Below are 57,671 nucleotides of genomic sequence, written 5' to 3' on the forward strand. Positions count from 1 at the left end.
AATTTTTGGCAAAAAAAATCTAATAATTATTAATTTAATCAATGATGACCTGATGTTTGATGTTATGGTTAATTGTTTGAATTAAACTTATTTTCTATAAAAGAAAAAGGCTAGCCCAAGGGAGATTGAGCTAGCCAAGGAGGTGGTTCCTAGTCTTACAGTGAAACTTTTTTAGTTCTTCATTTTTCAGAGCTGATAATACGAGAAATAAAATAGTATTGATGTGATCTGTTTCTAAAAAAATAGAACTATTTCTTTAAAATCCATGCCAGATTATTTTAAAGGATCCGTTTTCACATGCGGTGCTCTGGTATTACCTCCTTTTAGATTGCGGATCAACAGAGCATAATTTAGTTCAATTTCTACAGGAACAGGCAGATAAACGATGTGACCATCCCCCGGCGCGACTTCAACGGACTGGCCTTTTTTGTTTGTCATTGATGTCAGCATAAAGTTGATATTGCCCGCTGGGGTCATAACCTCAAGGTTGTCACCAACGATGAATTTGTTTTTTACTACCACCTCTGCCAGGTCATTGACCCGGTTGCCAGTGAATTCTCCGACAAATTGTTGTGTGTCTGATACTGAATAACCATATTCATAAGTCTGGTAAGTATCATGAGTATGACGGCGCAAAAAGCCTTCCGTATAACCTCGATGTGCCAAACCTTCCAGTGTGCTCATCAATGTAGGATCGAAAGGTTTGCCAGCCACTGCATCATCAATGGCACGGCGATATACCTGAGCAGTACGGGCACAATAGTAGAAAGATTTTGTGCGGCCTTCTATTTTTAATGAATGAACGCCCATTTTGGTCAGTCGTTCTACATGCGCAATTGCGCGTAAATCCTTAGAGTTCATAATATAGGTGCCATGTTCATCTTCAAATGCACTCATATACTCACCGGGACGCTTGGCTTCTTCGATCATAAATACTTTGTCTGTCGGGGCACCTTCCCCCAGAGTTGGCTCAACATTTTTAACCGGAATATTTTTGACCGGAATAGGGTCATGGGTATGGACGATATTTCCGACTTCATCTTCTTTTCCTTCCTGCACATGATATTCCCAGCGGCAGGCATTGGTGCAGGTGCCCTGATTGGGGTCACGTTTGTTGATATAGCCTGATAACAGGCAACGTCCAGAGTAGGCCATACAGAGCGCACCATGAACGAAAACTTCAAGCTCCATTTCAGGAACCTGTTGACGGATTTCGGCAATTTCTTCCAGTGAAAGCTCACGGGAGAGAATGACTCGTGTTAATCCCATTTGTTTCCAGAATTTAACCGTCGCCCAGTTAACGGCATTTGCTTGTACGGAAAGGTGAATATCTATCTCAGGAAAGGCTTCACGTACCATCATAATTAAGCCGGGATCGGACATAATTAGTGCATCAGGCTCCATTGCAATGACAGGTTTTAAATCGCGAATAAAGGTTTTTAGTTTTGCATTATGCGGTGCGATATTAACTACGACATAAAAACGCTTGCCTAATGTATGTGCCTCTTTAATTCCTTGAGCCAGTGTTTCATGATTAAATTCGTTGTTTCGAACACGAAGGCTGTAACGGGGCTGACCAGCATAAATGGCATCCGCACCATAGGCAAAGGCATAGCGCATGTTTTTCAAGGAGCCGGCAGGAGAAAGTAATTCTGGAGTAAACATATTATTAACGTTCTCAGTCTGAGTTCAAATCAGACCTTACCCTATCTGTTTATCATTACTAAGGGTAAGGTTAAAGAAGAAGAATTTTAGCGCTTATTCTGCTGATAACACAAATTTATTGTGGAGAAGGAGAACAGAAATAGGAAAAGAAGCAGAAACGCGCCGCTAATGCGGCGCAGTTAATTAATTACGTTTGGTCAAATCCCGCACTTTATCTGTTACCCCGATCTTTATGACAGACTGTATGCCTTTCTTCATCGCGGTTTCATTACCATAAGATTCACTGATACCAATAATCTGATGATTTCTTGCCTTTAAGACAAAATAGCTTTTGCCAGACTTATTCTTTCTTACTTCATGACGAGTTTTGTCCAGAGAGTTGACCTGTACCGAATGGATACCTTTATTAGCAGCCGCTTTGGTGGTGTACATTTCACTGCTGAGAATGATGTCACCGTTGGCCGCGACCAGATTGAAATAAAATTGCCCGTTCTTTGCTTTCTTAAGATCAAAATGCCCAGTAGCCATAAGAAATTCTCCTGATTGGGTAATTATCAGCTTAAGTTTAGCTTGAAATTTACTCAGGTGAATTTTTTAACAAAAATTAGGCAGTCATATCAGACGGCAAATTTCGGCTTCCCAGCGGTATCCCAAGCCATAAATCGAGCGAATAAAAGATTTATCTTCGTCTAATTGTTCTAATTTCCTGCGTAAATTTTTGATATGGCTATCGATAGTGCGATCATTAACAATACGATGATCGTTATAGAGATTATTTAGTAGCTGATCACGGGAAAAAACCCGCCCGGGCTGGCTGGAAATTATCTTAAGTAACCGGAATTCAACTGGTGTCAGATCCAGAACCCGTTCAAGATAGCGAGCTTGAAAATGATTTTCATCAATTGTCAGTGCCCCTTGTTCGCTAACGATATCTTGTGGGCGATAACAGCGACGTAAAATCGTTTTCACTCTGGCAACTATTTCTCGTGGGCTATAAGGCTTACAAACATAATCATCCGCACCGATTTCCAGCCCTAACAGGCGGTCAATCTCCTCTGTTTTGGCTGTCATTATGATAATGGGAATATTAGAAAATTTGCGGATTTCCCTACAAACTGACAAACCATCAAGCCCGGGCAGCATAAGATCGAGCAGGATAATATCGGGTTGCTGTTGCTGGACATGAGCAATCACTTCATCACCACGTACCAACCATTGTGTTTGATAATTTGCAGTTTGTAGATAATCAACAAGTAACTGTCCCAGTTTGGGTTCATCTTCCACGATCAGAACGGTATATTGTGCACTCATTATTCTTATATTCAGTGTGTTATATTCAGCGTTTTATGTTCGGAAAATTTGGTCAGAGGTAATTCTACGTGAATTTTAAGACCACCTAAAGGTGATATTTCTGCTTGAATAAGACCATTGTGTGCTTCAATGATGTTATAACAGATCGCCAAACCTAAACCCGAACCACCGCTGGCACGGTTGCGGGAAGATTCGCAGCGATAGAACCGTTCAAAAATACGTTGGCATTGCTCAGTAGTTAAGCCGGGAGCACTATCTTGCCAGCTAAGTACCCATTTCTGCTGATCTATATGTCCGCAAATAACTACTTTTCCGTAATCAGCGGTATAACGTAAGTTATTTTCCAGTAAATTCTGAAATAACTGTGTTAATCGCTTGGGATCGGCAAATAACATGGTGTTTTTTGGTAAATGTAGTTCCAGAGTAATCTGTTTATCAGCAAAGCGTCCCTGATAAGCAGCCACAGCTATTTTCAGTAGCTCATCGACGTTCATTAGCTCTTTCCGGTAAGCCAGAGAGCCCCGATCTGATAGGGACAACAGATGCAAATCATCCACCAGTTTTGTCAGGATAGTAACTTCGGTCAGTAAGGAATGAATAGTTGCTTGTGTCGGTTGCCGAACACCATCTTGCAGAGCTTCCAGTTCACCACGCAGAATAGAGAGTGGAGTGCGTAATTCGTGGGAGATATCTGCCATGTGATCCTGACGCATCTGTTCATTTTTTTCTAATGTACAAGCGAGAAGATTAAAATCCGATGCCAGTTGACCAATCTCATCCTTGCTGGACACTGCTACACGAATACTAAAATCACCGGAAGCCAGTTTATGTGTTCCTTCTACCAGTCGTTTAATCGGTTTCAGAAATCCGCGGGATAAGAAGAAAGTTGCTATCAAGGCCAACATAGTGGAAAAGCCGGCGATAATCCAACTGGTCAATTGTTGTTGGCTGGCGAAACTGATATCGGCCTGACGGGTAATTTTGTCAGAGGCACTGACAATGACCCAACCAACAACTTCATTTTGATAAATCACAGGCTTGCGATAGGTTTCTTCAGACATATTATCCGCATGGCCTACCAAACGATTCATATGGCGATCAACAACCCAAAACTGAGTACGCCAGCCGTGGGAGGATGGCCCCTGACGGTTGTTACTGCTCTGCTCAATGTTACGGATAATCTGAAAGATGACGCGATCATTTTTGGTCAGGAAATCCCAATTACCGTATTGCTGGTACTGCTCTGTCAATGCTTCTGCCAGCATGTTGGCACGTATTTGGCTATTTTGTTTGATATAACCAATGAATTCATGTTGGAAACTGAGGCGAGCCCCCCAGTGCATTGTTACTAGTACCAGCATACAGGTGGCAAAAATTGCCAGAAATAATTTTCCGCTGATCCCGGTTTTCATCCTGAATTTCACGATGGCTTGATTCTCTGAAATTTTGCTACTCTGCGTTGATGCCATTTTTCACGTAGTCGGTCAAAAAACAGATAGACCACAGGTGTAGTATATAACGTGAGAAGTTGGCTCATTACCAGACCACCAACAATGGTAATTCCCAGAGGATGACGTAATTCAGCACCATCACCGTTATTCAGTACCAAAGGCAGGGCCCCGAACAAGGCTGAAAGCGTGGTCATCATGATCGGCCGGAATCTTAACAAACTGGCCTGAAATATTGCTTCTTGGGCACTTAACCGACCATTTCGCTGAGCTTCAAGAGCAAAGTCCACCATAATAATGGCATTTTTCTTCACAATCCCAATCAGCAGCATAATCCCAATCATGGCGATCAGACTAAACGGAGTATTGAAGATCTCCAATGCCAGCAAGGCTCCAACTCCCGCAGAAGGCAGCGTGGAAAGAATTGTCAGAGGATGAATATAGCTTTCATAAAGTACGCCCAGCACCAGATAAACAGTAATAATCGCCGCAAGGATCACCAGTAACTGAGAACGCTGACTTTCTTCAAAATTTTGCACTGCACCAGTAAAAGAAAGACGTACTGTTGATGGAACACCGAGTTCTGTCATCGTGCGTTCTATTGCTCTGGTTGCATCAGACATCGTATAACCTGCTGCGATATCGAAAGAGATCATAGAAGCGGCTGAAAGCCCTTGGTGATAGACATCTAATGGGGCATTGGTTGGTCGCCAGCTTGCAAAATAAGAGAGTGGGATACGCTTTCCCTCTTTATTGATAACAAAAATTTTCTCTAATGAGCTGGCATCCTGATTATATTCAGGCGCGACTTCCATCACTACTTTGTATTGGTTCAGTGGTTGATAAATGGTTGAAATCGATTGTTGACCGAAAGCGTTGCCGAGCAAACTATTGGCTTGGGCGACACTAATGCCGAGGCGAGCCATCAGATCACGATCATAGGTGATTGTGAGTTCAGAACCTTTACTGTCATCGTCCGAATTTATTCCTGTCAGTTGCGGTACTTTCTTCAAGGCTTTTTCGATAATAGGTGTCCATTTGCGAAGTTCAGAAAAATCATCTGACAGCAAAGTAAATTGATAAATGGATTTGGCGTTACCTCCGCCTCCACCAGAGCTGAGGTCCTGAACAGGTATCAAATAGAGTTCCGCACCCGGCTCGTGGGATAATTTTTTCCTTAAACGGGTCATGACTTGTTCGATATTTTCTGTTCGTTCACTCAATGGTTTTAAACCCATAAAAATAAAACCGACATTGATGCTGTTCCCACCTGTAAATCCTGTAATATTTTCAACAGTTGGGTCTGCATTGATAACCCCCATGAAATATTCCATTTTTTTACGCATGGCCTGAAATGAAATGCTTTGATCAGCAACAACGAAGCCTATTAATTGGCCTGTATCCTGTCTGGGGAAAAAAGTTTTCGGAATACTGATATAAAGCCAGACATTCAGCGCAATAACCCCAACCAGTGTCAATAAAACCCAACGAGTATGGTTGAGTATCCATTTTAATGAGCGCCCATAGTATTGCTGGAGTCTCAGTAAAACTTTGCCGAAACCGCGGGTTTTCTTCAGTGGTTTTTCTGGTGAAGACTTCAATAAATGAGCGCACATCATCGGCGTTAAAGTTAGGGAAACCAGCAGTGAAATACCTATCGCGGTTGCGAGCGTAACGGCAAAATCAAGGAATAGTCTGCCAAGTAACTCATCTATCAGTATAAGGGGTATAAAGACAGCAACGAGTGAAAGGCTCATAGCAAGAACAGTAAAACCAACTTCTCTCACTCCCTTAAGAGCGGCTTGTGCTGGTTTCAACCCGGCTTCCAGATGGCGGGAAATATTTTCCAGTACCACAATGGCATCATCAACAACGAAACCCGTAGCAATGGTCAGTGCCATCAATGAGAGGTTATTCAGACTGAAACCACATAAGTACATAGCCGTAAACGTACCAATTAATGATACTGGAACTGTAATTGCCGGGATAAGGGTGGCACGTCCTGAACGCAGGAATAGAAAAACAACCAGGATCACCAGAGCAACGGCAACGGCAAGTGCTTGTTCCACTTCATACAGGGACGCTCGAATAGGGGGAGAGCGATCCTGTACAACATTCAGCTGAATATTAGCGGGTATTGATGCTCGCAGAGCCGGGAGTTCAGCACGAATTTTCTTGATGGTTTCAATGATATTTGCACTTGATTCCCGCCGGATAATCAGCGCAATAGCGGGGCCATTGCCGGACATTCCCGCTGCCCGGGTATCTTCGACGGAATCTTTGACAGTTGCGACATCTTTTAAACGAACAGGTGAGCCATTACGATAGTGCACAATAATGGAGGCATAATTGTCCGCTTGCTTGATTTCATCGTTAGTTTGTATTTGCCAGCTTTGTTTATCTGTATCAACGTGTCCTGTTGGGCGTCTGACATTAGCCTTGTTGATAGCTTCGCGAACATCATCAAGAGATACTCCCTGATTGAATAGGGCATTAGGATTCAGTTCGACCCGTATTGCGGGTAGTGAACTACCTGCAACGTTAACTTGGCTGACACCTTCTATTTGTGAAATTTTTTGGGCAAGGTGTGTTGAGGCGATATCATACAATTGCCCTTCGTCATAGCTATCTGATGTCAAAGTCAGAATCATGATTGGGGCAGAAGAAAGATTTGCCTTATGGTAGGTTGGGCGGCTTGGCATCCCCGAAGGTAACAGGCTTTCTGCTGCATTTATAGCTGCCTGTACATCCCGTGCTGCTCCATTAATATCCCGGTTCAGCTCAAATTCCAGAAAAATTTCACTGAAACCTAATGAACTACTGGAACTCATCTCTTTAATACCAGCAATTCTACCGAGTGAACGTTCTAATGGGGTAGTGACGGAAGAAGCCATGGTTTCCGGTGATGCTCCGGGCATTGAAGCAGAAACTGTAATCACCGGAAAATCAACCTGCGGTAATGGTGATACTGGCAACAGGGTAAAGCTAACAGCCCCAAATAGCGTAATGGCTACGCTTAATAGTGTAGTTGCGACAGGCCGCTGGATAAATAAGGCGAAAAATTTCACAGCGGCTCCTGATGGTCAGTAGAAGAATGAGCTAATTTTGTTTGAGTGTCGTTCTGTTGTTCATGATTACTCTTATACTTGTATTTGTATTTGCTCTTGTAATAGTGCCCCAGCCGATCAAATAGCAGGTAAATAACAGGTGTTGTAAACAAGGTCAGGATCTGGCTCATAATCAACCCGCCTACCATACTAACCCCCAGTGGACGGCGTAGTTCAGCTCCAATTCCGTTGCTGAGCATTAATGGTAATGCCCCCAATAGTGCAGCCATTGTTGTCATTAATATTGGCCTGAAACGCAAGAGGCAGGCTTGAAAAATGGCATCATAGGGTGACATTCCGTTTTCCCGTTCTGCTACCAAGGCAAAATCGATCATCATGATGGCGTTCTTTTTCACAATACCAATCAGCAAAATAATCCCAATGATGGCAATAACATCCAGTTCATAGCCACCCAGCATTAAAGCCAATAATGCTCCGACGCCAGCAGTGGGGAGTGTTGACAGGATAGTTACCGGATGAATAAAGCTTTCATACAGTATGCCAAGCACAATGTACATCGCAACGACAGCAGCCAGTATCAGCAATAAGGTATTATTCAGTGAATTCTGGAATGCCAGCGTCGCTCCTTGAAATTGTGTGTTGATATCTTTTGGTATATTAATTGCGCGTTCTGTTTCTTTTACTGCATCAACTGCTGCTTCTAGAGAAGTATTTGGTGCAACATTGAATGAAAAAGTGGTAGCAGGAAACTGTTGTAGGTGATTGATGGATAAATAACCTAATTGTTGTTTCACTGTAGCGATAGTGGTTAGGGGCACTATCTTGCCGTCAGTGCTAATAAGACGGATATCATTGAGCGCATCAAGACCGGGTGAATTAGTTGTATCCTGTTCCAGCACGACGCGGTATTGATTCGCTTGTGTGTAAATGGTCGAAATCAACCTTTGGCCGAAAGCGCTATACAGTGTGTTATCAATATCAGCCATGGAAATACCCAACCGACTGGCCATATCGCGATTCACATCAATATAAGAGACTAATCCCCTGTTTTGCCAATCATTACTGATATCAACCAATTCAGGACGTTTTTTTAGTGCTTCCTGTAATTTTGGAACCCAGACATTAAGTTCATCAAGAGAAGCAGCCTGTAAAGTAAATTGATATTGGGTACGGGAAACCTGAGTATCAATTGTCAGATCTTGAATTGGTTGTAGATACAAGGTTACATCGGGTACTTTGGCTAATCGAGCTTGCAGACGAGGAATAATTTCTTCAATTTTATCGTCACGCTGATCAAAAGGTTTAAGCGTAATTTGCAGACGCCCATTATTCAATGTTGGGTTACTACCATCAACGCCAATAAACGTAGTGACATTCTTCACAGCCGGATCTTCTAGTAACAATGAAGTTACCTGACGCTGCTTGTCTGCCATAGCGCTGAAAGAGATGGATTGTGGTGCTTCCAGTGTTCCCTGAATTAATCCATTATCCTGCAATGGGAAAAATCCTTTTGGGATCATGATGTAGAGCAGGGTAGTTAAAGCCAGAGTGCTGAGTGTAACACCGAGTGTTATCCAGGGATGGTTCAGAACGCGTTTCAGCCATGTGCCATATATCGCAATCATCCACTCAAAGAAACGTTCACAGGCTTGCTCAAAGCGGTTGTATTTAATATCCGTTTCTGCTTTCAGCATTCTTGCGCACATCATTGGTGTCAATGTCAGTGAAACTACGGCTGAAATTAAAATCGCCACCGCCAGCGTAATTGCAAACTCCCGGAATAAACGACCGACAATATCTCCCATAAACAGCAGAGGGATCAGAACGGCAATCAAAGAAAAAGTCAGTGAAATAATGGTAAAACCGATTTCACCAGCGCCCTTCAAGGCGGCAGCCAGCGGTTTTTCTCCTCGCTCAATATGGCGGGAAATATTTTCGATAACCACAATGGCATCATCGACTACAAAGCCTGTTGCGATGGTTAATGCCATCAAAGTGAGGTTATTGACGGAAAAACCACAAAAGTACATCACCGCAAATGTGCCGATCAGGGAAAGTGGCACTGAAATGCTTGGGATCAGGGTGGCAATTGTATTGCGTAAAAACAGGTAAATCACCATCACAACCAATGCAATTGCCAGCAACAACTCAAATTGCACATCCTTGACTGAAGAGCGGATCGTAACAGTTCGGTCAGTCAGAACATCTACATTAACTGATTTGGGCAGGTTGTTGATCAACTCTGGTAGCATGGAACGAATATTATCAGTAGTTTCAATAACATTAGCACCCGGCTGACGTTGGACATTGATGACAATAGCGGGTTTTTCATTTGCCCATGCGCCCAGTTTGGTGTTCTCCGCACTTCGTTCAATTGTTGCAACATCCCGCAGGCGAATCGGAGCTCCATTTTTATAGGCCACAATTAAATTGCGGTATTCGTCAATGGACGTCATTTGATCGTTGGCAGACAAAGTGACCGAACGGGTCGGGCCATCAAAACTGCCTTTTGGTGAATTTACATTCGCACTTACAATTGCATTGCTAATGGTACGACTGTCTAACCCTTGTGCAGCGGTAGCCTGCGCATTTAACTTCACACGCACAGCAGGGCGCTGTCCTCCAGCCAGAGTGACCAAACCTACACCACCGATTTGAGAAATGCGTTGAGCAACGCGAGTTTCCACCATATCCTGAACCTCTGTCATCGGCAGGGAATCAGAGGTTACGGCCAGTGTTAAGATAGGCGGATCAGCCGGATTGACTTTACTGTAAATTGGCGGATAGGGCAGGTCATCGGGTAATAAATTAATGATTGAATTAATAGCGGCCTGTACATCCTGTTCTGCTACATCCAATGGCAAGGAGAGCTGGAATACCAGTGTAATAACAGAAGCGCCCCCGGAACTTTGTGATGTCATCTGCTTCAAACCGGATATTTGCCCGAATTTGCGTTCTAATGGTGCAGTTATAGCAGAAGTCATTACGTCAGGGTTGGCACCGGGGTAGAGCGTAACAACCTGAATAGTAGGATAATCTACTTGAGGCAATGCAGAAACTGGTAACATTCGGTAGCCGATGATGCCAGAAAGCAATATTGCAATCATAAACAGTGTAGTAGCTACCGGACGCAAGATAAATAAGCGGGACGGGCCGCCCCCTGTTATTGGAGAATCAGAAAGCATTAAGTATTCTCCACTTTACTGTTTGACTGGTCAGACTTATCGCTATTGCTGTTATTTGACTCTGGTTTCAGGGGTTTAACAACCTCGACAGTAGCACCTTCTGTCAATTGATCAGTACCATCTGTAACAACCCGGTCACCGACGGACAAACTGTTGTTAATGACAACTAGTTCGGTGTTTTGCAACCCGATAGTCACCTTACGTTTGCTGACTTTATTATCTTTATCCACCATCCAGACAAAATAACCTTCACTACTCATCTGTAATGCGGCGCTTGGGATCACAATGGCATTGTTGAGCGTATTCACTTTGATCTGAATATTGACAAATTGATTGGGAAATAGCGCGTTATCTTGATTATTGAATTGTGCTTTCATTTTGATGGTGCCAGTAGCAACATCAATCTGGTTGTCAATACTGAATAGTTTGCCTTGTGCCAATTGTAGCTGGTTATTGCGATCCCAAGCGATAACAGCAAGCTCTTTATTGCTCTTTTGTGCCTTCAGTATAGTGCTGAGATCGTTTTCAGGCAGGGAAAACACCACATCAATAGGGTCAACACGTGTAATGACCACAATCGGATTTTCTCCTCCAGAAGAGACATAATTACCGACATCTATCCGTTTCAGACCGACACGACCTGAAATAGGAGCAGTAATGCGACTATAGGTTAATTGCAGTTTCTGTTCATCAATATCTGCCTGATCAGTTTTTAGGGCAGCTTGATACTGGCGCACTAAGGAAAACTGCTTATCCAAATCTTGTTGAGTAATTAATTTGTTTTTCGCCAATTGCTGATAGCGAGCCAAATTCTGTTTAGCATCAACCAGTATCGTTTGATCTTTGACATATTGCCCTTGTGCTTTTGCCAGCCTGACCTGAAAAGGACGGGGATCAATTTCTGCCAGTAAATCGCCTTTTTTGACATGTTGGCCTTCATTAAAATGCAGGGCAATTAATTGCCCATTCACAAGGCTGGTAATATTTACGGTATCAGCAGCCTGAACTGTTCCCAACCCTCCCAGATAATGGGGGACAGATTCTGTTTTAACGGTAGCTACCTGAACGGGTTGAGGGGGAATAAGGTGCAAATTTTTTTGCGATTCTGATACTTGAGCTGATTTTTCTCCCGATGTGGCTGATTTTTTAAAATAGCTCCATGTAAAAAAAACAGCCGCGATGAAAACGGCTAACACAGCAAACCCGAAAAAGTAGGTACGACGTTTATTGCTCATATATTCGATATTCTCTTCATATTGTGCCGATAATCAGTCACGCGCATCTTATGCTAAATCAGTGTAAATATATATTTAATTAGTGTACTCGGAGAGAAATAGCCAATCATGGAGAAAATGTGGAAATTATGTCAATGAAATAAATACGATTGTTAGCTGAATGTAAAAGTTGAATTTTAAAGTTTCCATGAGAAGCGCTAAAGGGGTTAACGTAACCTGTTTTCATAAGGGAGTCTTGTCAGCATTTAGCTGGTGAATGGCACAGTCATTAACCCGACGATCGAAAAAAGAAAATAGAGGATGGTATTGAAAAATATCGTATAAAAGCAAAAACGTCACAGAAAAAACTAAAAGATAAATACAAATATGACATTCAGAAAACAAAAATAATCGATGAATACGATATTTTATCAGAGGTGATAGAGGTGGATAATGGAAACAAAAACTGAACGAAATGTATTTAAAATGTTGGTCAATGAAATAGTACTACAAATTATGGATGTTAACGAAATCCTTAGTAAATTATTAAGTAAAGTGCGTATCTTGTCTTGTTTTTCGTTGATATAATATTCCATAATCGCTGATAAAATGAATGGTTAAAGTTAACAGCAATAAATATGGTTTGGTGGTAAACGTTATTGTTTAGTGACTTTAATCACATTTTTTCTTGGAAAACAATAGTTTTTAAAAATATGCTAGACGCGATTAATAGTACTTTCAAACTTAACCAAAACAGGAAGTTATTATGGCGAATATGATCTATTTAACCTTGCAGGGAAACAAACAAGGGTTGATTTCACAAGGTTGTTCTTCGATTGAGTCCATCGGCAATAAATATCAGGCTGGTCATGAAGATGAAATCTTTGTATTGAATCTGCATCATTCTATTCATAGAGAACAAAATGTTAACCATAGTCCAATTGTATTTGTAAAGCCACAAGATAAATCATCGCCGTTATTAATGATGGCAATTTCAAATAATGAAAGTTTGAATCTGAAATTTGATTTTTATCGCACTTCACAATTAGGATCTCAGGAACTCTATTATTCAATTGAATGCCGTGATGCAACAATCATTGAATTGTCACCAAACTATCCGCACAGTATTAACCATTCGGAATCACAACCAGAAGAAATTGTTTCTATTAAATATAAAGATATTATCTGCCGTCATCATATGGCAGGAACATCTGGATATAGTGTCTGGGAAGAAAGAGTGTATTGATAATTTGCAAAAACGCCGATTATTTAATCGGCGTTTCCTGAATACAGAGCTGCTTAAATATCGGTGAACTCATTAAACCAAAAATAGCGTTGCCAATCCCAAAAAGATAAAGAAACCGCCAGTATCAGTAATTGCAGTAATCATAACACTGGAACCAATCGCAGGATCTCTGCCTAACTTCATCATAATAAAAGGTATCAATACCCCCATTAATGCAGCCATCAGCAGGTTTAGTATCATTGCCATTGTCATTACGCCCCCCATTGCAAGGTCATCATAGAGCACATAAGTGACAATACCCATAATACCTCCCCAAATAACACCATTTATCAGAGCAACACCAAGCTCCCTCAATAAAAGATAAGAGAAACTCCCTGTTTGGATCTGGTGTAGAGCCAGTGCTCGTACGATCATGGTAATAGTCTGGTTACCGGTATTGCCCCCGATGCCCGCCACAATAGGCATTAAAGTGGCAAGAGCGACGAGTTGGGAAATAGTATGTTCAAACAGGCCGATAACACGTGAAGCGACAAACGCTGTGCACAGATTAATAGCGAGCCAAGTCCAGCGGGTTTTTACTGCCTGTCCAACTGGCGCGAAGACATCTTCTTCACGGCTCAAGCCGCCCATACGTCGGATATTGGTATCCGTCTCTTCGCTTAAAGTATCAACGATATCTTCGACAGTCAGGCGCCCCATCAAACGCCCGTTACTGTCCACTACCGCAGCAGAAATCAAGTCATAACGTTCGAACGCACTGGCAGCATCTTCGCCTTTTTGCTCAGGCAGAAAAGTGACGGTATCTATGTTCATCACCTCAGCTACAAGTTTATCCGGTGCATTGGTTAGCAAAGTCGTAAGTAGAAGTTCTCCCTGAAGGCGATTTTTGCGATCAATGACAAAGATTTTATCCGTTGTTTCCGGAATAGAGCCGCGGGAACGTAGGAAACGCTGAACAGTACCGAGTGTGACATTGCCTCGTACTGTCACAAATTCGAAATCCATCATCTGGCCGATACTGTCCTTATGGTACTGCAATACTTCCCGGATGCGGTTACGCTGGCTGGGTTCCAGATAGGTCAGTAAACGGCGTGTTGTATCCCGGGGAAGGTGTTCAGCAATATAAGCCTGTTCATCTACGTGCAGTGTTCCGATTGCTCTGAGCAGTTCCAGATCAGACATGTCTTTGATTAAGTTATCCCAGACTGGAATCGAGGTTTCCACCAGCACTTCACCACGCTGGTTATTATCAATGAGCCGCCATAAAGCAAGACGTTCATCATAAGGTAATGCTTCCAGAATATCGGCAATATCTGCTGCATGCAGATTGGTCAGAAGGGATTTGACTTTTTCAATCTTCCCTAATAATTGGTCATCGCTAATTTTTGCATGTGCATCAGCTTGTCCCAATAACGAATCAACGAATAACTTATCGTCAATGAGCAGCGAAAACAGGTTCTGGCGAATTAGAACCAGCTTTTGGGAATGTTGACTGGTGACATTCCCATTATCAGGTTTAAAGGCTGGTTGTAACATAGTCTACCTTGAATTTGTGCAAATAGTTTTGCAAAAATCTGTACAAAGCTACTCGGTTTGGGGGGATATAGTGCTATTTTGTCTTAGAATTGCCATTTTGTTCCATCATATTTTGCTGTTTTTGCTGATGATGTTTCAACGCCGCAATAGATGATTCCTCTTGGATATGTAAGTGCCAACCCGTCACATCACCCCAGTAAACCTGTTCTTTCTCTAAGTCTAACTGAATCAGTACATTCTGAACTAGATAGTTTTTGGGAAGGTAAAGTGTCCAGTGACCATGATCTGTTTCCAGCTTTAAAGATTCAGGTGTCGTCGTGGATTGGCGTTGATTATTCAGCAAGGTTGCTAATCTCAATATCTGGAGCATCGGAAGATATTGCTTTTTCTTGAACAGATAGAAACGGGGATGTTCATGAACTTTAACTGCTTTGCGGTGATAGCGAACCAATGTTGCCAACAATAATTGCTGTTCTTGATTAAAGCCGGGTAAGTCAGTGTGTTGCAGGATATAGGCAGAATGCCGCTGTAAACCATTCAGGTTGATGCTTAAGCCAACTTCATGAAGCATCGCTGCCCAGAGCAGAATGGCTTCCAATTGTGGTTGTACTCGTTTCGGATTTTGTGCCGCCCATTGGTCATAAAGTGTTTTGGCTGTGTCCCAGACGCGACTGGCTTGTTCCCTGTCAATGTTGTAGTGTTCAGCGAGGCTTTTGGCTGTTCTTTGACGAATATCCTGATGGCGGAAGCGATCTTCCATTTCGTAAAGAACACCTTCACGTAATGCTCCGTCAGACAAACGTAATTCCTGAATATGCAGGGCATCAAATATGCCGCACAGAATAGCCAGACCCGGAACAAAAGTTTGTTTGCGATCTTCGGATAAACCGGGTAAATCCAGAGAGTTGAAGTTTTTGTATTTTAATACCTGTTTCACCAGCATATGGAGGCGCTCTGGTGTAATCAGGCCATCTTTTTCACCAAATTCGATCAGTGATTCATGAACTGCTTTGATAGTCCCCGATGCTCCCAAAGCAAAATCCCAACCTTTTGTGCGGAATTGCCAGATGAGATTTTCTAGTTTTTGTTCTGCCTGAAGTCTTGCTCTATGGAAATTATGCTCATTTACTACGCCACTAGGAAAAAACTGACGGGAAAAACTTACACATCCCATACGGCGGCTTTCAATTAATAGAGGTTCGAAGTCCTCACCAATGACCAACTCGGTGGAACCACCACCAATATCAATCACCAGCTTACGCCCTTTTTCAGGTTGAGTATGTTCTACCCCCATGAAGATCAAACGGGCTTCTTCATGACCGGAAATAATTTCAATTGGATAAGGAATAACTTCTTTGGCTCGTTTCAGAAACTCTTCCGCATTAGTTGCTTCCCGTAGACTATGAGTACCTACAAGGCAGACATTTTCCGCAGAGAAACCCTGCAACCGCTTAGCAAATAATGACAGGCAGTCAAGACCGCGACTGATAGCTTCTTCACTTAACTCATTTTTATCATTCAGTCCATCAGCAAGGTAAACCCGTTTTTTTAGACGCCCTATAACTTGTAATGCGCCATTTACAATACGGGCGATAACCATATGAAAACTGTTAGAGCCAAGGTCAATGGTTGCAATTTCCAGCGGCTTAGGCGTTGGTTTATCGTGTTTCAACGGCATAAATTAGGCTCTTGGTTCCGGTTGTTCCAGGTTTTTCAGATAATCATAAATGGCAGTTTGTGCGCGGATTTTACGCTTATTTCCCCGTGGCACATAGCGGTTGCTCAGTTCTTTATCAATATAGCGTGCCTTAACCGTATCGTTAAACTGGAGTTCTAAGATATCCAACACTCGTTGTTTTAACAGGGGATCTAACAAACAAACCGCGACTTCAATACGATAATCAATATTCCGGGTCATCCAGTCTGCGGAAGAGAGGAAAACTTTTTCATCCCCTTTATTGGTGAAAACATAAACCCGATCATGCTCTAGGAAACGATCTACAATACTGGTGACTTGAATATTCTCACTAAAACTGGGTTGATTGGGAACCAGAGAACACATGCCGCGGATCAGAAGACGCACTTTGACGCCCGCTTCGGAGGCATCATACAGGCGATCCACCAATTCTCTATCTACCAGGTTGTTTATTTTTAAGGTAATGCCTGCAATTTCTCCCTCTTTGGCATTTTCGATTTCTTGAGTAATTAACTTATTGAGCATTGCACGTGAATTTTGGGGCGATACCATTAAATTCTCAAATGTTACAGGGCGATAAGGGTTTTCAATAAAGTTAAATACACGACGTACTTCATTGGTGACTTCTGGCTTGGCTGTTAGCAGGGAATAGTCGGTATATAAGCGAGCCGTTTTTTCATTGAAATTTCCTGTACCGATATGGGCATAGCGGATAATTTCATCGCCTTCAAGGCGTGAAATGATAAACAGCTTAGCGTGAATTTTCAGACCCGGAGCAGAGAAAATCACATGCACGCCTGCTTCAGTCAAGCGTTTTGCCCAGTGGATGTTGGCCTCTTCATCAAATCGTGCCTGTAACTCGACTACTACCGTCACTTTTTTACCGTTGTGAGCAGCATGGATCATAGAATCAATAATGCGTGAGTCTTTAGCTACACGATAGATATTGATTTTTATCGATAATACACTTGGATCGAATGATGCCTGCCGCAGTAATTCCAGTACATGCTCGAAAGTGTGATAAGGGTAATAGAGCAAAACATCTTGTTCACGGATAGCATCAAAACCGTTGCGGAAATGATCGAACCAGGTATGGCGTAAGCGTGGCATGGGTTTATTCAGAAGGGTTCGGTTTCCTTCATTGGGAAATTTGATGAAATCTTTGAAGTTGTGATAACGGCCACCAGCAATGACAGAGTCATCATTAGACAACCCTAACTTACTGCGTAATAGTTCTACCATTTCATCCGGCATATCTCGCTGATAAACAAAGCGGACAGGCTCGGCTGTTAACCGTTGCTTCAGGGTTGAAGACATCAATTCCAACAAACTGGACTCCATTTCCGTTGCCAAATCGTATTCAGAATCACGGGTCATTTTCATGGAGTAAACGTTCAGTGTGTCGTAATCAAAAAAACCTTTGAAAATTTCATCCAGTGTGTAACGTAAAATGTTATCAAGTAAAATCATTGATTTGCGTTTTTTTGGCATTTCTGGTGGCAGATTAACAAAACGGGGAACTTTGTCTGCTGGAATTTCCAACAGGGCATATTTTGTTTCTTGTCCCCGAATAATTTCCACGGCCAAATAGGTGTAATCATCTTTCAAAAATTCAACCAGATTCGTCTCTGGATTGATAACGATAGGTGTAATATGCGGACGCAAATGTTGCCGGAAATATTGCCGCAACCAGATTTGTTGATTGGGAGATATCTGCCGTTCATTGATCAAGAAAATCTGGTTGCGTGCCATTTCCAATAGTAAATCGTTATAGAGTTCATCAAACTCCTGATCGATTTTGGCTACTTTAGACTGGATCTTTTTGAATAATTGCCGGGCGCTGGTTGCAGAACCCCGTTCTTCGCTAATAAGAATACGACGTTTTACATCAGCGAAACGAACTTTATAAAACTCATCCAGATTATTGGAGTAGATCCCTAGAAACCTCATTCTTTCAATAAGTGGATTGCTTTTGTCAGCCGCTTCCTGAAGTACACGTTCATTGAAAGAGAGCCAACTGAGTTCTTTTTCTGTATAGAGGCGGTCGTGGGACATTACTACTCCATTTGGTCCATTTATTGGGTTAACAATCTTGCTTTTTACTCTGAGAATGACGAATTTTGTTAGCAAAATAGTGATGTTGGAAAGTGCACATCCGAATAGCAGTATGATAAGAGCCGTTTACGAAAAATTCATCGATTAATTCACCTTCTGTATAAAACCCTAACTTATTGTATATATGAATTGCTTTTTCGTTCTCTTTATCAACGATTAAATAGAGTTTGTAGAGATTGAGTACAGAAAATGCGTACTCCATCGCAAGTTTAACTGTCTCAGTTGCATAGCCTTGCCCTTGATAAGCCGGTGCAATAATAATCTGAAATTCGGCACGGCGATGGATATAATCAATTTCCACCAACTCAACCAAGCCGACTTTAGCGTTCATGCTTTCTATAATAAAACGGCGTTCACTTTGGTCATGAATATGTTTGTCATAGAGATCGCATAATTCAACAAAAGCCTCATAAGGCTCTTCAAACCAATAGCGCATGACACTGGCATTGTTATCAAGCTGGTGGACGAAAGGGAGATCTTCCCGTTCGAGGGGGCGTAAGTTTACGGGTGGATTTTCAGAACCACTGGACATTGGATACCTCAGTGTTTTTACGATAAGGGCCGATTTTGTTTTGGTCTATACGAAATGATATACGGATAGTTAATTAATACTAGATATCCGCGTCGCCTTTTTAAGTTGCAGCTTGTAGGTTAGCACTATAAATATAGAAAAGAACGAAATATAGAAAAAGAACTTTCCGAAATAATAATTTACAGCAAAGTGTCTGGTTAATTTTCATTATTTTAACATGATTAACTTTAATACATTAGCCTTAAAACGTATTAATCTTAATGCATTGACTTTACATGCTAACCTGAACACATTAATTCTGAACACAATGCTGTAATCGTTCCAATAATATTGGTTATTCTGAAGCATAACCTTGTGGCGGCAATATCTTGCCATCCATAATGGCGATATTGTCATCCATTCTCAGACGCTCATTCAGGAACCAGCCGATGACCAGCGGATAGATATTATGCTCCTGAGTTTGAACACGTCTGATAACATCTTCTTCCTGATCACCTGCAAAAATTGGTACTTTAGCCTGCAAGACAATGGGACCACCATCAAGTTCTTCAGTCACAAAGTGGACAGAAGTACCGTGCTCCTGATCCCCATTTTCTATTGCTTTACGATGGGTATGCAAACCGGGATATTTCGGTAGCAGGGAAGGGTGAATATTAATCAGGCGTCCGCGATAATGCTGTACAAAACCAGGTGATAATATTCTCATATAACCCGCTAAAACGACCAAATCGGGCTGGTATCGATCAAGAGCTGTGAGCAGGGCTAAATCATAATCCGCACGATTTGAATACTCTTTCGGATTGAGAAAATGCGTGGGAATACCCGCGTATTCTGCCCGTTGCAGGCCATAAGCATTGGCATTATTGCTGAATACTGCACAGACTTGCCCATTAATCCGGTTTTGTTGGCAGGCATCAATAATAGATTGTAGGTTACTGCCATTACCAGAAATTAATACCACAATTTTTTTCATAGGATGACTTTCTATTGACTGGCTTTCTGTTAACTAATAACGACTTGCTGTTCGCTGTGACCAAGTTCAGCAATGCTGCCGATTTGCCACGCATTTTCACCCGCTGCGTTTAGCCACTCAATTGCCTGTTTTGCCTGAGATTGTGGTAAAGCAATTATCATACCGACTCCACAGTTGAATGTACGGTACATTTCGTGATCGCTGACATTACCTGCCTGTTGCAACCATTTGAAAATCGCAGGCCACTGCCAGCTAGTACCCTCGATTCTTGCTTGCATATTTTCTGGCAGAACACGGGGAATATTTTCCCAGAAGCCGCCACCTGTCAGATGAGAAATCGCGTGGATCTCAACATTCTCAATTAATTCAAGTAATGGTTTGACATAAATACGGGTCGGGGCAAGTAAATGATCAGCTAATGGCTTATCATCCAGTTTGGTTGTCTCAGGATTGGTCTGACTGACTTCAAGGATTTTGCGAATTAATGAATAGCCATTAGAATGTGGCCCGCTGGATGCTAATGCAATTAGTGCATCGCCGACCTGAACTTGACTACCATCAATGATTTCTGATTTTTCAACTACGCCGACACAAAAACCAGCAACGTCGTAATCTTCTCCATGATACATGCCGGGCATTTCGGCTGTTTCTCCACCGACCAGTGCACAACCAGCTTGTTTACAGCCTTCTGCAATGCCGGTGATGACACTGGATGCTGTGTCAACATCCAATTTACCTGTCGCATAATAATCAAGGAAGAACAGAGGTTCAGCACCTTGAACAACCAGATCATTAACACACATGGCGACCAAATCAATTCCGATAGTATCGTGACGTTTCAGATCCATTGCCAGACGCAGTTTAGTACCAACGCCATCTGTACCGGAAACTAAAATAGGTTCACGATATTTTTGTGGCAGGGCACATAATGCGCCGAATCCTCCCAATCCCCCCATCACTTCAGGGCGTCGAGTCTGTTTCACAACCCCTTTGATACGATTGACTAAGGCATTACCAGCATCAATGTCGACACCAGCATCTTTATAGCTAAGAGAGGTTTTATTGGTCACTGCGTAGCTCCCAGGCGATTGCATTTGAATGAATAAAACAGAACGGCGATAATTCTAACAGTCTAGGCAAACGTTTGCGATAGTTTTCTGTAGGTTATTACGGATAAAAAAGATAGAAGAAAAATACTTGTGGTTGCTAAAAATCAATAGATGGATAGTGGCACGATATCAAAAAGGAGGTATAATCCCGCGATTTTTTTATCTGCCAGCTATATACAGTAGGAGAAACCCATGAAGATCGTTGAGGTTAAACACCCACTCGTTAAACATAAACTGGGCCTGATGCGCGACCATGATATAAGCACTAAGCGTTTTCGTGAACTGGCCTCAGAAGTGGGAAACCTTCTGACATATGAAGCAACTGCTGATTTAGAAACTGAGAAAGTGACCATTGATGGATGGTGTGGTCCGGTAGAAATAGATCAGATCAAAGGAAAAAAAATCACAGTAGTGCCTATCTTGCGTGCAGGTTTGGGAATGATGGATGGCGTTTTGGAAAATATTCCAAGTGCCCGTATCAGTGTTGTCGGTGTTTATCGTGATGAGAAAACATTTGAGCCTGTGCCTTATTTCCAAAAACTGGTTTCTGACATTAATGAGCGTATGGCGCTGGTTGTTGATCCGATGTTGGCAACAGGCGGTTCTATGATTGCTACGATTGATCTGCTGAAAAAAGCAGGTTGCCCTGTTATTAAGGTATTGGTTTTGGTTGCTGCACCAGAAGGCGTTGCAGCGCTGGAGAAGGCTCATCCTGATGTTGAGTTATATACCGCGTCTATTGATGAACGTCTTAATGAACATGGGTATATTGTTCCTGGCCTGGGGGATGCAGGCGATAAGATATTTGGTACAAAATAATATTTATAGAATAATAAAATTATAAGCTAATTTATATCTGCTTCTCATATTTTAAGTTTTGTGTCATAAAAACTGACTATACTAAAGATATCAGATGTTTTTTCTATATGATTCAATTTCACTTATTTATTTAGTATCAATAAAGATAAAGTAGAGAATAAAATGAAAAATACCAATATTATTACTTTATATATAGATGAACCTTTGATTACAGCGTTTTATACTGAACTTGCTAAATTTCATATAGAAGTTGATCCAGTAACATCTCATTCAGAGACATTCAACATTATTAAACCTACTCTCACTTTTCTTAAAGATAATTTAAGCTACCTTGATAGTATAAGAAGAGCACTCATTGCACTTTTGGGTGGTCGTAACCTAAAAATATCTATAGTTAAAAGTGATGGCAGCTCTATATTTATTGAGGGTGATTTAGATAAAAATGAAGTCACTGAACTTTTGAAAGAAACTAATGCTTTGATAATTTCTACATCCAATAAAGAAAAGTAAATCATTAGAGAAAACAGTTCAGTGAAACTCATATTCATTAGGGAAAGAGCTATTTTTGCTATCATCCAAATGTCAATAAAGATCCTAACTAAAAAATAAAACATTACCAGCGTATGTTGTCAACCGGGTTTTACCCGGAAAAGTCAAGATTAACAATAATTCTCATTCTAAGAAGAGTATTCATTTCATTTGCTATCGTTTTTTGTGATAGACTTGGTTTTTATGGTAGGCTTAGTGCTGTTCGTTATCCATTCCGTTTGAGGTGCTTCTGAATACATCGGCGCAGCTTTCATTGCCCTTATATTTGCCTGATGATGAAACATTTGCCAGTTTTTTTGCAGGTGAGAATACGTCTTTATTAGCAGCCATAAAATTGGCTATTAGTCAGTCACATGGCAGTTATATCTATTTTTGGTCCCGCGATGGTGGGGGCAAGAGTCATTTACTCCATGCAGCTTGTGCCGAATTATCCCAACAAGGAGAGGCTGTAGGGTATGTACCATTAGATAAACGTGCTTATTTTGTTCCGGAAGTTCTTGATGGAATGGAGCATTTATCATTGGTGTGTATTGACAATGTGGAATTTATCGCAGGTGATCAGGTATGGGAAATGGCTATTTTTAATCTCTATAACCGCATTGTAGAGATTGGCCGAACCTGTCTTTTGATCACCGGAGATCGTCCTCCCCGGCAAATTAACTTAACGTTACCAGATTTGGCATCTCGTTTGGATTGGGGGCAGATCTACAAATTGCAGCCGTTGTCTGATGATGAAAAAATTCAGGCATTGCAATTGCGGGCGAAGCTACGGGGATTTGAATTACCTGAAGATGTGGGCCGTTTTGTGTTAAAACGACTTGATAGGGAAATGCAAACACTATTTAGGACGTTAGATGAGCTTGACCGTGCTTCTATTGTGGCTCAACGTAAACTCACGATCCCGTTTGTAAAAGATATTCTTGACCTTTAACAAGTCGGGTCAGGAAGTAAAGAATGAAAAAGTGATAGAGGTATTTCCCTATCACTTTTTTGTATATGCCAAAATAATTAATTGCCTAAAATTTCTTTAACTTGTTCTGGCGGGCGTCCTAAGCGTGCCTTATTTCCTACCACAACAATTGGTCGCTCTATGAGTTTAGGGTTCTCGGACATTGCCTGAAGTAAGGCTTCCTGTGATAGTTCACTATTATCAAGCCTCAGTTCTTTATAGAGTGCTTCTTTAGTTCGCATTAACTGACGGGCATCGTTGAAACCCAGCTTTTTTAATAAAATAGCAAGTTGTTCTGCTGTTGGAGGTGTATCGAGATAATGAATGATTTCTGGTGTATTCCCGAGGTCTTCAATTAACTTAAGCGTTTCCCTACTTTTTGAACAGCGGGGATTATGGTAAAAAATAATATCTTGCATGTAAAAAACCTCATTTCTCATATTGGCTATAACGTTGTTGCAGTTGGCGTAACTGATCAATGCGGGCATCGTAGCGGGCTTGATCATAACTATTTAATTTTACCAATGCACTGGCCTGGCTGAGATAATTTATAGCCATATCAAACTGTCCTTTTAATGCCATGGTTTCTGCATAAGCTGCCAGTTCAATACTGCGTTTTCCTTGTTTACCTGCCGCTTCTGCCATTAATGACCAACCTGTTAAATCATCAGGATGATTGAAGGTATATTGGAATAGCTGCTGTGAAGCCTTTGGATATTGTTTAGCTTGAATATAGACATTAGCGAGCTTGATTTGTAGTACCGGATCATTTTTATGTTTTTGAAGAGCTTGTTGTAAGCGGGTAATAGCTTGCGCATACTGTGATTGTTCAATATCAATATTTGTCATGGCGCCGATAAACCATATATTATCTGGTTGCTCATTCAGTAATGGAGTCAGTATTGTTCTGGCTTCAGTATACTTTTTATTTTGGATTAGTAAGAGAACTCGTCCGTAAGAAGCGGCAATTTTTTCTTTTGGTGTTCCTTGGCTATATTTGTTCAGAAACTCTTCTGTATAGGGATATTGTGCAGAAGATAGTGTTGTAGACTTTATTGTCAGAATACGCACGCGAGCAAGCAGATAATCCTGTGATTCTGGGATAGATTTTTTGGGGTATTGATTGGCTCTATTGCGGGCATCAGCTAAGCGGTTGTCAGGCAGTGGATGGGTATATAACATTTCTGGTAGCTTAGAGCTGTACCGGGATTGATCTCCTAGAGTTTGCATGAAATTGGGCATTCCATAAGGATCAAATCCGGCTTGGCTTAATATTCGCATACCTATACGGTCTGCTTCCTGTTCGTTTTCACGAGTAAAGCTGATTATGCCTTGTGTAAAACCAGCCAGAGTACCACTTAATGCCGCCATTCCTGCTTGTGGATTAGCCATTAGCAGTAAGATAGAACCTAATGTTCCAGCCCATGCCAGCGGTGATTTTCGTTGGATATCTTCCATCCGGCGGGCTAAATGACGCTGAGTGATATGGGCGATTTCATGAGCCATGACAGACGCTAATTCGCTTTCATTTCGGCTATAACGGAACAGGGCTGAGTGTAGTACAACATTGCCACCGAAAATAGCATACGCATTAATGTTAGGGTTATTGACGATATAAAAATGAAAAGGCGTTTTGACCGCATCTGCGTGATTTACTAACCGCTGGCCTAGCTTATTGATGTATTTTGTTAATAGTGGATCATAAATCAGCGGGGTTTCAGCACGTATTTGACGGATATAGAAATCCCCTAGTTCTATTTCTTGATTGATACTGAGTGTAGATCCTGCTGTTGTACCAATATCTGGTAATGAATCTGCAACAGGTGCGGAAAGGGCCGGAGTATTACCAAATAGTGTCAGACTAACCAATATCGCTATCAGAGATCTTTTAGTAGACGTTTTTTTCATAAAGCGATTCTCATAAAAGCACTTCTAATAAAAACACTATGTCCAGTTAGCTATCATTTTCGGGATACGTGTATGATAGGAAAGGGTAACTTAAAATCGGTCAGTTGTAAGCAATTTCGGTAAAATAATTGTTAAGTATTGTTATCAGGGAGTTTTGTTTATGTTGGATATGATCATGCAATGGTATCGTCGCCGTTTTGCTGATCCACAAATTGCTGCATTATCATTCATTTTGTTAGCAGGGTTTGGCATCATTTATTTTTTTAATGGTATTTTGGCACCAGTTCTTGCCGCAATTGTACTGGCGTATTTACTGGAATGGCCAACGGTAAAACTGGAAAAATTAGGGTGTAGCCGTTCACTTTCTGTGACTATTGTATTAACCATTTTTATGGGGATTAGCGCCCTGATTATCCTAATTGTTGCCCCAACAGTTTGGCAACAGGGTGTGAATCTGTTTTCTGATTTGCCAAATATGATTAACCATTTTAATGAGTATGCCCATACTTTGCCCTCCCGTTATCCCGCTCTGGTTGATGCTGGTATCATTGAAATGTTTGCAGAAAATCTGCGTGGCAAGCTTTCCTTAGCGGGAGAATCTGTGGTTAAGTTTTCCGTGGCATCCTTGATTGGGCTGTTAACTCTTTCTATTTACCTGATTATTGTTCCTTTTATGGTGTTTTTCCTGTTGAAAGATAAAAATAAGATGGTTGCAGCACTACAAAGTATATTGCCGCGTAATCACGGTTTAGCCGGGAAGGTATGGCGTGAAATGAATCAACAGATTACGAATTATATCCGTGGAAAAGTGATGGAAATGGTTATCCTGACCATTTGTACTTACGCGGTATTTGCTTTCTTTAAATTGCATTATTCGATGCTACTTGCTGTACTTGTTGGTTTGTCCGTGTTAATTCCCTATGTAGGTACAGTGATCGTCACTATTCCTGTCATTATAGTTGCGTTATTCCAATGGGGTTTCGGAACAGATTTTTGGACACTATTTATCGCTTACTTGGTTGTACAAGGGTTAGACGGAAACCTGCTTGTACCTATTCTGTTTTCGGAAGCAGTAAACCTCCATCCACTGGTTATTATCCTTTCTGTCATTATTTTTGGTGGGTTATGGGGATTCTGGGGCGTTTTTTTTGCTATCCCATTGGCGACTCTGATCAAAGCGGTCATTAATGTTTGGCCAGAAGAAAAAGCAGAAGAATAGCCATAGCGAACCGCGATAGTGCTGAAAAAAATCCCCCATCTGTCTGATGGGGGATTGTGTTATTAGCTCGTAAGTTTATCAAGATGAATGCTGCTTTAGATAATCCAGAACAATTTGGTGGTGGTCACTGGTTTTGAATCTATCAAAAACGTGTTCAATATTACCTTTTGAATCAATTAAAAAACTGATGCGATGAATACCATCATAGGTTTTTCCCATAAACTGCTTTTTACCCCAAACACCAAATTGCCCGGCAACCTGATGATCAACATCAGAAAGCAGGGTGAAATTCAGCATCTCTTTCTCGGCAAAGCGGGATAATTTTTCGGGAGTATCTGTACTGATGCCTAATACTGTGACATTAATTTTTTCCAGTGCGTCCATCGTGTCGCGTAAACCACACGCCTGAACGGTACAGCCCGGGGTCATTGCTTTGGGATAGAAATAAACTAAAACACGCTGACCTTTGAAGTCAGATAAGTTAATGTTTTCGCCATCTTGGTCAGGAAGGCTGAATTGTGGGGCCTTGTCTCCGGCTTTCAATGGACTCATCACGCATTCTCCCTTTAATCGTTTTTATTCAAATGGATTTTATACACTAATACTACTATATGTTCATTCATTAATACGTATCCTGCCTTCTTTCAAGTTGCGATGTTAGTAGTTGTGTGACTTAAGCAGTGTGGGATTCTAATTATTTGTATGAATAGTAAGTTATTTCTTCTTGTTTAATGGTATTCAACATTATTCGTCTATACTCATCTTGTTAATTTATAGAACGTATGAGTGGCTGCTTAGGCCAGATTTAAAGCTGTATCTTATTTTTTTTCATCTGGTCAACAAGCCTTACCATCCAACGTTTCCTGCACACTAATACTGCCTTGCGCATTCAATTCAGTGCACAGGCGATAAAAGGTTTCTTTAAATACAATTCCATTATCATCCAGTGGATTATGGCCTGTGATTTGGATCTGCAAACGAGCGGGCATATTTTCATCAGTTGGATGGGTTTTTGATACCAGTTCAGCAATATTGAAATTCTGGGTTGTGAACAGGTTAGTGAAACGTTCAACAATACCGGGAGAATCATCTACATCTACCCGGACTGAAACCGTTGAAGGAAATTTTGTTTGAGCGCCGCTGCGAGTCCGTTTCATCACAACGAGTAATTCAAGTTCAGCCGCCCTTTGGGGCAGAGTGGATTCAATCAAGGTAATCGAATTCCAGCTACCAGATAGCAGCATGATAAAGGTAAATTCTTCGCCAAACATTGCCAAACGGCTGTCTTCAATATTACAGCCGCATGTATTAACAAGGCGGGTGATGGTATTGACGATACCGGGGCGATCTGCACCGAGAGCAGTGATCACTAAAAAATGTTGTTTTGATTTTGGCAAAGCGATTTCCCTTATCTATGATAGATGTCTGCTATATATATCGTTATTAAACATAAAAAATGATCAGCAGAAGGTCAATGGCATTTATGGCAGAAAGGGCACGATTATAATCTCTGTTTAATCGTCTACACTTGATATTAACAAAATTCATTGAAATCGTAAGGTTAAAGAGTTTCCTTCCTTATAACAAGAAAGTACCATGATTTTCTTGTTTGCAGTGTAAGATTTAGTTGAGGGGAAATGGTAATGGAGAGTGGTCACTTCGATTTTACGGGTAGTATGGTTGCAATAATCACACCAATGGATCTAACTGGTCAGGTTGACAAGGCCAGTTTGAAAAAATTGATTGATTATCATGTCGCCAGTGGTACATCATCAATTGTTTCTGTTGGGACAACCGGGGAGTGTGCCACACTTACTCATGATGAGCATGTAGATGTTGTACTGACAACCCTTGAATTAGCTGATGGTCGTATTCCGATTATTGCCGGAACAGGCGCAAATGCCACTGCGGAAGCGATTTCGTTGACCCGATGCTTTGAAAATACGGGAGTTGTTGGTTGCCTGTCTGTGACACCTTATTATAATAAGCCATCGCAGGAAGGTTTATACCAGCACTATAAAGCGATAGCTGAGAATACCGACTTACCACAAATTCTGTATAATGTACCATCTCGTACTGGATGTGATTTGCTGCCATCGACTGTTGCACGCTTGGCGAAATTGAAAAATATTGTCGCAATTAAGGAAGCAACAGGGAACTTAAGTCGTGTCAGTCAGATCCGAGAATTAGTTAATGATGAGAATTTCATTCTGTTGAGTGGTGATGATGCAAGTTTTCTTGATTTCATGCATCTTGGTGGAAAAGGAGTTATTTCTGTAACAACGAATGTGGCAGCAGCAGAAATGGCACAAATTTGTGAGTTGGCTCGTCGTGGTGAATTTGCGAAAGCGCGTAGCCTGAACAGCCGACTGATGGAATTGCATCATAAATTATTTATTGAACCTAGCCCGGCGCCAGCTAAATGGGCTTGTCATAAACTGGGATTAATTGCCGATGACACATTGCGTCTGCCAATAATTGCATTGACGCAAGAAGGGCAAATTTCAGTTGAGAATGCCTTGAAAGTGGCTGCATTACTGTAAAATTTAGGGAATTTTAATGGCAACATTATTGCAAAAATCGAAGGTCATGAAGGTTGCTGGCCTGTCATTGGTCGTTTTGCTGGCAGCCTGCTCCAGCGATCAGAGCTATAAACGTCAGGTAAGTGGGGATGAGTCTTATCTTGAAACTCCTCCTCTGAAAATATTGAATATTCCCGCTGGGATGAACTTACCACTACAAAATGGTGAATATGATATTCCGCCAGTGGCTTTACAAGGGGCAACTGGAAAGGCTGTTGATATACGTCCACCACTGCAGGCATTGGCGTTATTGACAGGGTCTCGTGTTGAAAATAGCGCACAAAGCAGTAAGCTGTTGCTTGAAAATACTCCTGAATACAGCAAATTGTGGTCACAAGTGAATAGTTTCTTGGCTAAGAAAGGTTATCAGGTCAGTCAACGAAATGATGCTACCAAAACGTTGACAACTGACTGGATTTTGTGGCCACGGTCAGATGAAAATGTTCCTTATAAGGGACGTTACCACATTTCGGTTGCTCAGCAGGGTTATCAAATAGTTTTGACTGTTTCAAATGCAGGTTTGGAACATAGCGGTAAGGTTGTCAACAATCCACTGGAAATCCAGCATTACAACGCATTAATGCTTAACGAACTGGTCAGGGGTTTGAGTGAACAACAAGAATTGTTGGCTCAGAACGGAACCCCAGATACTGGTGCTTTGGTGGTACAGAGCGGTAGTGATAACACAGGGCTGCCACAAATTATTGTCCGTGCACCATACAATACAGTCTGGAACAGGCTGCCATATGCATTGGAAAGCATCGGCATGCAAGTTACCGATCGCACCCGTTCGACTGGCGCTATAGCGCTAACGTATAAGGAACTATCTTCTTCAGGTTGGGAAGCATTAAGTGTTGAGGCACCGACTATCAGTGCAGGAAACTACAAGTTACAGGTAGGTGATCTGGATAACCGAAGCAGTTTGCAATTTATTAGCGAAAAAGGTAAGCCGCTGACTCAATCCGAAAATGATCAAATGGTCGCGGTGCTGCAAGCAGCATTTAGCAAGACCACAAACAAATAACATATAAAGGGGCTTAAGCCCCTTTATATATTTGAGTGAAATGTTTTAGGTTAGATGTTTTGTTTAATTTTCCGTTTAAAGATGTCGCATCTCTGGAGTGTAATATGCAGAAAAAAGCTGAGTTGTATCGTGGAAAGGCAAAAACAGTGTACGCTACTGATAATCCTGATCTGCTTGTGCTGGAATTCCGTAATGATACATCAGCATTGGATGGTGAGCGCATTGAACAGTTTGATCGTAAAGGAATGGTGAATAATAAATTCAACTATTTCATTATGCGTAAATTGGAAGAAGCAGGTATTCCGACCCAGATGGAGCAGTTGTTATCAGAGAATGAATCTCTGGTCAAAAAACTGAATATGGTGCCTGTTGAATGTGTTATTCGTAACCGTGCGGCAGGTTCACTTGTGAAACGCCTCGGTGTGGAAGAGGGGATGGTTCTGAATCCACCTTTGTTTGACTTGTTCCTGAAAGATGATGCCAGACATGACCCGATGGTTAATGAATCGTATTGCGAAACATTCGGCTGGGTCAGCAAGGAACACTTAGCTGAGATGAAGTGTCTGAGTTACAAAGCCAATGAAGTTTTAAGTCAGGTATTTGATGATGCGGGCTTAATTTTGGTGGACTTTAAACTGGAATTTGGTCTGTTCAAAGGGAAAATCGTATTGGGTGATGAGTTTTCACCAGATGGTAGTCGTTTATGGGATAAACAAACGATGGATAAAATGGATAAAGATCGTTTTCGCCAAAGTCTTGGTGGCTTAGTTGAAGCGTATGAAGAGGTAGCTCACCGTATTGGCGTTATTTTAGATTGATGACGCAAACGATTACTTAAATGGATGTAGCTAATTGGCAATATCTATATCCAATAAATTTCAAGTTGCAGCTTTGTTAGCTGCAACTTGAAAAATGAAATGCATGAAATCAATTATGTATTAGTTTCCATGGGTTACAGCAGGTATTTTGTTTGTTGCTGCCAGCCTTTTTGCTGCATACAAAAGCGATAAACCTGATTTCTGGAACGTTCATTGGCGTCAATGATGTAACTCTCGGTTATCGGTACTCTTTGTTCATAAGAACAATCTTTACCACAGTAATTTTTGACTGTTTGGAGGCGAGACGTTTGAGCCACTTCGTTTTTCACTGGAAATTGTTGCATAGCGCTTATATTACACTCTGCATTTGCTTCGTGAAAAGGTGTGGGATTACTCCTTGCGGGTACCCATTGAGTGGTACAACCGGTTAATAGCATACTTATAGTGATTAAAAGCGCTGATTTTTTCATATTTCCTGTACGAACGCATCCTGTTTGCGAGGTATTCCCCACAACCTTTCCGCATTCACCTTAATAAAAGAATTAATATCTATCATAGAGATAACTTGAAAGATTAAGAATATCTTAGCAACTATTTTATTATGAAAATATAGTTATTCGTTGGTATATTTTTACCGAACATCAATAGGTTTGCTTACATGTCGGACAATTAAGTTATTATTCTGCTCTGCGTCAGATAATACATTGGTTACTGTCAGAAGCATTTTCTTCTATTTTTGTAGAAAACAGGAAATTTATGAGTCAGATTGATCCCACTTTACTTATCTTATTAGTACTGGCTGGGCTTGGTATTATTAGCCATAACATGACGGTAACATTGGCCATGTTGTTTTTGCTGGTCGTCCGCATTACCCCATTGAATCAATTTTTCCCTTGGGTCGAAAAATATGGTTTAACACTGGGTATTTTGATTCTCACAGTAGGAGTCATGGCTCCTATCGCCAGTGGGAAAATTTCTGCACAAGAAATTTTCAGTTCATTCCTGAATTGGAAATCGTTGCTCGCTATTGTCGTCGGTGTTCTTGTGTCGTGGCTAGGTAGTCGGGGTGTATCCCTGATGTCAAATCAACCCTCTACAGTCGCGGGGTTATTGGTCGGTACGGTGTTAGGTGTAGCATTGTTTAAAGGGGTTCCGGTCGGTCCATTGATTGCGGCAGGCATATTGTCCATTGTAATTGGCAAATCATGACAGAATTGGATTTGAAATGGAGAGCGTTGCAGGAACAAATGCAACGACAAGGACAGCGCCGTTTGCTGGTATTAAGCGGTGAGAGTCAGTGGAGTGAACAGATCGTCACTTATTTGAAAGGGGTGTTTCAGGGAGATTGGATCACGATTACTTCCAACGCTCATGATGTTATCAACACTTCCTATACGATTAAAACTCATGGTGTTGTTGAACCTACAAGTGCTATTGAGCCCACAAAATCGGTTGGTTTACTGGGAAGAGAATTTTTACATGGGGTTTTTGATGCAACCTGTGGCTTTAATGCTGAAGCGTTAGCGATACTGGCGGGGACGCTGAAAGCAGGAAGCTGGCTGGTGATGCGTGTCCCTGTCTGGAAACAATGGGCTAATTTGCCAGATGAAGATAGCTCTCGCTGGAATGAGTCTGTTGGTGTAATCCCCACGCCGCGCTTTATTCAGCATATTCAATGGCAGCTCCTTACTTCTCCGAATTGTTTATTATGGCGGCAAGAAACGTCTTTTTATCCGGAGTTATTGCCTCAAACTCAGCCGTGGAACATGCCGGATGGTAATCCGACAATCAGTCAGCAGTTGATACTTGAACAGTTGTTACAAGTTTCACAAGGTGTTTGGGTGATTACTGCACCACGTGGGCGAGGAAAGTCTGCGCTTGCCGGGATGTTAGTGCGTCAGTGGCAAGGAAAATGTTGGTTATGTGCACCAGCAAAAGTAACGACAGAAGTTATTCGTTGTTATTCCGGGGGTTTTGATCATTCGGATACTGGTTCTAGTGAACAGGGGCCGCAATTCTGGTCGGTCGATAACTTACTGAAATTTCTTCGACTGAAAGAATATCAGAGCACAGACAACAAGAGTGCAGAACGGAAGATAGCGGCAGACTGGCTTTTAATTGATGAGGCGGCTGCAATTCCAATTCCACAGTTAGCGGAACTTATTCGGCATTTTCCACGTGTGCTATTAACCACGACTGTACAGGGTTATGAAGGAACCGGACGAGGATTTTTATTGAAATTCTGTTCTGCTTTACCCGATTGTCATATCAGAGAGCTGAAAACACCAATGCGTTGGGCCGAAAATGATCCATTAGAAACATGGCTGGATAGCGCATTGTTATTTGATAACGGTATTGATGATAGTCGATTATTTTCTCAACAAGCGCCTCATTTTGATATTGAAAAAAACTTATCCTTCAATTTCATTGAACAAGCAACGTGGTTACAACAACCTTGGTTATTGCGCCAGTTCTATGGGTTATTAACAAGTGCCCATTATCGAACTTCTCCTCTTGATTTGCGCCGTTTGCTGGATGGCAATGGAATGACATTTCTGGCTGCTATGTCTTCTTGTGTTGTGCATGATAACCCACAGCTGATTGGTGCACTATGGATGGTGAATGAAGGAGGGTTGTCACCGGCACTGGCGCATGAAATATGGGCTGGCCGCCGTCGCCCAAGGGGAAATCTGGTGGCTCAATCGCTGGCAGCGCACAGTGGTTTTCCTCAGGCTGCTACAATGCGATCACAAAGAGTCAGCCGCATTGCGGTACAAGCACAATATCGTCGTCTTGGTATCGCGCAGTGTTTGATTGCCCGACAATGTCAGGCAGCACACGAGCAAAATCTGGACTTCTTGTCGGTCAGCTTTGGTTACACTGCTGAACTTTGGGCACTTTGGCAAAAATGCGGTTTTCGGTTGGTACGGATGGGAACACATCTTGAAGCGAGCAGTGGTTGCTATACCGCGATGGCTATTTTGCCGTTGAGTGAACAAGGGATATGGCTTGCTCAGTCTGCACAGCAACAATTATCCCGTGATGCGAATGGGTTGGAGTCATTGATTGGGTTTGTTTTACCTATTGCTCATCAAGATGATGAGCAACTTAATGAGAATGACTGGCAAGAGCTGGCTGGTTTTGCATTTGCGCATCGTCCCTTATCCGCTTCTTATTTTGCATTGCAACGCTTATTGTTAGCGAATGATCTGGCTCTGCCTGCATTGAGAAAACACCTCCAACAGAAGATGGAGCTTGAGCAATGTGTGCGTGATTTGTCTCTGAATGGACGTAAAGCGTTGTTAAAACGCTGGCGAGAAGAGGCAGTAAGTGCATTGGCAAGTATTGATAAAATACTTGCCAGGCAATGGAAAGATCGAGTTATTTCTTGTGATCTACCTTCTTACCACTTGCCTGAGGCCAATCGTCCTCATCATCCCATGCAGCGTTAAGATCCCGGTGAGGAGGGAGTTCAGGCTTGTTATCCAAAAAACGCTTTGTGTTGATGCGGCTCAGTTCTTTTATCGCATTGATAATAATGCCTGCGAGTAACAACAGAACTACCCACCAATAATCCATTAGCCAGTGCATAACAGGCTCCTCTAATATTGTGATTGACCTTAAACCTCTTCTGTTATTTTGATATATTTTTCAAAAATATAGGAGAGGTTTGCAGTCAACCAATGAATGCCGGCAATGTCACGATCCTGCCAGACGTCTAATAAGACTGGTTCATTGAATAAACATTCTGCTTCATGAGATAGCGGCCAGTAACTGATATGCCAGGGTTCATAAGCTACACCTCGCACCGTGGCGCGGGTAAATGGCCGATAGAAATCATAACAGGACATATTTTCTGTTAACCAATCTGATAGTGGTTCAAAGTAACCACCATCTTCATATTCCCACGGTTCCAATAATAACTGTTTGCCTTGTGGCAACAGAAAAGGATCATAAATATCCAGCTCAGTTCCCCAATGATGTCGGCTGGCTCCCGGTAAGGCAGACCAACGGAGAATGGCTTCGCAAATTTCTCCTTCAGTCATTTGAATAATATCAAGAAGCTGGTTGTTGATATCTAAGACTGGTCGTTGTCCCCGAAATTTTTCATTCCAGATAGTTTGTTGGCGTGTGAAATCACGAAAAGAGCTGGCAGGCTGTAACTTAAAGCCTGCTTTGGCAGCGTCTCGTTGCATGGCAAGGAATGCTTTGGTGGCGTCAAATTGTAAACGGTGATTACCAGAAAGTGTCACCAAATGATCTGTTGATACACCAGTCAGCATTTCAGGCGTCATCATTTAATTAATTGCTCCATGATGCGTTGATAGATCAGACTCAACTCCTGTAAATCAGACACGCTGACACATTCATTTGTTTTGTGAATAGTTGCATTAATAGGCCCTAATTCCACGACCTGCCCGCCCATTTTGGCAATAAAGCGCCCATCAGATGTGCCGCCGCTTGTCGATAATTCTGATTGATATCCACAATAATGTTTGATGGCTTCAACCGTCGCATCAACAAGTTCCCCTTTACAGGTCAGGAAAGGCTGACCGGATAACCACCATTCGATTTCATGCTTTATTTCATGTTTTTTCAGCATATCTTCGACTCGCTGGCAGATCTCAGTGTCTGTCAGTTCGGTACTGAAACGGAAATTAAACTGAACCTGCAATTTACCCGGTATGATATTATTGCTTCCCGTACCTGCCAGAATATTGACGATTTGCATACTGGTGGCAGGGAAGAATTCATTACCGTCGTCCCATTTAGTATTAACTAACTCCTGTAGGAAGGGGAGTGAGTGGTGAATAGGATTATCAGCGAATTGAGGATATGCAACATGCCCTTGAATACCGTGAATGGTTACATTGGCGGTCAGGGAGCCCCGGCGTCCATTTTTGATCGTATCACCGAGACGCTTCTGGCTGGAAGGTTCGCCCACCAGGCAATAATCCAATTGTTCATGGCGTGACATTAATGTTTCAACAACTTTGACAGTGCCATTTACTGCATTAGCTTCTTCATCTGAAGTAATCAAAAAAGCAAGGCGGCCCCGATGATTAGGGTTATCAGCAACAAAGCGTTCTGCTGCAACTATCATTGCAGCCAGGGAACCTTTCATATCTGCTGCACCACGACCATACAACATACCGTCACGGATAATTGGCTCGAATGGTGGGCTTTGCCATTCTGAGGTATCACCAGCAGGGACAACGTCAGTATGCCCAGCGAGAGCAAAGGTTACCCCTGTTCCACGATAGGCCCAGAAATTCAGAGTATCACCGAAAGGCATCCTTTCTATTGTAAAACCCGTATTTTGCAGACGTTGGATCAGAATTTCCTGACAGCCCTGATCATCGGGGCTGACTGAAGGCCGCTTAATTAATTCCTGAGTCAGTTCAGTTACTGGACAAGTCATCATGTAAACCCTTATTTAGCCGTAAGAGAACAGTCATGAGAAAAAAACTGTTGGTATTGTTCAGCCTTGAAGCCCAGTAAGTAGCTTTCTGCTGCTGATGCTATTGTTTCCGATGTTGATGGTTTTGAGATTACTGGTTTTGAAACTAACAGTGGGCGTTTAATGATAGCGGGTTGTTCCAGCATCAGTGCTTTAGCGGCTTCGGCGTTGTTGATAGTAGCTCTTTGCTCATCAGGCAATTTGCGCCAGGTTGTGCCACGGGTATTCAGTAAAGTTTCCCAACCTACTTGTTCAATGAATATTTGCAGTAGTTCAGGGGATAAGCCATCAACACGGTAGTCATGAAATTGATATGGGATCTCTTGATCTTCTAACCAACGACGTGCTTTTTTCACAGTATCGCAATTTTTGATACCGTACAGAGTGAATGTTTTTTGAGGAGTGGTATCTGACATTATGAGAGCCTTAGTCTTGTTTACACATCCGGCATATACCTGCCATCTTCCAGGTTGCCGCTTTGTTGGTCGCATCTTGACGTCTATTGGGTATAATGCGGGAAATTTGTCATTTTATCCAGATAACACGAACCTTTCATATTCCCTGGCAGAACCGAACTGTGTATTTTACCTATGTTGCCTGTCAATAGTGTTCGCTGCTTATATTCATTCAACAACATATAGTAATTACGGTAAATTTGAGATCCATTAGGTATAATTTTCATATATACCCGTTGTCTTTCAAGTTGCATCTTTGTTGGCTTCACTTGCTCACCCCAGTCACACAGTTATCTATATTCTTGAGATTAGTGAGAAGCTTCTGCCTCTCACCGGAGGCCAGCCTTTGGCTGGGCAAATTCGTTTCCGAAGAATTTGTCACTCTTTTGCCGTCGCGATACATCTTGAAATCCATAGGGTATATATTTCATGAATAAATTAATTCTTAAACATTAGTTTCAAATAAATACAATAATTACATTTATTATAATGAAATTAACTATGAATTAAATTGAATTAATTATAATTAACTTTTATCTGATTTAATTCACAATTTCCCTGTTGATCAAAATCAGGGAAATTGTGTCTCTCTTTATAGAGATTGCATGTCAAGTGTTATATTAAATCTGCTCTTCTATGTTTCAGATAGATGATGGTAGCTTCGAGACGGGAGCGGGATTTAAGTTTTTTCAATAAGTTACGTGTATGGACTTTCACGGTTTCTTCTGAGATAAAAAGAAAATCAGCAATTTCTTTATTCGTCATTCCTTCTGAGATTTCTTTTAAAACGTCTAATTCACGTTTAGTTAATTTTGATAAAGGATCAACATAAAGATGACGAGTAGATAAATATTGGTAAACTTTTTCACTGTATACAGCTTGCCCATTTACAGCTTTTTTTATGTTAATCAGCAGAGGGGTTAGTTCAATATCTTTTAATAAATAACCATTCGCACCCGCATCAACAGCATCATAAACGTCGCTTCGGTTAGCTGAATCAGAAAGTACCAGAACATAGGAATCAAGCCCTTTACGGCGGAGCGACTTAATCGTATCAATTCCTGAAAGGCCGTTGGTTTTCAAACCCATTAGAATAATATCTGGTTTTATTTGGCAAGCGATATTAATGGCATCTTCGCCGTTATCTGTCTCAGCAGTCACAATGAGTTCGCGCTCTGATTCAATCAACCCTTTTAAACCATGACGAATGATAGGATGATCATCGACTATCATGACTGTATGATTATGCATGTTCCTTCTCCCATAATAGAAATGCAGATCTTATGTTTTGATAAAACATAAAAAAACAGAATTCTGCTTTATGTTAAATAGCTGTGTGATTTTTATGGAGTATATTGAATCATCTATAATAGAGATTCTGAAAATATATCCTGATATAAAAAAAGAAATATCGCAAACAGGTTTATCCATTTAGGTGAAATAAAATTCACAAGCGTGAGAAAATGAGTTTCCCTAATTGCTAATAATTTTCTAAATCAAATTTCTACGATTATTTTATAGATTAAGTTTTGTTTTTGTAAACTCATTTTAAAGTTGTTTCTTAGATAGATACCTCTCTTAATTAATGTAGTGAGTGATTAGTGAATAGAAAATATAAATACCTCTCTATGAGTATAATTGAGGTATTTATATATGGAGTTGTTTAAAATGAAATCATTAATAGATCATTTTGCGAACGATTATTTCAGTGGCTATTAATAAAAATATTGCTAGTATCATGATTTAACCTTCCTTGACTATTATACTGAACAGATTTTTACTTAGACATGACTCACAAAGGATCAGACGATGGACGAAAAATTAAAACAAAGTGCCCTTGATTTTCATGAATTCCCGCAACCGGGGAAAATCACTGTTACTCCGACTAAGCCGTTGACTACACAGCGTGACTTAGCCTTAGCATATTCGCCAGGTGTCGCAGCTCCTTGTCTTGAAATAGCAGAAAATCCATTGGCAGCTTATAAATATACTGCACGTGGTAATTTGGTGGCTGTTATCTCCAATGGTAGTGCTGTATTGGGACTGGGCAATATCGGAGCATTGGCGGGTAAACCCGTCATGGAAGGGAAGGGAGTACTATTCAAAAAATTTTCTGGTATTGATGTTTTTGACATTGAAATTGATGAGTCCAATCCTGATAAATTAATCGATATCATTGCGGCATTGGAGCCGACTTTTGGTGGTATCAACCTTGAAGACATCAAAGCGCCAGAATGTTTCTACATTGAACAGAAACTTCGTGAGCGGATGAAAATTCCTGTGTTCCATGATGACCAGCATGGTACGGCAATCATTTGTACTGCGGCAGTGCTTAATGGATTGCGCGTTGTTAATAAAGACATCGGTAAAGTACGTATGGTGGTGTCTGGTGCGGGTGCGGCCTCCATTGCCTGTATGAACCTGCTGGTGGCTTTGGGCTTAAAGAGTGAAAATATTGTCGTTTGTGACTCGAAAGGTGTTATCTATCGTGGTCGCGAAGAAAACATGGAAAAAACCAAAGCTAATTATGCTATTGAAGATAACGGTAGCCGCACACTCACTGACGTAATTCCTGATACTGATATTTTCCTCGGATGTTCCGGGCCAGGTGTCCTGACGCCAGAGATGGTCAAAACCATGGCGAAAGATCCACTCATTATGGCTTTGGCAAATCCGGAACCTGAGATCTTGCCACCACTAGCAAAAGCGGTACGTCCCGACGCAATTCTCTGTACTGGCCGTTCTGATTATCCTAATCAGGTTAACAATGTGCTCTGCTTCCCATTCATCTTCCGTGGCGCACTGGATGTTGGTGCAACAACCATTAATGAAGAGATGAAACTGGCTTGTGTGCATGCAATTGCAGATCTGGCATTGGCTGAACAGAGTCAGGAAGTTGCTTCTGCATATGGCGATCAGGATCTGTTCTTTGGCCCTGAATACATCATACCAAAGCCGTTTGATCCACGGTTGATTGTAAAAATTGCGCCTGCTGTAGCGAAAGCGGCGATGGACTCCGGTGTTGCAACACGTCCTATTACTGATTTTGGCGCTTATATTGAAAAACTGAATGAGTTTGTCTACAAAACCAACTTATTTATGAAGCCGATTTTCGCTCAGGCGAAAAAAGAGAAAAAACGCATTGTATTGGCGGAAGGGGAAGATATTCGGGTGCTGCATGCAACTCAGGAACTCGTGTCTCTCGGATTGGCATTCCCTATTCTGATTGGTCGCCCAAGTGTCATTGAGATGCGTATCAAAAAGCAAGGGCTTCATATTGAAGCCGGTAAAGATTTTGAAGTGGTCAACAACGAAAATGATCCACGCTTCAAAGAATACTGGCAAGAATATTACCAACTGATGAAACGCCGTGGTGTTTCTCAGGAACAGGCTCGCCGCGCTGTTATTGGTAATCCGACATTGATCGGAGCCATCATGGTACATCGTGGTGAAGCGGATGGTCTGATTTGTGGTACGGTTGGCAGTTATGGTGAACACTATCAAGTTATAAAAGATGTCTTTGGCTTCCGTCAGGGGGCGTGCACAGCCGGTGCAATGAATGCTTTATTGTTGCCAATGGGGAATACTTTTATTGCTGACACTTATGTCAATGAAGATCCGACTCCAGAGGAACTGGCTGAAATCACGTTGATGGCGGCTGAAACTGTACGTCGCTTCGGTATTGAACCAAAGGTTGCTTTATTATCGCGTTCGAGTTTTGGTTCTTTTGATTGTGCTTCTGCACAAAAAATGCGTAAGACGCTGGAACTGGTACAGCAAATGGCTCCGTCACTGGAAATTGACGGTGAAATGCATGGTGATGCAGCCTTAGTAGAAAGTATTCGCCGTGACATCATGCCGGACAGTCCATTAAAAGGTTCTGCTAACCTGTTGATTATGCCAAATATGGAAGCTGCACGTATCAGTTATAACCTATTACGTGTTACCGGTTCGGATGGCGTAACTGTTGGCCCGGTACTGATGGGAGTCTCAAAGCCAGTACATGTACTGACCCCAATCGCTTCTGTTCGTCGCATTGTTAATATGGTGGCATTGGCTGTGGTTGAAGCACAAACTGATCCTCTATAACTCATTCGTATTAGCATCCTAATTTAAGTAATAAACAGGGATGAATAAATAAGCAACTCTGCCGGGTCTTTGCCTGGCAGGGTATTTTTATTTGTAAACGATTCTCATTATCTATAATATGCAGGGAAATTTTTAATGTGATAATGAATATCAATGAAAACATCTACCTGTATAAAAACAACTTTTTTAGTATGTGCTTTCCTGCTTGGTAGTTGTACAACATCACCGACTACCACTCAAAATAACTCTCAAGAAGTAAAACAATCTCTTCCCGGCGAATTAACCCAATCAGGGGTTTTGCTTGATATGAACACAGGCAAATCTATCACTTCTGATGAATTGCTCGAACAATTGGCAACCTATTCCAGAGTCATTGTGGGTGAAAAACACGATAATCCTTATCACCATCAAATTGAGTTATGGCTGGTTCAGCAACTTGAGCAAAAACGTCCTCATGGCTCTGTATTACTGGAAATGATTAACCCAGACCAGCAAGAGAAAGTGAACAAAGTTAAAAGCTGGTTGCAGGGAAATCCAACGGTCAGAGACGAGCGCATTAAAAATCTATTAGCGTGGCAGCAAGGTTGGCCTTGGGAGTTATATGGAAAGCTGGTTGTGGAGCTGATGAAAGCACCTTATCCATTGTTAGCAGCAAACTTGGATCGTAGTGAAATCGATCAGGCATACAAAAATTACAGGGCTGGAGATAGAACTTCACTAGTCTCTGATGATGTTAAAAAACGTATTGACGAAACTATTAAAAATTCCCATGGTGGAAATATAGATGAACTACATCTCTCTGCCATAAGCAAAATTCAGCAATTACGTGATCGGCGAATGGCAGAACAATTGATTAAAGCACCATCACCAGCGTTGTTATTTGCGGGAGGGTATCACGCCGTAAAAGCGATGGGAGTACCTCAGCATGTGAAAAAAATAGCGTCCAATGAACGGATTGTTGTGCTTGTTATTGCTGAACAAGGCGTCTCTTTGAACAACGAATATGCTGATTTTGTCTGGTTTACCCCCCAAAGTTCCCAGTAATGTAACTAATTAGTTGTATCTATCACAAGGATGTGATGATTTTAATAAATAAAAATAGTTTTCATTTATATATTCAATTAATTATCATTCTCTAAATTTATCTTTGACATAATGTGCTATAAAAATGTTGACGTATACAACGTATCAAACCACTCACGTTGGTCACGTGACAAAATCCTTTCTCGCTGCTATCACACTTCATGCCTTATTGGTCGGATGGTTGATTTATAAACCGAAGGATCTTGATCTTGAGGAATTTTTGCCTCCACCTGCGGTTATGATGGAAGTATCGCTACAGACAGAAGCAATACATAAGGTCGAAAAACAGCCGATTGGTATTGAACAATTATTATCTGTTGCCAGCCATCAGCAGGAAAGCAAGGTTGATGAAATCAATATGCCCAAATTGGCGGTGAATGAAGAAGCACAGATTTTAGTTCATAAGCCAAAGAAGAAACAAAAAGAGCAGGATGTACCTAAAAAAGCCCAACCTGTTAAGCGAGTGAAAGCAAAAGAGCAGGAAAGTGAAAAATCCCAGAGTAGTTCAGCGCCAACAACCAGTAGCACCACAGCGGATAATGTTACTTCCCGAACAGCCGCCTCTTATGAAAGTAACTCGGATGCAGTTGCTGATGCAAAAGCAGTCTGGCAGGCTGAGGTTAGTGGTCATTTAAACCGTTATAAAAGATATCCGGCGGATGCCCAGAGAAGAAAACGGACAGGGCGTCCAATGGTGAAATTCACAGTTAATCAATTTGGTGCAGTGATAGACAGTGAATTAGTAAGACGTTCTGGGACGAACTCACTTGACAGGGAAGCAAGGCTTGTATTGGAAAGGGCACAGCCTTTACCGGCTCCACCTGATGTTATTTTAACCAATGGCAGTGTTACAGTTGAATTGCCAATTGATTTCACTTTATCTCAATAACAATAAAAAATAGGACGAATGGCATGTCACAGTATAAAACGGTGTTTTCACCAAGAACCAAAAAAGCCGTGCTAACAAAAAGGATCGTGGTTTTGTTTATGCTTTGGTGCACATACGTGGTGGTGGCGATTTAGGCCGGAACTGGTATCTGCAAGGTAAGCTCGAAAATAAAATGAACAGTTTCCACGATTTTATTGATGCGACTAAGACATTAATTGCTGATGGATATGGTGACAGTAAGCGTGTTTATGCGGAAGGTGGCAGTGCAGGCGGCTTACTGATGGGTGCGGTGATTAATCAGGCACCGGAGTTATACCGTGGTATGATCGCTAAAGTTCCTTTTGTTGATGCTGCGACTACCATGCTTGATCCATCTATTCCTTTAACGACAGGTGAATATGACGAGAGGGATAATCCAAATAATAAGGAAGTTTATTTCCGTATTAAAGCTTATAGCCCTTACGATAATATTAAACACCAGCGTTACCCTCATTTATTAGTGACAACGGGTTTACATGATTCTCAGGTACAATATTGGGAGCCTGCAAAGTGGGGTCATGTATTAAATAGTTAGATTGAATATCAAAAATGGTACTCACGCTCAATAAAAGTCTCTATCACCTTATCGTGCATTTCTTCGGATTTTGAATAACTGATAGTTTTTCTATTCAGTCTTTTTACTCGAGTACGCTGAGTAAATGTCTTTCCAGTCAGGTGATCTTCCTCGGGAAGCATATCACAATAACTAACTATTTAATACATGACCAAATTGTGCTTGTTCCAACTAATATAGTTATTACCTATTTGAATAATTACATTATGTAATTAAGTGTAGAATAAGAATATCATTCATCAAGTGATAAAGTAAAAAAACAAACAGGGGCTTATTATTAACAATAAGCCCCTCATTAGATTAAAATTATCCGAATTTATTTTTTTCTTTTGCTGGTTTTTTTCACCAACGTCACCTGACTCTCAACCCAGCCATCCTGCAACCGGGTTTTCAGCGAATCCCCAACTTTGACCTGTTTAACCTGCTTCAACAACTTCCCATCTGGGGTTTCACTGATACTATAACCACGACTCAACGTTGCTAACGGGCTTACGGCCTCCATGTGTGAACAGGAAACCGCAAATCTCTCTTTATAACGAGATAATTGTCGTTCTATTGCCTGTCTTAGCCGAAAATCATATTGTTGAATATGTTGGCTATAATGCCGGATCTCTTGCTCAGGGCTATTTTGTAACAGTCTTTTATTTAATTTTTCATAGGAAATTGAATTCTGTTTCAGGCAACGTAATAAACCATCGACCAATTTTTGACGTAATTCAGATAAACGATTCTGTTGACGTGCCAACCGCAAATCAGGCCGTTGTTGTTGGAGCCGATGTTGTAATCCATTAAAAATCCGCTGCTTTTGGGCAAAAAAGTAATCCATCGCCATTTCGAGACGTTGTTGCAGGGACTGAACTTGCCTCAACAATTCAATTTGATTACGGCTAACCAATTCTGCCGCCGCAGAAGGAGTGGGAGCACGCAAATCAGCCACAAAATCTGCAATTGTGACATCGATTTCATGTCCAACCGCACTGACGATAGGAATTTGGCTCTGAAATATCGCACGTGCTACCTGTTCGTCATTGAAACACCACAAATCCTCCAACGAACCGCCACCACGCCCGACAATCAAAACATCACATTCTTGTCGGGTATTTGCCAGCTCAATAGCCCGAATAATCTGCAATGGAGCTTCTGCCCCCTGAACCGCAGTCGGATAAATAATAATGGGCAAAGAAGGATCACGACGTTTCAGAATATTCAGAATATCGTGCAATGCTGCGCCACTGGCTGAAGTGATCACTCCAAGGCGTTTAGCTGGCGAGGGTAGTGGTTTTTTATAGATCTGCTCGAACAATCCTTCTGTGGAGAGTTTTTGTTTCAATACTTCAAATTGCTGTTGCAGTAACCCGTCACCAGCAGGTTGGATGCTTTCTACTATCAACTGATAATCACCACGTGGCTCATACAGGGTGATTTGTGCTCTGACTAATACTTGCTGACCATTTTGTGGTCGGAATGCCGCCCGTAGATTGTAACTACGGAACATAGCTGCCCGGATTTGCGCCCGCTCATCTTTCAGCGTGAAATACCAGTGCCCGGATGAAGGTTGGGAAAAGTTAGAAATTTCAGCACTTAGCCAAATTCTACCCATTTCCAGCTCCAATAGCTGACGGACCGTCTGATTCAGACGACTAACAGAAAAAACTCCAGTGTTGGTTGGCAGTGACATGTGAGCTAGATCAAATTTTAAAACAAGGACTTAATTGACTGATAATAACTACTCATAATCACTAATCAAGAAATTTTTTCAGAAAATGCTGGAGGCGGCCGATTACGGCCTGTATAATGCCGCGGCAATATTTTATCCCTTATTGCCACATAGTTTGGTGAGATATTGCCCATGTTACGAATTAAAAAAGAAGCATTAACTTTTGACGACGTTTTGTTGGTTCCTGCCCACTCTACAATTCTGCCTAATACAGCAGATCTATCCACACAATTAACATCTACTATTCGCCTGAACGTGCCTATGCTCTCTGCGGCAATGGATACCGTGACGGAATCTGCTCTGGCTATTGCACTTGCACAGGAAGGGGGAATTGGCTTCATTCATAAAAACATGTCTATCGAGCGTCAGGCTGAAGAAGTCAGTCGCGTGAAAAAGCATGAAAGTGGTGTTGTAACCAATCCTGTAGCTGTAACACCACAAACGACATTACGTGCAGTCAATGAACTGACTGAACGTAATGGTTTCGCAGGTTACCCGGTAGTGACAGAAGCGAATGAGTTGGTGGGTATCATTACTGGTCGTGATGTCCGTTTTGTGACTGACTTGGATCTGCCTGTTACAGCAGTTATGACGCCAAAAGAGCGTTTGGTGACTGTAAAAGAAGGTGAAGCTCGCGAAGTAGTATTGCAGAAAATGCACGAAAAGCGTGTTGAAAAAGCGTTGGTTGTTGATGACAGCTTCCATTTGCTCGGCATGATTACTGTGAAAGATTTCCAGAAAGCAGAACGTAAACCGAATGCCTGTAAAGATGAACAAGGTCGTCTGCGGGTTGGTGCTGCGGTTGGTGCCGGTGCGGGCAACGAAGAGCGTGTTGATGCACTGGTTGCTGCGGGTGTAGACGTGCTGTTGATTGACTCATCCCATGGTCATTCAGAAGGTGTTTTGCAACGTATCCGCGAAACTCGTGCCAAGTATCCTAATCTGCAAATTATTGGTGGTAACGTAGCGACTGGTGAAGGTGCCAAAGCGCTGGTGGAAGCAGGTGTGAACGCAGTTAAAGTAGGTATTGGCCCAGGCTCTATCTGTACTACTCGTATCGTTACTGGTGTTGGTGTTCCGCAAATTACTGCAATCGCTGATGCAGTGGAAGCACTGGAAGGAATTGGAATTCCAGTAATTGCTGACGGTGGTATCCGTTTCTCAGGTGACATTGCCAAAGCCATTGCTGCGGGTGCATCTTGTGTGATGGTAGGTTCAATGCTGGCTGGTACAGAAGAATCTCCGGGTGAAATCGAACTTTACCAGGGCCGTTCATTCAAATCTTATCGCGGAATGGGTTCTTTGGGTGCGATGTCCAAAGGCTCTTCTGATCGTTACTTTCAGACCGATAATGCGGCTGACAAATTGGTGCCAGAAGGTATCGAAGGCCGTGTTGCTTATAAAGGACTGCTGAAGAATATCGTTCACCAGCAAATGGGTGGTTTGCGATCCTGCATGGGATTGACGGGTTGTGCCACGATTGGTGAACTGAGAACTAAAGCAGAATTTGTTCGCATCAGTGGTGCCGGTATTCAGGAAAGCCACGTCCATGACGTGACTATTATCAAAGAATCACCGAACTATCGTTTAGGTTTGTAATTTATTTATTAAGGTGACCCGCAATTGCGGGTCACTGACTTTTATTTTTTTAATTGCCACTTGTTTTGGGAATTCACCTCGAATGACAACTAATATCCATCAACATCGCATTCTGATCCTTGATTTTGGCTCGCAATATACGCAGCTAATTGCCCGCCGTATTCGTGAACTTGGTGTTTATTGTGAACTTTGGACATGGAATGTCACTGAAGAACAAATCCGCGCATTTAACCCGAACGGTATTATCCTTTCTGGTGGCCCGGAAAGCACAACTGAAAATGACAGTCCACGTGCACCAGAGTATGTCTTCAACGCAGGCGTGCCAGTATTGGGGATTTGCTATGGTATGCAAACCATGTCCATGCAACTGGGTGGAGAAGTTTCTGATTCTAATGAGCGTGAGTTCGGTTATGCTCAGGTTGAGATCAACGGTGACAGTGAGTTGTTCCGTGGTATTCAGGATGCACTGAATGAATCAGGTACGCCAGTACTGGATGTGTGGATGAGCCATGGTGATAAAGTAACAGCTATTCCCGAAGGTTTCACAACTGTAGCCAGCACGGATAGCTGCCCATTTGCTATCATAGCAAATGATAAAAAACGTTTTTATGGTGTGCAATTCCATCCGGAAGTGACTCATACTCATCAAGGCTTGAATATCCTGAAACGTTTTGTGCTGGATATTTGTCAATGTGAAGCGCTGTGGACGCCCGCTTCCATTATTAATGATATCGTAGAACGTCTGCGTGCACAGATTGGCGATGATCACGTTATTCTGGCGCTGTCTGGTGGTGTTGATTCTTCTGTAACTGCACTGTTGCTGAACCGCGCAATTGGTAAGCGTCTGACTTGTGTATTTGTAGACAACGGACTGCTGCGTCTGAATGAAGCAGATCAGGTTATGGAAATGTTTGCGGGTAAATTTGACCTGAACATTGTCCATGTTAAAGCGGAAGATCGCTTCCTTTCTGCGCTGGCGGGCATTGATGATCCTGAAGCTAAACGTAAAACTATTGGTCACGTGTTTATTGATCTATTTGACGAAGAAGCTGCAAAACAAACTCAGGTCAAGTGGCTGGCACAAGGCACGATTTATCCAGACGTTATTGAATCTGCGGCTTCTGCGACGGGTAACGCGCATGTGATCAAATCTCACCACAATGTAGGTGGTTTGCCGGAAGATATGACACTGGGTCTGGTTGAGCCACTGAAAGAGCTATTTAAAGACGAAGTTCGTCGCATTGGCTTGGAACTGGGCCTGCCATATGACATGCTGTATCGCCACCCATTCCCAGGGCCAGGTCTTGGTGTTCGCGTATTGGGTGAAGTAAAAAAAGAATACTGTGACTTGCTGCGTCGTGCTGATGCTATCTTTATTGAAGAACTGCATAAGGCGGATCTGTATAATAAAGTCAGTCAGGCATTCACCGTATTCCTGCCAGTTCGTTCTGTTGGCGTAATGGGAGATGGCCGTAAATATGACTGGGTTGTATCTCTGCGTGCAGTAGAAACCATTGACTTTATGACCGCGCATTGGGCACATCTACCATATGATTTCCTGGGTCGCGTATCAAACCGTATCATTAATGAGGTCAATGGCATATCGCGAGTTGTTTATGATATCAGCGGTAAACCACCAGCAACAATCGAGTGGGAATAATCACCAAACCACCATGATTCTCTAATTAAGACCCTGATTTCAGGGTCTTTTCATCTCCATGTCTCACCAAATCACACCATACCAGCATGTTATTTTTGTCGGTATCGTAAAATGCTTTATAGCAGGGTGGCAAAATATCGTTATAGTCAGAGGCTATGTGAGACGTTAAAAAAGACCTCATTATTGATTCATGCATTTTTTCTATGTGCTTTGTTAGTTAACAATAACGTATATAGTGATAATAATAATTAAATATTATATTTTACAGCGACTATCATTCAATGTAATGTGAATTAAATCCCACCCAAAAAATGGACTTTATCATATTCACATTAGGTAGTTTATTATGAATAAAAAAGTGATGTTAACAGGTATTGTTATTGCCTCTTTGTTATTTTGGCAAATGGCTTTGGCAAGCAGTAAAATTATTCCTTTTACTGAGAATGAAGCGAAGTTTGCGAAATCTTTGGTTGATAATGATGTCAATAAGTTATTTTCTGGCGGTAAGGTATCCGGTAATTATGAATGTAAATACATAACTGTAAGAGACTTATACAAAAAATATTATGAGAATGAAGTAAGAGCAAACAGAGAATTAAAATATAAAAAAGTCATTATTTCTGGAAAGGTTAAAAGTATAAATAATTATCCTTCTGATGGTAAGTCATTTATTGCATTAAGTGCTGGCAGTTTCTTAGATACTGTGCACGCAGCATTAGGTAATAACTTTCAAGATTATGCCCTTGAGTTACACAAAGGGCAAAAGATCACCCTAGCATGTGAAGTGGTTGGGACGGTCGTTGGTGAGCCTGTTGTAGAGGATTGTATACCAGAACGCAGCGCGAAAGAGCAAGTAACCCAATCTCTGGTATTCCAAATTAATAAGGCAATTAATGGTGATAGGGATGAATCTAATAAAAAAGTTGTTGCTATAGTAGCGTTAACAAAATTAGTTAGTTTATCAACTAACAACTTCTCTATTTGTAAGAAAATTGATATATATTGCTTGCAACAAGCAAATAATCCAAAGTGGAAAAAGTTTGCAGCAGAAAACAAAGATCAAATAGAACAGTATAGAAAAATGTTGGATAATCAAAAATAAACGAACCTCGATTAGAGCGATCAGGATCATTATGGATATTATGCCTTCAACTGATTATCGTAAACTTATACTGACTGGCTCTCATACACAGCGGTTGAAATCTGATATGGTGAATTTCCCCCAATAATTTGCATTTGGAACACTATGATTTCAACACTAGCTATCAATAATTATCGTTCTATTCGCGATCTTCGCATCGCACTTGGTCCCCTTAATGTGATTACAGGAGCAAACGGTAGCGGTAAATCTAATTTATACCGTGCGCTGCGCTTACTATCTGAGACAGCACAAGGCGGTGTTGTTAATTCTCTGGCACTTGAAGGTGGGCTGGATTCTGCATTTTGGGCAGGGCCGGAAACTTTTTCGAGAATAGCACGTGCGGGAGGAGCAATGCAGGGAGGAGTGAGAAAAGAGGTAAAGCGATTACGCCTCGGGTTTGCGACAGATTCATTTGGTTATTCTATTTCCCTCGGTTTGCCTGAACCGTCACAGTCTGCTTTTGCGTTAGATCCTGAAATTAAACAAGAGGGCATTTGGGGTGGAGAATGCTATCACCCGGCTGGTTTACTGGTCGAGCGCAAAGGTTCGATCATCCGGGTTCGGGAAGGGCGAAGATGGCAAATCGCTTCAGAACACATTAACAATTTTACCAGTATGTTTGATCAACTGGCTGATCCTTTAACTGCCCCGGAAGTTTTTCACATGCGCGAATTTATTCGTGGTTGGCGTTTCTATGATCATTTCCGTACTGATAGCGATGCTCCGGCTCGTAAAGCACAGGTTGGAACACGAACTCCTGTATTGCATCATGATGGACGTGATCTGGCTGCTGCGTTGCAAACAATTCGTGAAATTGGTGACACACAATTACTGGATGAGTCCGTTGATGATGCTTTCCCAGGCGCTTCGGTAGCAATTTCTCGTTCCACAGAAGGACTGTTTACTATACAGTTTCAGCAACATGGTTTAATGCGTCCTCTTTCTGGTGCGGAATTGTCAGACGGAACATTGCGTTATTTATTGTGGATCGCGGCATTACTGACTCCACGTCCACCGTCAATGATGGTATTGAACGAACCAGAAACCAGTCTCCATCCAGAACTTTTGCCTTCATTAGCTAAATTGATTATAAAGGCATCCAGTCAAACACAGGTATGGGTTATTTCACATTCACCAGTTTTGATTGCAGCACTAAAGCAATCTTCACACTGTCAATCTATTCAACTCAAAAAGCAACTTGGTGAAACCCATGTTACTGATATAAATATTCTGGAAGAACCTTTATGGCGTTGGTCAGATAAGAATTAATAACTTGTTTTCTGGACCGCACTTTTCAGTATTTACCATCACTCCTTACCTGGCAGAGATTGTGACTTTTTTCACGCTTTACAGTAGAAAAACCTAAAACTAGGAAATATTCCTAGTTAAACTAAGACTATAGCTCAATCCAACTTTTTATCACTTCCCTACACTGTCGGTAATAACAATTCCTACGAAGAATTTCGCGTTTCAGCGATCCACCTTTTTGAATTTCTACTTGCATTAAAAAGGCTCTTTTTATCGTGGTTATCTGAGGATTTCACATGCTTAAAATTCTTGAACAAGTCCGTCAACCGACGTTGGATTTACCAATCGAAGTACGCCGCAAAATGTGGTTTAAGCCCTTTATACAGTCGTATTTGGTGGTTTTTATTGGTTATATGGCTATGTACCTGGTGCGAAAGAACTTTAATATTGCCCAGAATGATATGGTTTCCACTTATGGTTTGTCGATGACACAGCTTGGTCTGATAGGGTTGGGTTTTTCTATTACATATGGTGTTGGTAAAACCTTAGTCGCTTACTATGCTGATGGAAAGAATACCAAGCAATTCTTGCCATTTATGTTGATCTTGTCTGGTCTTGCTATGCTTGGTTTCAGTATGAGTATGGGCAGTTCAGGCATCAGTGTTTTCTTGATGGTAGCATTCTATGCTTTGAGTGGTTTTTTTCAGAGTATAGGAGGTCCGGCAAGCTATTCCACCATTACCAAATGGACACCCCGCAGTAAGCGCGGAACTTATCTTGGGCTGTGGAATATGTCACATAATGTTGGTGGTGCAGGCGCTGCGGGGGTTGCATTGTTTGGGGCTAACTATTTGTTTGACGGTCACGTGATAGGGATGTTTATTTTCCCTTCTATCATTGCGTTGATCATCGGTTTTATTGGCTTACGTTACGGTAGCGACTCACCGGAAAGTTACGGTTTGGGTAAAGTTGAAGAATTGTTTGGTGAGAAGGTCAGCGAAGAAGATATTGCGGCAGAAGAAAACAAAATGACCAAGCGTGAGATCTTTGTTGAATATGTCCTGAAAAACCAGGTGATTTGGCTTCTCTGCTTTGCCAATATTTTTCTTTATATCGTGCGGATTGGTATTGACCAATGGTCAACGGTATATGCATATCAGGAGTTAGGGCACTCAAAAGAGATTGCGATTTCTGGTTTTACCATGTTTGAAGTCGGCGCGTTAGTGGGAACGCTAATGTGGGGTTATTTATCAGATTTAGCAAATGGTCGTCGTGCTCTGGTCGCATGTATTTCATTAGGCTTAATCATTGTCAGTCTTGAATTCTATCAACATGCAACCAGTGAATTTATGTATTTAGGCTCCCTGTTTGTACTTGGTTTTTTGGTATTTGGCCCACAATTGTTGATTGGTGTGGCAGCCGTTGGCTTTGTACCGAAAAAGGCAATCAGTGTTGCAGATGGTGTTAAAGGTACTTTTGCATATTTAATCGGTGACAGCTTTGCTAAATTGGGCCTGGGGATGATTGCTGATGGTGTGCCTATTTTTGGTTTAACGGGATGGAAAGGCACTTTTGCCGCACTTGATATTTCTGCATTTATTTGTATCGGTTTACTTGTTTTTGTTGCCATAGCTGAAGAGCGAAAAATCCGAAGTAGCAGAAAATTACAGTAAATTCTATAGAAGATGTTCTGACGCTACTGTTTCATCCACAGTAGCGTCTTTGGGCGAAACGTATCCGTTCCCAGTTTATTGCACAGCTATATTAATGAGAGTAATTTATGTGGTTTTTCTGATCTGATAATAAATAACGATGATTAAAGTAGCATTAGTCGATGACCATGTAGTGGTACGTTCTGGTTTTGCCCAGTTATTGAGTTTAGAACCTGATATCAAGGTTGTTGGTGAATTCAGTTCATGTGCCGAAGCAAGGCATGGGCTTCCTGGATCGGGAGCAATGGTCTGTATTCTTGATATCTCAATGGCAGAGGAAAGTGGGCTTTCATTATTGCGAGATGTTCCTTCCGGTATTGGCTGCATAATGCTGAGTGTCCACGATTCAGTCACAATGGTGGAAAGTGCGTTAAAGGCGGGAGCTCGTAGTTATCTCAGTAAACGTTGTAGCCCGGATGAATTGGTACAGGCTGTACGTACCATTGCGAATAATGGTTGCTATTTCACACCGGATATTGTGCTTAAATTGACCTCATCAAAAAATAATCCCGCTTCGCTGCAACATTTAACTAAGAGGGAAAGGCAAGTAGCTGAAATGCTTGCCAGAGGGATGGACGTTAAAGAGGTGGCGGTTGAGTTAGGCTTGAGTCATAAAACGATCCATGTTCATCGGGCGAATGCGATGAGTAAATTGGGTGTGACAAATAACGTGGGTTTAGCGAATTATTTTGCTTCTAATGATCTCTAATGTATCGATACCTGATCAATTCGTTTTGCGGCGGGTTATTGTTTTCTTGCTGGTGGTTCTGTTTGTGGGTGATAGCCTACTATTTTGTTCATGATTTAGAGCTGGCTATTTTATTTTTTCCATTTGCTCTGCGTCTTGGCATCGCTTTGCATATTCCCAAACGGTATTTACCGGCATTATATGGTACAGAATGGCTACTTACTATTGGTTTGGCTCTGTTAATTGGGCAGCTTCAATGGCTTACCGTGTTAACTGCCAGCGTAGTGAGCCTTCCTATTGTTTGGATTGCCGGCCGTTATTACCGGGGTAATCAATGGCAACGATTGGCTGTTATGGCACTTGTGATTGTAGTGACTTCAATCATTAATGTTATGTCCGTTATTAGCCATAATCCGGCTTTAACTATCGCACTTCTGGTGAGCTTAACTGGAGGTGTCATGTTGGTTCCTTTGTGTTACCTAGTCTGGCACTATTTATTCCAGAATGTCTGGTTACCGTTGACTGCCAATATCCTTGCTTATCCAATTCGTTTTCATTGGAATCAGATAGTTTTTTATAGTCTGCTATTTATATTGAACATCTTTCTTCAAATCTGGATACCCAGTGAGTTACATTACTTTGCGCCGTTTTGTCTCGCAATTCCGATTATTTTGCTGGCCTTTCGGTATGGTTGGCAGGGGGCTTTGCTCGGTACTTTACTTAACAGTGTTGCGTTAATTGCCGCCCGTGGTGATGTTTCCAATATGGAAATTACCGATTTGCTGTTATCACTTTTGGCGCAAACTTTGACAGGAATACTGCTTGGTATGGCGGTTCAGCGTCAGCGTGATCTCAATACACAGTTAAAGAGAGAGTTGCATCGTAATCACAGTTTGTCACGCCAATTGGTGAAAGCAGAGGAATCGGTGAGACGAGAGATTGCCAGAGAGCTGCATGATGAAATAGGTCAAAATATTACAGCTATTCGCACACAAGCAAATATTATTCAACGTGTTGAGGTAACTTCAACTATTGTTAATTGTGCCAAGACCATCGAATTATTATCCCTTAATATTTATGATACCACTAAAATGTTATTGAGCCGCTTACGTCCTAAGATACTTGATGATTTAGGACTGAAAGAAGCTATTGAACAATTGTTACGGGATATGGAATTTGAAGCTCTGGGAATATCAGTCGAAATTCAATGGGAGGTTGACTCCGATACCGTTATAGAACAATTAAGTGATGCGACGAAAGCTACGTTATATCGTCTTTGTCAGGAAGCATTGAATAATGCGCTAAAGTATTCCCAAGCCGACAGTATTAAATTGCATTTCTCCATTAAAGAAATGATCCGTTTATTGATCAAAGACAATGGTATTGGCTGTAAAATAGAAGATCATACGAAGGGATTTGGCTTACGCGGTATGCGTGAACGTGTACAGGCACTCGGTGGTAATTTCTCAATTCATAGCGAAAAACAGCAGGATGATTCGACTCGCACTGGTACGGATTTATCGATCATTTTGCCCAAACTTTAAGAAATGGTCATGATAGTTTTTTCTCAACCTAAGCCAATAAATCCAACTAATTTGTCTGCTGTAGAAATCCGGGAACAATATTGTTACTGGCGTTTTCATATTATGTTGAGCCTGTATGTGGGTTATGCACTGTTTTACTTCACCCGTAAAAGTTTCAATTATGCCATGCCTGCCATGATTAGTGATTTGGGTCTTGATAAAGGTGAGATCGGCTTGATTGGCACGTTGTTTTATATTACCTACGGCTGTTCTAAGTTTATTTCTGGTATTCTCTCTGATTGTTCTAATACGCGTTACTTTATGGGAATTGGACTTATTGCGACAGGAATTATTAATATTTTTTTCGGTCTGTCTAGCTCCATAGTTATGTTTACCTGTCTATGGATATTGAATGCCTGGTTTCAGGGATGGGCTTCTCCCTCATGTGTTAAATTACTCACTACTTGGTATTCACGTTCAGAACGCGGGTTTTGGTGGGCACTATGGAATACTTCGCATCATGTTGGAAGCGCATTAGTTGCACTTTTTGTTGGTTATTTGACCTGGAATTTTAGTTGGCGGGAAGGGTTTATTGTGCCGGGTTGTCTGGGGATCTTGGGTGGAATATTACTGTGCTGGCGATTACGTGATAAACCGACTTCAATGGGATTGCCGACTATTGGTCAGTATCGTAATGATTTTTTGGAAAAAAAGCATGAGAATCAGGGGAAAGGGTTAAGTACCAGAGAAATATTGAGGACCTACGTTTTCCGCAATAAATACATTTGGTTACTTTCCTGTAGCTATGTGTTGGTTTACATCGTTCGCACGGTTATCAACGATTGGGGAAATCTTTATCTGACTGAATATCATCATTATGATTTAGTGAGTGCAAATTTTGTCGTGTCACTTTTTGAGGTTGGAGGATTTATGGGTTCATTGGTTGCTGGTTGGGGTTCCGATAAGTTGTTCGGCGGCAATCGTAGTCCTATTAATTTAATGTTTTCAATAGGGATTTTTTTATCAGTGGCAGCTTTATGGTTGATGCCCGTGACCGATTTAGTGTTCCAATCGTTCGGTTTTTTTGCCATTGGTTTTTTTGTTTTTGGTCCACAATTATTGATTGGTATGGCAGCAGCAGAGTGTTCGCATAAAAATTCTGCCGGTACAGCAACAGGATTTGTTGGCCTTTTTGCTTATACTGGTGCAGCACTTGGTGGCTATCCTTTTGCGATTATTTTAGAAAATTACCATTGGACAGGCTTATTTATTACTATTTCTGTTTGTGCTGTCATGATTGGCTTATTATTATTGCCTTTTTTGCAAGCCCAATTTCCTCAGCAAAGGGAGCAGAGTTAACTGCTCTCACTGAGGTGTGATCTCTTGTCGGTTACACCAATCTTCCTTGGTTAATTCCCATATTTCACAATCGTATTTACCCGATACATATTCTTTTCTCTCTGTTTTAATTACCTTCATTCCTTCAGCTAATGAAATCTTAGCAGTCAATCCGATATCACCCTGGTTTTATAAAAACATGCTAAACGAAACATGGTATAGTAGGTTCTTGTTCTGTCTTTTATCCCATCGGAATGTTATGTCTTATCAATGCCCGTTATGTCATTTGCCACTGTTGTTTTCTCATCACCAATGGCGCTGTGAAAAGAATCATCAGTTTGATTGTGCAAAAGAAGGTTATGTTAACTTGCTACCAGTTCAGCATAAACGTTCAAAAGAACCGGGTGATAGTGTTGAGATGATGCAGGCGAGAAGGGCGTTTTTACAAGCAGGTTATTATCAGACACTACAACAAAAAGTCATTGAATTATTTGATCGTCTTTTACCTGAACGAGCTGAGGCATTGCTGGATATTGGTTGCGGAGAAGGTTATTACACTGCATCGGTACAAAAGGCGTTGAACCTTAAACGGCATATTACTGTGTATGGCTTGGATGTGGCGAAAATCGCCGTTCGTTATGGTGCTAAACGTTACCCGGATGTCAGCTTTTGTGTGGCATCCAGCCATCAATTACCGTTTGCGGATAGCTCCCTTGATGGGATTTTGCGAATTTATGCTCCTTGCAAAGCGGCGGAATTATCCAGAGTAGTAAAATCAGAAGGAATTGTCCTGACTGTTACACCTGGCCCGCGTCATTTATATCAATTGAAAGAATTAATCTATCAGGAAGTTCATCTGCATCCTGAGAATACTGAACAACTGGAAGGTTTCGAGTTAGTTTCGGCGGAAACTCTGGCGTATGAAATGCGATTGGATGGGGAGCAATCCTATCATTTATTACAGATGACGCCGTTTGCCTGGCGGGCTTCTGAAGAGGTCAAATGCAATTTGATGGCTAAGCAATCATTTAAGTGTGAAGTTGATTTTACACTGAAAGTTTATCGTCATATTTAATTTATTTTCCTTCAACAGTTCGTTTTTTTGATTGATATATGGTCATGTATTAAATAGTTAGTTGTTGTGATATGCTTCCCGCCTTTTAAGGGTAAAGCATGGTCAAAGTTGACGTCTATTGCCGTTATTGTCACAAATCAGAACAGGTCAAAGGACATGGAAAAGGGAATGGCGGACATCCTCGTTATCGTTGCTATACCTGCTGTAAGGTTTTTCAGTTGGAATACACTTATCAAGCCTGCAAACCCGGCGTTAAAGAGCAGATTGTCGACATAGCGATGAATAACGGGGGAATTCGTGACACCGCTCGAATCCTGAAAGTCGCAACAGCCACCGTCATGAAAACGTTAAAAACCTCACGCCCCGAAACGTAACGACGCTGCCCCTTGATGGAAATAACATTCAGCTTATCGG

The 57,671-nt window shown here is 41.6% G+C and carries 47 protein-coding genes and 2 pseudogenes (1 of these 49 only partly in view); 24 read left to right on the forward strand and 25 right to left on the reverse strand.

Going from position 1 to position 57,671, the window contains the following annotated elements; all coding sequences use genetic code 11:
* Positions 1–273 precede the first annotated feature (273 nt).
* The 7 genes from trhP to HGO23_RS08570 form a co-directional block, all read right to left on the reverse strand.
* Positions 274–1,665: a prephenate-dependent tRNA uridine(34) hydroxylase TrhP gene (gene trhP / locus HGO23_RS08540; protein WP_209028558.1), complete on the reverse strand. Its 1,392-nt coding sequence runs from the start codon at positions 1,663–1,665 to the stop codon at positions 274–276.
* Between the two features lie 183 nt (positions 1,666–1,848).
* The gene (locus tag HGO23_RS08545) at positions 1,849–2,193 is read right to left on the reverse strand and encodes a YegP family protein (RefSeq protein WP_099134742.1); all 345 of its coding nucleotides are present in this window, start codon (positions 2,191–2,193) and stop codon (positions 1,849–1,851) included.
* Between the two features lie 84 nt (positions 2,194–2,277).
* Positions 2,278–2,976 carry an envelope stress response regulator BaeR gene (gene baeR, locus HGO23_RS08550; protein ID WP_099134741.1) on the reverse strand — a complete coding sequence of 233 codons (699 nt, stop codon included), beginning with the start codon at positions 2,974–2,976 and terminating at the stop codon, positions 2,278–2,280.
* 11 nt (positions 2,977–2,987) lie between these two features.
* Positions 2,988–4,388 carry an envelope stress sensor histidine kinase BaeS gene (gene baeS / locus HGO23_RS08555; protein ID WP_209028745.1) on the reverse strand — a complete coding sequence of 467 codons (1,401 nt, stop codon included), beginning with the start codon at positions 4,386–4,388 and terminating at the stop codon, positions 2,988–2,990.
* 8 nt (positions 4,389–4,396) lie between these two features.
* Positions 4,397–7,492, reverse strand: a complete 3,096-nt coding sequence (gene mdtC, locus HGO23_RS08560; RefSeq protein ID WP_209028559.1) for a multidrug efflux RND transporter permease subunit MdtC — start codon at positions 7,490–7,492, stop codon at positions 4,397–4,399.
* A complete protein-coding gene (locus HGO23_RS08565; protein ID WP_209028560.1) occupies positions 7,489–10,677 on the reverse strand; it encodes an MdtB/MuxB family multidrug efflux RND transporter permease subunit in 3,189 nt (1,062 codons plus the stop codon). Before HGO23_RS08565 ends, mdtC begins: the two co-directional genes overlap by 4 nt.
* Positions 10,677–11,912, reverse strand: coding sequence for an MdtA/MuxA family multidrug efflux RND transporter periplasmic adaptor subunit (locus HGO23_RS08570; protein ID WP_209028561.1), 1,236 nt, complete (start codon positions 11,910–11,912; stop codon positions 10,677–10,679). Before HGO23_RS08570 ends, HGO23_RS08565 begins: the two co-directional genes overlap by 1 nt.
* A gap of 745 nt (positions 11,913–12,657) precedes the next feature.
* Between HGO23_RS08570 and HGO23_RS08575 the strand changes: the two genes are divergently transcribed.
* The gene (locus tag HGO23_RS08575) at positions 12,658–13,137 is read left to right on the forward strand and encodes an Hcp family type VI secretion system effector (RefSeq protein ID WP_099134736.1); all 480 of its coding nucleotides are present in this window, start codon (positions 12,658–12,660) and stop codon (positions 13,135–13,137) included.
* A gap of 72 nt (positions 13,138–13,209) precedes the next feature.
* Here the strand turns inward: HGO23_RS08575 and mgtE are convergent, their stop codons facing one another.
* From mgtE to purM, 6 genes are all read right to left on the reverse strand, one after another.
* A complete protein-coding gene (gene mgtE, locus HGO23_RS08580; protein ID WP_209028562.1) occupies positions 13,210–14,673 on the reverse strand; it encodes a magnesium transporter in 1,464 nt (487 codons plus the stop codon).
* Between the two features lie 73 nt (positions 14,674–14,746).
* Positions 14,747–16,351 (reverse strand): exopolyphosphatase, encoded by a 1,605-nt coding sequence (gene ppx, locus HGO23_RS08585; protein WP_209028563.1) that lies wholly within the window; start codon positions 16,349–16,351, stop codon positions 14,747–14,749.
* Positions 16,352–16,354: 3 nt separating this feature from the next.
* Positions 16,355–18,424 (reverse strand): polyphosphate kinase 1, encoded by a 2,070-nt coding sequence (gene ppk1 / locus HGO23_RS08590; protein WP_099134733.1) that lies wholly within the window; start codon positions 18,422–18,424, stop codon positions 16,355–16,357.
* Between the two features lie 28 nt (positions 18,425–18,452).
* Entirely contained in the window at positions 18,453–19,016 is a 564-nt protein-coding gene (speG, locus tag HGO23_RS08595; protein WP_209028564.1) for a spermidine N1-acetyltransferase, read from the reverse strand.
* A 334-nt stretch (positions 19,017–19,350) separates the two neighbouring features.
* The gene (purN, locus tag HGO23_RS08600; protein WP_099134731.1) at positions 19,351–19,989 is read right to left on the reverse strand and encodes a phosphoribosylglycinamide formyltransferase; all 639 of its coding nucleotides are present in this window, start codon (positions 19,987–19,989) and stop codon (positions 19,351–19,353) included.
* 29 nt (positions 19,990–20,018) lie between these two features.
* Positions 20,019–21,059, reverse strand: coding sequence for a phosphoribosylformylglycinamidine cyclo-ligase (gene purM / locus HGO23_RS08605; RefSeq protein WP_099134730.1), 1,041 nt, complete (start codon positions 21,057–21,059; stop codon positions 20,019–20,021).
* Positions 21,060–21,290: 231 nt separating this feature from the next.
* Here purM and upp point away from each other — a divergent pair, with 231 nt between their 5' ends.
* The 3 genes from upp to hda all read left to right on the forward strand — a co-directional run bounded on the left by upp (position 21,291) and on the right by hda (position 23,397).
* Positions 21,291–21,917, forward strand: coding sequence for a uracil phosphoribosyltransferase (gene upp / locus HGO23_RS08610; protein WP_038269806.1), 627 nt, complete (start codon positions 21,291–21,293; stop codon positions 21,915–21,917).
* A 162-nt stretch (positions 21,918–22,079) separates the two neighbouring features.
* Positions 22,080–22,427, forward strand: a complete 348-nt coding sequence (locus HGO23_RS08615; protein WP_099134729.1) for a hypothetical protein — start codon at positions 22,080–22,082, stop codon at positions 22,425–22,427.
* Positions 22,428–22,689: 262 nt separating this feature from the next.
* Entirely contained in the window at positions 22,690–23,397 is a 708-nt protein-coding gene (gene hda, locus HGO23_RS08620; protein WP_169923019.1) for a DnaA inactivator Hda, read from the forward strand.
* Positions 23,398–23,474: 77 nt separating this feature from the next.
* On the opposite strand, the gene arsC is transcribed toward hda, so the two are convergent.
* Positions 23,475–23,834, reverse strand: a complete 360-nt coding sequence (gene arsC, locus HGO23_RS08625) for an arsenate reductase (glutaredoxin) (RefSeq protein WP_209028565.1) — start codon at positions 23,832–23,834, stop codon at positions 23,475–23,477.
* Between the two features lie 10 nt (positions 23,835–23,844).
* Complete coding sequence (gene bepA, locus HGO23_RS08630) at positions 23,845–25,323, reverse strand: beta-barrel assembly-enhancing protease (protein WP_209028566.1); 1,479 nt, start codon at positions 25,321–25,323, stop codon at positions 23,845–23,847.
* A 160-nt stretch (positions 25,324–25,483) separates the two neighbouring features.
* Here bepA and HGO23_RS08635 point away from each other — a divergent pair, with 160 nt between their 5' ends.
* Entirely contained in the window at positions 25,484–26,542 is a 1,059-nt protein-coding gene (locus HGO23_RS08635; protein WP_099134725.1) for an AI-2E family transporter, read from the forward strand.
* A 78-nt stretch (positions 26,543–26,620) separates the two neighbouring features.
* Here the strand turns inward: HGO23_RS08635 and bcp are convergent, their stop codons facing one another.
* Positions 26,621–27,094, reverse strand: coding sequence for a thioredoxin-dependent thiol peroxidase (bcp, locus tag HGO23_RS08640; RefSeq protein WP_209028567.1), 474 nt, complete (start codon positions 27,092–27,094; stop codon positions 26,621–26,623).
* Between the two features lie 284 nt (positions 27,095–27,378).
* On the reverse strand, positions 27,379–27,939 hold the full coding sequence (locus tag HGO23_RS08645) for a glycine cleavage system transcriptional repressor (protein ID WP_099134723.1): 561 nt from the start codon (positions 27,937–27,939) through the stop codon (positions 27,379–27,381).
* Between the two features lie 246 nt (positions 27,940–28,185).
* Here HGO23_RS08645 and dapA point away from each other — a divergent pair, with 246 nt between their 5' ends.
* The 3 genes from dapA to purC all read left to right on the forward strand — a co-directional run bounded on the left by dapA (position 28,186) and on the right by purC (position 30,966).
* Positions 28,186–29,085: a 4-hydroxy-tetrahydrodipicolinate synthase gene (gene dapA, locus HGO23_RS08650; RefSeq protein ID WP_099134722.1), complete on the forward strand. Its 900-nt coding sequence runs from the start codon at positions 28,186–28,188 to the stop codon at positions 29,083–29,085.
* 16 nt (positions 29,086–29,101) lie between these two features.
* Entirely contained in the window at positions 29,102–30,148 is a 1,047-nt protein-coding gene (bamC, locus tag HGO23_RS08655) for an outer membrane protein assembly factor BamC (RefSeq protein ID WP_209028568.1), read from the forward strand.
* Positions 30,149–30,252: 104 nt separating this feature from the next.
* Complete coding sequence (purC, locus tag HGO23_RS08660) at positions 30,253–30,966, forward strand: phosphoribosylaminoimidazolesuccinocarboxamide synthase (RefSeq protein ID WP_209028569.1); 714 nt, start codon at positions 30,253–30,255, stop codon at positions 30,964–30,966.
* Between the two features lie 134 nt (positions 30,967–31,100).
* Here the strand turns inward: purC and HGO23_RS08665 are convergent, their stop codons facing one another.
* The gene (locus HGO23_RS08665) at positions 31,101–31,436 is read right to left on the reverse strand and encodes a hypothetical protein (protein ID WP_099134719.1); all 336 of its coding nucleotides are present in this window, start codon (positions 31,434–31,436) and stop codon (positions 31,101–31,103) included.
* A 286-nt stretch (positions 31,437–31,722) separates the two neighbouring features.
* Here HGO23_RS08665 and HGO23_RS08670 point away from each other — a divergent pair, with 286 nt between their 5' ends.
* Both HGO23_RS08670 and HGO23_RS08675 read left to right on the forward strand, forming a co-directional pair.
* Positions 31,723–32,175: a DUF441 domain-containing protein gene (locus HGO23_RS08670; protein ID WP_209028570.1), complete on the forward strand. Its 453-nt coding sequence runs from the start codon at positions 31,723–31,725 to the stop codon at positions 32,173–32,175.
* The gene (locus tag HGO23_RS08675; RefSeq protein WP_209028571.1) at positions 32,172–34,418 is read left to right on the forward strand and encodes a tRNA(Met) cytidine acetyltransferase TmcA; all 2,247 of its coding nucleotides are present in this window, start codon (positions 32,172–32,174) and stop codon (positions 34,416–34,418) included. Before HGO23_RS08670 ends, HGO23_RS08675 begins: the two co-directional genes overlap by 4 nt.
* Here HGO23_RS08675 and HGO23_RS08680 read toward each other — a convergent pair.
* From HGO23_RS08680 to HGO23_RS08700, 5 genes are all read right to left on the reverse strand, one after another.
* Positions 34,348–34,557 carry a YpfN family protein gene (locus tag HGO23_RS08680; RefSeq protein ID WP_099134716.1) on the reverse strand — a complete coding sequence of 70 codons (210 nt, stop codon included), beginning with the start codon at positions 34,555–34,557 and terminating at the stop codon, positions 34,348–34,350. The two genes, HGO23_RS08675 and HGO23_RS08680, sit on opposite strands and share 71 nt — an antisense overlap.
* A gap of 29 nt (positions 34,558–34,586) precedes the next feature.
* The gene (locus HGO23_RS08685) at positions 34,587–35,264 is read right to left on the reverse strand and encodes a M15 family metallopeptidase (RefSeq protein ID WP_099134715.1); all 678 of its coding nucleotides are present in this window, start codon (positions 35,262–35,264) and stop codon (positions 34,587–34,589) included.
* Positions 35,261–36,388, reverse strand: coding sequence for a succinyl-diaminopimelate desuccinylase (gene dapE, locus HGO23_RS08690; RefSeq protein ID WP_209028746.1), 1,128 nt, complete (start codon positions 36,386–36,388; stop codon positions 35,261–35,263). Before dapE ends, HGO23_RS08685 begins: the two co-directional genes overlap by 4 nt.
* An 11-nt stretch (positions 36,389–36,399) precedes the next feature.
* The gene (locus HGO23_RS08695) at positions 36,400–36,843 is read right to left on the reverse strand and encodes an ArsC family reductase (RefSeq protein ID WP_209028572.1); all 444 of its coding nucleotides are present in this window, start codon (positions 36,841–36,843) and stop codon (positions 36,400–36,402) included.
* Positions 36,844–37,497: 654 nt separating this feature from the next.
* On the reverse strand, positions 37,498–38,133 hold the full coding sequence (locus HGO23_RS08700) for a response regulator (RefSeq protein ID WP_099134710.1): 636 nt from the start codon (positions 38,131–38,133) through the stop codon (positions 37,498–37,500).
* Positions 38,134–38,691: 558 nt separating this feature from the next.
* On the opposite strand from HGO23_RS08700, the gene maeB reads away from it, so the two are divergent.
* The 4 genes and pseudogenes from maeB to HGO23_RS08720 form a co-directional block, all read left to right on the forward strand.
* A complete protein-coding gene (gene maeB, locus HGO23_RS08705; RefSeq protein WP_209028573.1) occupies positions 38,692–40,971 on the forward strand; it encodes an NADP-dependent oxaloacetate-decarboxylating malate dehydrogenase in 2,280 nt (759 codons plus the stop codon).
* Positions 40,972–41,124: 153 nt separating this feature from the next.
* Entirely contained in the window at positions 41,125–42,015 is an 891-nt protein-coding gene (locus tag HGO23_RS08710) for a ChaN family lipoprotein (protein WP_209028574.1), read from the forward strand.
* Between the two features lie 124 nt (positions 42,016–42,139).
* Positions 42,140–42,943 (forward strand): energy transducer TonB family protein, encoded by an 804-nt coding sequence (locus HGO23_RS08715; protein WP_209028575.1) that lies wholly within the window; start codon positions 42,140–42,142, stop codon positions 42,941–42,943.
* A gap of 73 nt (positions 42,944–43,016) precedes the next feature.
* A pseudogene (locus tag HGO23_RS08720) lies at positions 43,017–43,496 on the forward strand (prolyl oligopeptidase family serine peptidase); the annotation flags it as partial.
* A gap of 29 nt (positions 43,497–43,525) precedes the next feature.
* On the opposite strand, the pseudogene HGO23_RS08725 reads toward HGO23_RS08720, so the two are convergent.
* A pseudogene (locus HGO23_RS08725) lies at positions 43,526–43,687 on the reverse strand (IS1 family transposase); the annotation flags it as partial.
* 185 nt (positions 43,688–43,872) lie between these two features.
* Entirely contained in the window at positions 43,873–45,234 is a 1,362-nt protein-coding gene (gene xseA / locus HGO23_RS08730) for an exodeoxyribonuclease VII large subunit (protein ID WP_209028576.1), read from the reverse strand.
* Positions 45,235–45,405: 171 nt separating this feature from the next.
* Between xseA and guaB the strand changes: the two genes are divergently transcribed.
* From guaB to HGO23_RS08780, 10 genes are all read left to right on the forward strand, one after another.
* On the forward strand, positions 45,406–46,872 hold the full coding sequence (guaB, locus tag HGO23_RS08735; protein WP_099134705.1) for an IMP dehydrogenase: 1,467 nt from the start codon (positions 45,406–45,408) through the stop codon (positions 46,870–46,872).
* An 82-nt stretch (positions 46,873–46,954) separates the two neighbouring features.
* Positions 46,955–48,532 (forward strand): glutamine-hydrolyzing GMP synthase, encoded by a 1,578-nt coding sequence (gene guaA, locus HGO23_RS08740; RefSeq protein ID WP_209028577.1) that lies wholly within the window; start codon positions 46,955–46,957, stop codon positions 48,530–48,532.
* Positions 48,533–48,878: 346 nt separating this feature from the next.
* Positions 48,879–49,634, forward strand: a complete 756-nt coding sequence (locus HGO23_RS08745; RefSeq protein WP_209028578.1) for an OB-fold protein — start codon at positions 48,879–48,881, stop codon at positions 49,632–49,634.
* 144 nt (positions 49,635–49,778) lie between these two features.
* On the forward strand, positions 49,779–50,942 hold the full coding sequence (locus HGO23_RS08750; protein ID WP_209028579.1) for an AAA family ATPase: 1,164 nt from the start codon (positions 49,779–49,781) through the stop codon (positions 50,940–50,942).
* Positions 50,943–51,217: 275 nt separating this feature from the next.
* Positions 51,218–52,594, forward strand: a complete 1,377-nt coding sequence (gene uhpT / locus HGO23_RS08755) for a hexose-6-phosphate:phosphate antiporter (protein WP_099134701.1) — start codon at positions 51,218–51,220, stop codon at positions 52,592–52,594.
* A gap of 139 nt (positions 52,595–52,733) precedes the next feature.
* Positions 52,734–53,342 (forward strand): response regulator transcription factor UhpA, encoded by a 609-nt coding sequence (gene uhpA, locus HGO23_RS08760; RefSeq protein ID WP_209028580.1) that lies wholly within the window; start codon positions 52,734–52,736, stop codon positions 53,340–53,342.
* Positions 53,342–54,865 carry a signal transduction histidine-protein kinase/phosphatase UhpB gene (uhpB, locus tag HGO23_RS08765; RefSeq protein ID WP_209028581.1) on the forward strand — a complete coding sequence of 508 codons (1,524 nt, stop codon included), beginning with the start codon at positions 53,342–53,344 and terminating at the stop codon, positions 54,863–54,865. The genes uhpA and uhpB overlap by 1 nt, the downstream gene beginning before the upstream one ends.
* 9 nt (positions 54,866–54,874) lie before the next feature.
* A complete protein-coding gene (gene uhpC, locus HGO23_RS08770; protein WP_209028582.1) occupies positions 54,875–56,203 on the forward strand; it encodes an MFS transporter in 1,329 nt (442 codons plus the stop codon).
* Positions 56,204–56,441: 238 nt separating this feature from the next.
* On the forward strand, positions 56,442–57,257 hold the full coding sequence (gene rlmA, locus HGO23_RS08775; RefSeq protein WP_209028583.1) for a 23S rRNA (guanine(745)-N(1))-methyltransferase: 816 nt from the start codon (positions 56,442–56,444) through the stop codon (positions 57,255–57,257).
* 98 nt (positions 57,258–57,355) lie between these two features.
* A protein-coding gene (locus HGO23_RS08780; protein ID WP_209028584.1) for an IS1 family transposase occupies positions 57,356–57,671 on the forward strand; the annotation gives its coding sequence in 2 pieces (ribosomal slippage) (positions 57,356–57,611 and positions 57,611–57,671; 669 coding nt in all); it runs 352 nt beyond the window's last position.

Source organism: Xenorhabdus budapestensis (genome assembly GCF_017743015.1).
GTDB classification, from domain to species: domain Bacteria; phylum Pseudomonadota; class Gammaproteobacteria; order Enterobacterales; family Enterobacteriaceae; genus Xenorhabdus; species Xenorhabdus budapestensis.

Coding starts and splice junctions, on each gene's coding strand:
- HGO23_RS08715 (WP_209028575.1), top strand. CDS start 42,140: ATGTTGACGTATACAACGTATCAAACCACTCACGTTGGTCACGTGACA.
- uhpB (WP_209028581.1), top strand. CDS start 53,342: ATGTATCGATACCTGATCAATTCGTTTTGCGGCGGGTTATTGTTTTCT.
- guaA (WP_209028577.1), top strand. CDS start 46,955: ATGACAACTAATATCCATCAACATCGCATTCTGATCCTTGATTTTGGC.
- guaB (WP_099134705.1), top strand. CDS start 45,406: ATGTTACGAATTAAAAAAGAAGCATTAACTTTTGACGACGTTTTGTTG.
- HGO23_RS08665 (WP_099134719.1), bottom strand. CDS start 31,436: ATGAAAAAATCAGCGCTTTTAATCACTATAAGTATGCTATTAACCGGT.
- arsC (WP_209028565.1), bottom strand. CDS start 23,834: ATGCAAGATATTATTTTTTACCATAATCCCCGCTGTTCAAAAAGTAGG.
- HGO23_RS08545 (WP_099134742.1), bottom strand. CDS start 2,193: ATGGCTACTGGGCATTTTGATCTTAAGAAAGCAAAGAACGGGCAATTT.
- HGO23_RS08695 (WP_209028572.1), bottom strand. CDS start 36,843: ATGTCAGATACCACTCCTCAAAAAACATTCACTCTGTACGGTATCAAA.
- bepA (WP_209028566.1), bottom strand. CDS start 25,323: ATGAAAAAAACGTCTACTAAAAGATCTCTGATAGCGATATTGGTTAGT.
- HGO23_RS08750 (WP_209028579.1), top strand. CDS start 49,779: ATGATTTCAACACTAGCTATCAATAATTATCGTTCTATTCGCGATCTT.
- purC (WP_209028569.1), top strand. CDS start 30,253: ATGCAGAAAAAAGCTGAGTTGTATCGTGGAAAGGCAAAAACAGTGTAC.
- rlmA (WP_209028583.1), top strand. CDS start 56,442: ATGTCTTATCAATGCCCGTTATGTCATTTGCCACTGTTGTTTTCTCAT.
- HGO23_RS08670 (WP_209028570.1), top strand. CDS start 31,723: ATGAGTCAGATTGATCCCACTTTACTTATCTTATTAGTACTGGCTGGG.
- ppk1 (WP_099134733.1), bottom strand. CDS start 18,424: ATGTCCCACGACCGCCTCTATACAGAAAAAGAACTCAGTTGGCTCTCT.
- ppx (WP_209028563.1), bottom strand. CDS start 16,351: ATGCCGTTGAAACACGATAAACCAACGCCTAAGCCGCTGGAAATTGCA.
- HGO23_RS08700 (WP_099134710.1), bottom strand. CDS start 38,133: ATGCATAATCATACAGTCATGATAGTCGATGATCATCCTATCATTCGT.
- xseA (WP_209028576.1), bottom strand. CDS start 45,234: ATGTCACTGCCAACCAACACTGGAGTTTTTTCTGTTAGTCGTCTGAAT.
- HGO23_RS08575 (WP_099134736.1), top strand. CDS start 12,658: ATGGCGAATATGATCTATTTAACCTTGCAGGGAAACAAACAAGGGTTG.
- HGO23_RS08685 (WP_099134715.1), bottom strand. CDS start 35,264: ATGATGACGCCTGAAATGCTGACTGGTGTATCAACAGATCATTTGGTG.
- HGO23_RS08675 (WP_209028571.1), top strand. CDS start 32,172: ATGACAGAATTGGATTTGAAATGGAGAGCGTTGCAGGAACAAATGCAA.
- bcp (WP_209028567.1), bottom strand. CDS start 27,094: ATGAGTCCATTGAAAGCCGGAGACAAGGCCCCACAATTCAGCCTTCCT.
- dapE (WP_209028746.1), bottom strand. CDS start 36,388: ATGACTTGTCCAGTAACTGAACTGACTCAGGAATTAATTAAGCGGCCT.
- uhpT (WP_099134701.1), top strand. CDS start 51,218: ATGCTTAAAATTCTTGAACAAGTCCGTCAACCGACGTTGGATTTACCA.
- HGO23_RS08745 (WP_209028578.1), top strand. CDS start 48,879: ATGAATAAAAAAGTGATGTTAACAGGTATTGTTATTGCCTCTTTGTTA.
- bamC (WP_209028568.1), top strand. CDS start 29,102: ATGGCAACATTATTGCAAAAATCGAAGGTCATGAAGGTTGCTGGCCTG.
- dapA (WP_099134722.1), top strand. CDS start 28,186: ATGGAGAGTGGTCACTTCGATTTTACGGGTAGTATGGTTGCAATAATC.
- trhP (WP_209028558.1), bottom strand. CDS start 1,665: ATGTTTACTCCAGAATTACTTTCTCCTGCCGGCTCCTTGAAAAACATG.
- baeR (WP_099134741.1), bottom strand. CDS start 2,976: ATGAGTGCACAATATACCGTTCTGATCGTGGAAGATGAACCCAAACTG.
- upp (WP_038269806.1), top strand. CDS start 21,291: ATGAAGATCGTTGAGGTTAAACACCCACTCGTTAAACATAAACTGGGC.
- speG (WP_209028564.1), bottom strand. CDS start 19,016: ATGTCCAGTGGTTCTGAAAATCCACCCGTAAACTTACGCCCCCTCGAA.
- HGO23_RS08635 (WP_099134725.1), top strand. CDS start 25,484: ATGTTGGATATGATCATGCAATGGTATCGTCGCCGTTTTGCTGATCCA.
- HGO23_RS08710 (WP_209028574.1), top strand. CDS start 41,125: ATGAAAACATCTACCTGTATAAAAACAACTTTTTTAGTATGTGCTTTC.
- maeB (WP_209028573.1), top strand. CDS start 38,692: ATGGACGAAAAATTAAAACAAAGTGCCCTTGATTTTCATGAATTCCCG.
- uhpA (WP_209028580.1), top strand. CDS start 52,734: ATGATTAAAGTAGCATTAGTCGATGACCATGTAGTGGTACGTTCTGGT.
- HGO23_RS08565 (WP_209028560.1), bottom strand. CDS start 10,677: ATGCTTTCTGATTCTCCAATAACAGGGGGCGGCCCGTCCCGCTTATTT.
- HGO23_RS08615 (WP_099134729.1), top strand. CDS start 22,080: ATGAAAAATACCAATATTATTACTTTATATATAGATGAACCTTTGATT.
- purN (WP_099134731.1), bottom strand. CDS start 19,989: ATGAAAAAAATTGTGGTATTAATTTCTGGTAATGGCAGTAACCTACAA.
- baeS (WP_209028745.1), bottom strand. CDS start 4,388: ATGAAAACCGGGATCAGCGGAAAATTATTTCTGGCAATTTTTGCCACC.
- HGO23_RS08680 (WP_099134716.1), bottom strand. CDS start 34,557: ATGCACTGGCTAATGGATTATTGGTGGGTAGTTCTGTTGTTACTCGCA.
- mgtE (WP_209028562.1), bottom strand. CDS start 14,673: ATGTTACAACCAGCCTTTAAACCTGATAATGGGAATGTCACCAGTCAA.
- uhpC (WP_209028582.1), top strand. CDS start 54,875: ATGATAGTTTTTTCTCAACCTAAGCCAATAAATCCAACTAATTTGTCT.
- HGO23_RS08570 (WP_209028561.1), bottom strand. CDS start 11,912: ATGAGCAATAAACGTCGTACCTACTTTTTCGGGTTTGCTGTGTTAGCC.